Origin of the sequence: Bacillus sp. JJ1474 (assembly GCF_036965225.1) — a bacterium.
GTDB lineage: Bacteria > Bacillota > Bacilli > Bacillales > Cytobacillaceae > Cytobacillus.
In genome coordinates, this window is sequence record NZ_JBALPC010000148.1 from 1 (window position 1) to 51,624 (window position 51,624).

Annotated in this window: 45 protein-coding genes and 3 pseudogenes; 42 read left to right on the forward strand and 6 right to left on the reverse strand. The window is 37.1% G+C overall.

From position 1 onward, the window contains the following. Nucleotides 1–189: 189 nt before the first annotated feature. The 7 genes from V7164_RS17295 to V7164_RS17325 all read left to right on the forward strand — a co-directional run bounded on the left by V7164_RS17295 (nucleotide 190) and on the right by V7164_RS17325 (nucleotide 8,718). Nucleotides 190–837, forward strand: a complete 648-nt coding sequence (locus V7164_RS17295; protein ID WP_335345660.1) for a GntR family transcriptional regulator — start codon at nucleotides 190–192, stop codon at nucleotides 835–837. Between the two features lie 288 nt (nucleotides 838–1,125). Continuing rightward, complete coding sequence (locus V7164_RS17300) at nucleotides 1,126–3,180, forward strand: prolyl oligopeptidase family serine peptidase (RefSeq protein ID WP_335345659.1); 2,055 nt, start codon at nucleotides 1,126–1,128, stop codon at nucleotides 3,178–3,180. A 2-nt stretch (nucleotides 3,181–3,182) separates the two neighbouring features. After that, complete coding sequence (locus V7164_RS17305; protein WP_335345658.1) at nucleotides 3,183–4,763, forward strand: ABC transporter substrate-binding protein; 1,581 nt, start codon at nucleotides 3,183–3,185, stop codon at nucleotides 4,761–4,763. Between the two features lie 77 nt (nucleotides 4,764–4,840). After that, nucleotides 4,841–5,806, forward strand: coding sequence for an ABC transporter permease (locus tag V7164_RS17310; RefSeq protein ID WP_335345657.1), 966 nt, complete (start codon nucleotides 4,841–4,843; stop codon nucleotides 5,804–5,806). Between the two features lie 56 nt (nucleotides 5,807–5,862). Beyond that, nucleotides 5,863–6,720 (forward strand): ABC transporter permease, encoded by an 858-nt coding sequence (locus V7164_RS17315; RefSeq protein WP_335345656.1) that lies wholly within the window; start codon nucleotides 5,863–5,865, stop codon nucleotides 6,718–6,720. A gap of 17 nt (nucleotides 6,721–6,737) precedes the next feature. Further along, nucleotides 6,738–7,724: an ABC transporter ATP-binding protein gene (locus V7164_RS17320; protein ID WP_335354712.1), complete on the forward strand. Its 987-nt coding sequence runs from the start codon at nucleotides 6,738–6,740 to the stop codon at nucleotides 7,722–7,724. Beyond that, on the forward strand, nucleotides 7,702–8,718 hold the full coding sequence (locus V7164_RS17325; RefSeq protein ID WP_335354713.1) for an ABC transporter ATP-binding protein: 1,017 nt from the start codon (nucleotides 7,702–7,704) through the stop codon (nucleotides 8,716–8,718). The genes V7164_RS17320 and V7164_RS17325 overlap by 23 nt, the downstream gene beginning before the upstream one ends. Before the next feature lie 88 nt (nucleotides 8,719–8,806). On the opposite strand, the gene V7164_RS17330 is transcribed toward V7164_RS17325, so the two are convergent. Continuing rightward, the gene (locus V7164_RS17330; protein ID WP_335345653.1) at nucleotides 8,807–9,469 is read right to left on the reverse strand and encodes a GntR family transcriptional regulator; all 663 of its coding nucleotides are present in this window, start codon (nucleotides 9,467–9,469) and stop codon (nucleotides 8,807–8,809) included. 528 nt (nucleotides 9,470–9,997) lie between these two features. Here V7164_RS17330 and V7164_RS17335 point away from each other — a divergent pair. The 9 genes from V7164_RS17335 to V7164_RS17375 all read left to right on the forward strand — a co-directional run bounded on the left by V7164_RS17335 (nucleotide 9,998) and on the right by V7164_RS17375 (nucleotide 19,401). Then, nucleotides 9,998–10,990, forward strand: a complete 993-nt coding sequence (locus V7164_RS17335) for an aminopeptidase (protein WP_335354714.1) — start codon at nucleotides 9,998–10,000, stop codon at nucleotides 10,988–10,990. An 80-nt stretch (nucleotides 10,991–11,070) separates the two neighbouring features. Further along, a complete protein-coding gene (locus V7164_RS17340) occupies nucleotides 11,071–12,633 on the forward strand; it encodes an ABC transporter substrate-binding protein (protein WP_335354715.1) in 1,563 nt (520 codons plus the stop codon). A gap of 60 nt (nucleotides 12,634–12,693) precedes the next feature. Continuing rightward, on the forward strand, nucleotides 12,694–13,608 hold the full coding sequence (locus tag V7164_RS17345) for an ABC transporter permease (protein ID WP_335354716.1): 915 nt from the start codon (nucleotides 12,694–12,696) through the stop codon (nucleotides 13,606–13,608). A 31-nt stretch (nucleotides 13,609–13,639) separates the two neighbouring features. Continuing rightward, the gene (locus V7164_RS17350; protein ID WP_335345661.1) at nucleotides 13,640–14,524 is read left to right on the forward strand and encodes an ABC transporter permease; all 885 of its coding nucleotides are present in this window, start codon (nucleotides 13,640–13,642) and stop codon (nucleotides 14,522–14,524) included. 15 nt (nucleotides 14,525–14,539) lie between these two features. Continuing rightward, nucleotides 14,540–15,553, forward strand: coding sequence for an ABC transporter ATP-binding protein (locus V7164_RS17355; RefSeq protein ID WP_335345649.1), 1,014 nt, complete (start codon nucleotides 14,540–14,542; stop codon nucleotides 15,551–15,553). Further along, nucleotides 15,550–16,557 (forward strand): ABC transporter ATP-binding protein, encoded by a 1,008-nt coding sequence (locus tag V7164_RS17360; RefSeq protein WP_335345648.1) that lies wholly within the window; start codon nucleotides 15,550–15,552, stop codon nucleotides 16,555–16,557. The genes V7164_RS17355 and V7164_RS17360 overlap by 4 nt, the downstream gene beginning before the upstream one ends. 15 nt (nucleotides 16,558–16,572) lie before the next feature. Beyond that, nucleotides 16,573–17,658, forward strand: coding sequence for a M24 family metallopeptidase (locus tag V7164_RS17365; protein ID WP_335354717.1), 1,086 nt, complete (start codon nucleotides 16,573–16,575; stop codon nucleotides 17,656–17,658). A gap of 186 nt (nucleotides 17,659–17,844) precedes the next feature. Next, entirely contained in the window at nucleotides 17,845–18,603 is a 759-nt protein-coding gene (locus V7164_RS17370; RefSeq protein ID WP_335345646.1) for an aminopeptidase, read from the forward strand. A 141-nt stretch (nucleotides 18,604–18,744) separates the two neighbouring features. Beyond that, the gene (locus tag V7164_RS17375; RefSeq protein WP_335345645.1) at nucleotides 18,745–19,401 is read left to right on the forward strand and encodes a GntR family transcriptional regulator; all 657 of its coding nucleotides are present in this window, start codon (nucleotides 18,745–18,747) and stop codon (nucleotides 19,399–19,401) included. A gap of 855 nt (nucleotides 19,402–20,256) precedes the next feature. Here the strand turns inward: V7164_RS17375 and V7164_RS17380 are convergent. Next, nucleotides 20,257–21,141, reverse strand: coding sequence for a hydroxymethylglutaryl-CoA lyase (locus tag V7164_RS17380; RefSeq protein WP_335345644.1), 885 nt, complete (start codon nucleotides 21,139–21,141; stop codon nucleotides 20,257–20,259). Continuing rightward, entirely contained in the window at nucleotides 21,138–21,809 is a 672-nt protein-coding gene (locus V7164_RS17385; RefSeq protein WP_335345643.1) for a GntR family transcriptional regulator, read from the reverse strand. Before V7164_RS17385 ends, V7164_RS17380 begins: the two co-directional genes overlap by 4 nt. Nucleotides 21,810–21,999: 190 nt before the next feature. Here V7164_RS17385 and V7164_RS17390 point away from each other — a divergent pair, with 190 nt between their 5' ends. The 14 genes and pseudogenes from V7164_RS17390 (at nucleotide 22,000) to V7164_RS17455 (ending at nucleotide 36,341) form a co-directional block, all read left to right on the forward strand. Continuing rightward, a complete protein-coding gene (locus V7164_RS17390; RefSeq protein WP_335354718.1) occupies nucleotides 22,000–23,202 on the forward strand; it encodes a CaiB/BaiF CoA transferase family protein in 1,203 nt (400 codons plus the stop codon). Between the two features lie 12 nt (nucleotides 23,203–23,214). Further along, nucleotides 23,215–24,642, forward strand: coding sequence for a 3-isopropylmalate dehydratase large subunit (gene leuC, locus V7164_RS17395; protein WP_335345641.1), 1,428 nt, complete (start codon nucleotides 23,215–23,217; stop codon nucleotides 24,640–24,642). Then, a complete protein-coding gene (gene leuD / locus V7164_RS17400; protein ID WP_335354719.1) occupies nucleotides 24,639–25,265 on the forward strand; it encodes a 3-isopropylmalate dehydratase small subunit in 627 nt (208 codons plus the stop codon). The genes leuC and leuD overlap by 4 nt, the downstream gene beginning before the upstream one ends. A 110-nt stretch (nucleotides 25,266–25,375) precedes the next feature. Further along, entirely contained in the window at nucleotides 25,376–26,440 is a 1,065-nt protein-coding gene (locus tag V7164_RS17405) for an ABC transporter substrate-binding protein (RefSeq protein WP_335346229.1), read from the forward strand. Nucleotides 26,441–26,535: 95 nt separating this feature from the next. Beyond that, entirely contained in the window at nucleotides 26,536–27,351 is an 816-nt protein-coding gene (locus V7164_RS17410) for an ABC transporter ATP-binding protein (RefSeq protein WP_335346228.1), read from the forward strand. After that, the gene (locus V7164_RS17415; protein ID WP_335346227.1) at nucleotides 27,348–28,097 is read left to right on the forward strand and encodes an ABC transporter permease; all 750 of its coding nucleotides are present in this window, start codon (nucleotides 27,348–27,350) and stop codon (nucleotides 28,095–28,097) included. Before V7164_RS17410 ends, V7164_RS17415 begins: the two co-directional genes overlap by 4 nt. 41 nt (nucleotides 28,098–28,138) lie before the next feature. After that, nucleotides 28,139–28,915 carry an ABC transporter permease gene (locus V7164_RS17420; protein WP_335354720.1) on the forward strand — a complete coding sequence of 259 codons (777 nt, stop codon included), beginning with the start codon at nucleotides 28,139–28,141 and terminating at the stop codon, nucleotides 28,913–28,915. 179 nt (nucleotides 28,916–29,094) lie between these two features. Continuing rightward, nucleotides 29,095–30,339 carry an MFS transporter gene (locus V7164_RS17425; RefSeq protein ID WP_335346225.1) on the forward strand — a complete coding sequence of 415 codons (1,245 nt, stop codon included), beginning with the start codon at nucleotides 29,095–29,097 and terminating at the stop codon, nucleotides 30,337–30,339. A gap of 33 nt (nucleotides 30,340–30,372) precedes the next feature. Continuing rightward, a complete protein-coding gene (locus tag V7164_RS17430; RefSeq protein WP_335346224.1) occupies nucleotides 30,373–30,972 on the forward strand; it encodes a flavin reductase family protein in 600 nt (199 codons plus the stop codon). Nucleotides 30,973–31,048: 76 nt separating this feature from the next. Beyond that, nucleotides 31,049–31,660, forward strand: coding sequence for an isochorismatase family protein (locus tag V7164_RS17435; protein ID WP_335346223.1), 612 nt, complete (start codon nucleotides 31,049–31,051; stop codon nucleotides 31,658–31,660). Between the two features lie 38 nt (nucleotides 31,661–31,698). Beyond that, nucleotides 31,699–33,104, forward strand: a pseudogene (locus V7164_RS17440) (hydantoinase/oxoprolinase family protein); the annotation flags it as partial. 174 nt (nucleotides 33,105–33,278) lie between these two features. Then, entirely contained in the window at nucleotides 33,279–33,749 is a 471-nt protein-coding gene (locus tag V7164_RS17445) for a hypothetical protein (RefSeq protein ID WP_335354729.1), read from the forward strand. After that, nucleotides 33,749–35,518 (forward strand): hydantoinase B/oxoprolinase family protein, encoded by a 1,770-nt coding sequence (locus V7164_RS17450; protein ID WP_335354721.1) that lies wholly within the window; start codon nucleotides 33,749–33,751, stop codon nucleotides 35,516–35,518. The genes V7164_RS17445 and V7164_RS17450 overlap by 1 nt, the downstream gene beginning before the upstream one ends. A gap of 25 nt (nucleotides 35,519–35,543) precedes the next feature. Beyond that, nucleotides 35,544–36,341, forward strand: coding sequence for an enoyl-CoA hydratase/isomerase family protein (locus V7164_RS17455; protein ID WP_335354722.1), 798 nt, complete (start codon nucleotides 35,544–35,546; stop codon nucleotides 36,339–36,341). Between the two features lie 449 nt (nucleotides 36,342–36,790). On the opposite strand, the pseudogene V7164_RS25730 reads toward V7164_RS17455, so the two are convergent. Then, nucleotides 36,791–36,916: pseudogene (locus V7164_RS25730) on the reverse strand (tyrosine-type recombinase/integrase); the annotation flags it as partial. 168 nt (nucleotides 36,917–37,084) lie between these two features. On the opposite strand from V7164_RS25730, the gene V7164_RS17460 reads away from it, so the two are divergent. The 12 genes from V7164_RS17460 to V7164_RS17515 all read left to right on the forward strand — a co-directional run bounded on the left by V7164_RS17460 (nucleotide 37,085) and on the right by V7164_RS17515 (nucleotide 49,495). Further along, complete coding sequence (locus tag V7164_RS17460) at nucleotides 37,085–38,833, forward strand: sigma-54 interaction domain-containing protein (protein WP_335354723.1); 1,749 nt, start codon at nucleotides 37,085–37,087, stop codon at nucleotides 38,831–38,833. A 196-nt stretch (nucleotides 38,834–39,029) separates the two neighbouring features. Further along, nucleotides 39,030–39,851: a carbon-nitrogen hydrolase family protein gene (locus tag V7164_RS17465; RefSeq protein ID WP_335347233.1), complete on the forward strand. Its 822-nt coding sequence runs from the start codon at nucleotides 39,030–39,032 to the stop codon at nucleotides 39,849–39,851. A gap of 14 nt (nucleotides 39,852–39,865) precedes the next feature. Next, nucleotides 39,866–40,729, forward strand: a complete 864-nt coding sequence (locus V7164_RS17470; protein ID WP_335347232.1) for a transporter substrate-binding domain-containing protein — start codon at nucleotides 39,866–39,868, stop codon at nucleotides 40,727–40,729. A 19-nt stretch (nucleotides 40,730–40,748) separates the two neighbouring features. Then, entirely contained in the window at nucleotides 40,749–41,405 is a 657-nt protein-coding gene (locus V7164_RS17475) for an amino acid ABC transporter permease (RefSeq protein WP_335354724.1), read from the forward strand. A gap of 12 nt (nucleotides 41,406–41,417) precedes the next feature. After that, nucleotides 41,418–42,146 (forward strand): amino acid ABC transporter permease, encoded by a 729-nt coding sequence (locus V7164_RS17480; RefSeq protein WP_335354725.1) that lies wholly within the window; start codon nucleotides 41,418–41,420, stop codon nucleotides 42,144–42,146. Between the two features lie 17 nt (nucleotides 42,147–42,163). Further along, on the forward strand, nucleotides 42,164–42,943 hold the full coding sequence (locus tag V7164_RS17485; protein ID WP_335347229.1) for an amino acid ABC transporter ATP-binding protein: 780 nt from the start codon (nucleotides 42,164–42,166) through the stop codon (nucleotides 42,941–42,943). Nucleotides 42,944–42,973: 30 nt separating this feature from the next. Further along, nucleotides 42,974–43,975: an agmatinase gene (gene speB / locus V7164_RS17490; protein ID WP_335354726.1), complete on the forward strand. Its 1,002-nt coding sequence runs from the start codon at nucleotides 42,974–42,976 to the stop codon at nucleotides 43,973–43,975. A 16-nt stretch (nucleotides 43,976–43,991) separates the two neighbouring features. Then, nucleotides 43,992–44,594 carry an urea carboxylase-associated family protein gene (locus V7164_RS17495; protein ID WP_335347227.1) on the forward strand — a complete coding sequence of 201 codons (603 nt, stop codon included), beginning with the start codon at nucleotides 43,992–43,994 and terminating at the stop codon, nucleotides 44,592–44,594. A 525-nt stretch (nucleotides 44,595–45,119) separates the two neighbouring features. Next, complete coding sequence (locus V7164_RS17500) at nucleotides 45,120–46,163, forward strand: TRAP transporter substrate-binding protein (RefSeq protein WP_335347226.1); 1,044 nt, start codon at nucleotides 45,120–45,122, stop codon at nucleotides 46,161–46,163. 74 nt (nucleotides 46,164–46,237) lie between these two features. After that, nucleotides 46,238–46,756 carry a TRAP transporter small permease gene (locus tag V7164_RS17505; RefSeq protein ID WP_335347225.1) on the forward strand — a complete coding sequence of 173 codons (519 nt, stop codon included), beginning with the start codon at nucleotides 46,238–46,240 and terminating at the stop codon, nucleotides 46,754–46,756. Nucleotides 46,757–46,773: 17 nt separating this feature from the next. After that, complete coding sequence (locus V7164_RS17510; protein WP_335347224.1) at nucleotides 46,774–48,042, forward strand: TRAP transporter large permease; 1,269 nt, start codon at nucleotides 46,774–46,776, stop codon at nucleotides 48,040–48,042. 28 nt (nucleotides 48,043–48,070) lie between these two features. Next, nucleotides 48,071–49,495, forward strand: a complete 1,425-nt coding sequence (locus V7164_RS17515; protein WP_335354727.1) for an amidase — start codon at nucleotides 48,071–48,073, stop codon at nucleotides 49,493–49,495. A gap of 374 nt (nucleotides 49,496–49,869) precedes the next feature. Here V7164_RS17515 and V7164_RS17520 read toward each other — a convergent pair. Further along, nucleotides 49,870–50,154: pseudogene (locus V7164_RS17520) on the reverse strand (IS3 family transposase); the annotation flags it as partial. 472 nt (nucleotides 50,155–50,626) lie between these two features. Beyond that, nucleotides 50,627–51,529: a 4-hydroxy-tetrahydrodipicolinate synthase gene (dapA, locus tag V7164_RS17525; RefSeq protein WP_335354728.1), complete on the reverse strand. Its 903-nt coding sequence runs from the start codon at nucleotides 51,527–51,529 to the stop codon at nucleotides 50,627–50,629. Nucleotides 51,530–51,624 lie beyond the last annotated feature (95 nt).

Here is a 51,624-nt window from a genome sequence, read left to right on the forward strand (position 1 = left end):
ATATTAAACTTATTCTAAAAAAGTTTTATCTGCAGAATATTTCATCTTTTAAAACAATTCAGTTATTATGTATTGTTTTGTCATTTTTTCTATTATATAATGCTTTTAATTACTGAAATTGTAGATTGTTGACAATCTACAATTTTAACGATTGTCTACTGTAAATGACTAAAGGATGGATAGATTGGTATGAACAACAAAATTGTGTACCCAACTTTAAAGGATAATGTTGTAACCATCATTAGAAATAAAATTATTAAAGGTGAATTATTGCCTGGAAGTAGAATTATTGAATCAGAAATTGCAAAGGATTTGGAAATTAGTAGGGGCCCGATTAGAGAGGCACTGCGTCAAATTGAGCACGAGGGTTTGATTGAATACAAATCCAATAAAGGATGTACTGTCCGGACAATTGATGCCAAAGAGGTAGAAGATATTTATTTAATTAGAGCACATTTGGAGATGCTGGCAGTGGATATTTGTGATGGTAAATATAAAATGGAAACGATTCAAGAAATGGATAGCTTACTCGAGGAAATGGATGCGTCCTCAAAAGAAAGGGAAATTTATCGTCTAGTTGAATTGGACGAGCTTTTCCATACAAAAATAATTAAGGAATCAGGAAATGAAAGGCTTTACGATGTATGGTCAACATTCTGGAGTGCGAATGTTGTCATTTTTACCTCAACATATAATTTGAAGTTAGCAGATTCTAAAGATCAGCGTCCCGCTCATGAAAGAATTTTGAATACGATTAAAATTGGAGATAAAGAAGAAATAAAAAATTCAATTAAACGTCATTATATAAGATCGGCAAATCCATTTAAATCTATTTAAAGAATCCTTTTTAGCAGTTATTTAAATAAATAATTGTAATTTTTTAACTATTCAAATCCTATAGAATGCAGTTTCTGTAAAGAGATATGATCAAAAAACATCTGAAACGCATAGATACTTGAGAGGGGGAATGTTAAAGTCATAAAAATTTTGGATAATCAGCATATTTACTAGAAGGTAAATCCTGTTGAAGAAACTTCAAATAACGAAAAACTAGATTCATGTTGTCCTTTGGGGAATTCTAACAACAGGGAATAGGAGTTTAACAAATTGAAAGGGGGATTTCAATTGAAAGAAACGATTAGAAAAGATCATGTTATTGAAAACTTTTTCGGTGTTGAAGTAGCAGATCCCTATCGTTGGCTGGAAGATGAAACTCTTCCAGATACCAAAAAGTGGACAGAGATGCAAAACGAGCGAACTCGAGCATTATTAGATGGCCAGGTTCAAAAGGAAAGTATTAATAAGAGGCTCAAAGAGCTCTATGATTATGAGAAATATTCAACACCGGAGAAAAAAGGAGATTATTATTACTTTTTCAAGAATGACGGTCTCCAAAATCAACCTGTCTACTATCGTACTTTATCATTGGAAGATAATGTATTTGAAGTGGTTTTGGATCCTAACCAGCTAAGTCATGAAGGTACTGCTGCCATTATGAACATTTCATTCAATCAAGATGGAACGTTGATGGCTTATGCTGTCTCCTATAACGGAAGTGATTGGGAAGATGTAAAAATCAAAGATCTTAAAACGGGCTTGGACTACCCTGAAACGTTAAAATGGTGCAAGTTTTCAAGCTTTGCTTGGAGTGGGGATTCATCAGGCTTTTTCTATAATCGATATCCTGATCCCTCGACAGTGAATCCTGGAGAGGACAGTTATTATAATCGCGTTTATTTTCACCAGGTGAACACTTCACAGACAGAAGATGAATTGATCTATGAAGAGCCGGATCGTAAAGAGCGTATATTTTATCCGTCTATTACCGAAGACCATCAATATCTTATCTTGCATGTAACTCATGGGACGGAACCAATAAATGAAATTTATTATAAACATCTGACTGGTTCCGATATCTTTAAGCCTGTAATTGAAAAGGTCCCTGCGTACTTCACTTTCTTAGGCAATGATGGGTCAACATTTTATTTCGAAACAAATGATTATGCACCAAAAGGGAAATTGATATCTGTAGATTTGGAAAATCCTGCACAGGAAAATTGGAGAGAGCTAGTTTCTGAGAAAGAAGATCCAATTGCCTTCAGTAAAATGTTGAACGGCAAGTTCATCGTTTGTACTATGCATGATGCCCACTACAAAATGACCATTTATGAGAAGGATGGAAGTTTACCAATCGAGTTGCCACTTCCGAACTTTATTACAATCAACGATGTTAAAGGGACAAGCACTTCATCTGAAATGTTTGTCAGCTATACATCCTTCCTCCATTCGTTGAAGGTAATAAAATATGACTTCGAAACCGGAAAATTGATGAATGTTTTCTACAAGCAAGGTAGCGAATCGACTGAACGATTTGAAACAAAGCAAGTATTTTACCCTTCAAAAGATGGAACGATTGTTCCGATGTTCCTTACCTATAAAAAAGGGCTGGAATTGAACGGAGATAATCCGGTATTACTTTACGGATACGGCGGCTATACCGCATGTATGACCCCATCCTATTCTCCATCGCAAAAGATGTGGATGGAGCAAGGAGGCATCTACGCAGTCGCAAATATCCGTGGTGGCGGGGAATATGGACAAGAGTGGCACCGGGCAGCACTTTTTGAAAAACGCCAAAATAGCTTTGATGATTTTATTGCTGCATCGGAATGGCTTATTCAAGAAAACTATACCAATTCGTACAAACTGGCCATTATGGGTGCAAGTAATGGTGGGCTTCTAGTTGGGGCATGTATAACGCAACGCCCTGAATTATTCGGAGCGGCACTATGCTTAGTCCCTGTGACAGATATGCTGCGTTTCCAGCGTTTCACAGTAGGCCGTTTTTGGACAACGGAGTTTGGTAATGCGGAAAAAAGCGAGCATGATTTTAAGTTCTTGTATAGCTACTCACCCTTACATAATGTCAAAAAGGGTACAGAGTATCCGCCTACCCTTATTTCTACTGCTGATACCGATGACCGGGTTGTGCCGATGCATGCAAAGAAATTTGCTGCTACTTTACAGGAAGCACAAAGTGGAAATAACCCAATCATCCTAAGAGTTGAGAAAAATGCTGGTCACGGGCAAGGAAAGCCACTATCCAAAGTAATTGAAGAGGAAGTTGATTTGTACACGTTTTTATTTAAAGAACTAAATATCATTTTTAAGGAGAGTTGACCGTGAAGAAAATTTTGATTTTTCCAATACTTGCGATCATGCTAGTCTTTGCCGGCTGCAGTAAATCCAATCCGTTAGTAGAATCTAGTAAACCAGCAAGCAATGAGGCTGAAAAAGGTGAAAAGTCCGTTGTTATTGCATTAGGATCTGACCCGGTTCATTTTAACCCGAATGTTGGAGATGGCGGATCTGGGTACATCACAGCCAATATCATGAATTCTTTAGTGAAAATTGATGACGGTTATAATATCTTACCGGATCTTGCTGAGACTTGGGATATTTCAGAAGATGGGAAAAAGTATACATTTCACTTGTTTAAGGGAGTTAAATGGCATGATGGCGAGCCGTTTAAATCCAAAGATGTAAAGTGGACCATTGATACGATCATTAAAGAAAAAGGATTTATCGTTAACCAGCTTGGTTCTATTGACAATATCGAGACGCCAGATGATGACACGGTCGTGATCAATCTCAAAGAGCCGAATGCAGCGATTTTAAGTATTCTATCTGGTGCATTGATCATGCCTTCCCACCTATATGAAGGAACAGACTGGGTAACCAATCCGGTCAATAAAAATCCAGTTGGGACAGGTGCTTTCAAATTGAAAGAACATAATCGTGGTGTAAGTCTTGTATTGGAAGCGAATAAAGATTATTTCCGCGGGGCACCAAAACTTGATAAGCTAATTTTCTCTGTTATCCCAGACGAAAATACAGTCGTACAGTCGTTCTTAAATGGGGAAGTAGACGTCATTGACTACAGTTCAGCGATTACACCAGCAGCTGTACCGGGATTAGAGAAACGAGACGATGTAAAAATAGTTAAAACTCTTTCCAATTCAAGACAATATATGATAGCAAATACAGCGAAGAAGCCATGGGATGATGTTCGGGTTCGTGAAGCTTTAGCCCTTGCAATCGATCGGGACGAATTGGTAGCAAAAGCGCATAAAGGATATGGCTGGAGGGCAGAAGGCTTTTATACTCCAGCGGTAGAGTGGGCTTATAACGATAAGGATCTCATGCCAGAAAGAGATATTGAAAAAGCGAAGCAATTACTTGATGAAGCTGGGTTAACCGCTGATAGCAACGGCGTTCGAATAAAAGACCTGGAAATCCTAATCTTCCAATTCCCGGTTTTTGCAGATATGGCTAAAGTTGTACAAGCAAATTTAAAGGAAATTGGTATTGAATCGAAAATTTCCTCTCTTGAGTACTCTGCATGGGATGAAAAAGTCCGTAGCGGTGACTATGAAATTACTATTTTAGGCGGCAACCATGGCATCGATCCTGAAGGCTTATTTGTTCGTGTAGGTACAGAAGGTTCTATGAACTTGATGAATTATAGTAATCCAGAAATAGATAACCTGCTAGCAGAAGGTTTACGCGTTACGGATCAAGATGAACGTGCAGTTATTTACAAAGAAGTCCAAAAAATTATGTCTGAAGATTTCCCTGTCATTCCGTTAACAGAATGGATGTATATCTTTGTCATGAAAGATTATATTTCCGGTCACCCGATTGATGATGGAATCGGTGAAGTAGCGGCGGCAGAGTATTCCATCTTAGATACGGCCAAGTAAGTATTTCTATTAATCTACCAATGGCAATGTATTTTTACATTGCCATTGATGTTCATACAGAAAGAAGGTATGACGATTTGAGACAGTTTATTATTAAACGCTTATCCACTGGGTTTTTGGCAGTTATAGCAGTCATGACCATCAGTTTCTTCATTATGCATGCAGCCCCCGGTGATCCGATACGAATTTTAGCGGGAAGAGATAATCCATCTGAAGAAATGATAAGCGAACTGCAGAAAAAATATGGCTTGGATCAGCCTGTCCATATTCAATTACTATCTTATTTAAAAAACGTGGTCAAGGGAGATTTCGGAGAATCCATTCTTTATAATGAACCAGTCATGAAACTTATTGTTGCGACAATGGGTCCATCCTTGTTATTGGCCCTTACTGGAGCCGTTATAGCCCTTATTATTGGAACAGCATTAGGACTCTATGCCGGTCAGCATTACGGCTCGAAAAGGGATAAGGTCATCACCGGATGGGCGTATATTTTTAATTCTATGCCTTCGTTCTGGTTGGCCATTATGTTTATCATGATTTTTGCTTCATGGCTAAATGTCCTTCCGACTTCCGGAATGATGGATTTACGAAGTAATTATACGGGCTTGCCTTATTATACGGATATATTGAAGCATTTAGTGTTACCTGTCGCTACGCTATCGCTTATTCAAATTCCTACCTATTTTAAAATTGCACAGACCACCGTACTGCAAGTAAAATCCGAGGATTTTGTCACGACTTTCATGGCTACTGGTATGAGTGAGAGGAAAATCTTCAATAAATACGTTTTGAAAAATGTATTGCTTCCAACAGTTACTGTATTCGGTCTTACCCTTGCTTATATTGTTTCCGGTTCGGCCTTAATTGAAATCGTCTTTTCATGGCCCGGTACAGGAAGGCTTATGTTAGACGCCATTATGCGCAGAGACTACCCGTTGCTTATGGGAATCTATTTAATTATGTCTGTTTCGATTGCTGTCATGATGGTTGTAACTGATGTCGTTTACGCCTTTATCGATCCAAGAATTCGGTATAAGTAATTGGGCCGATACGATTCTACAGATGTAAAAGTAGTTCAGAAAGGGGTAAAAGACTTATGGAACTTGTAAAAAGAAACGATGCCATCTTTAAAAAGTCGTTCTCAGCGATCCAAAAAAATTCACTTCTTAGATCAGGAATTTTTATCTTATTCATCATCTTACTAGTTGTTGCATTTGCACCCTTGCTTGCAACTCATGATCCATATGTATTAGGTGATGATTTATTGGAGCCCCCTGGCAAGGATCACTGGCTTGGAACGGATGGCTTGGGAAGAGATATTTACAGCATGATCCTTTATGGGGCAAGAACATCGCTTTTGATTGGATTGGTTTCAGCGCTCATCTCTGGTGTTATTGGTACGCTGGTCGGTGCTGCAGCTGGCTACTTCGGTGGAAAAACGGACAGAATTATTTCGGAAATCATCAATGTCTTTTTAATGATTCCATCTTTCTTCTTAATTTTGATCGTTGTTGCGTTATTCGGCAGTAACTTGCTAAATGTGATGATCGTAATTGGTTTGACTTCATGGCCGAGCAATGCCCGCCTTATGAGGGTCCAAGCGATTAGTCTTAAGGAGCGAGTGTTTATCCAAAGTGTAGATACAATTGGAGAAAATCATGTCTCTATTCTTTTTAAATATATCATTCCAAATGGCATTTTTCCCGTTATTGCCAACACGACACTTAGTGTTGCGGGGGCAATATTGACAGAAGCAGGTTTGAGCTTCTTAGGATTAGGAGATCCGAATTTAATCAGCTGGGGTCAAATGATTTTTGATGGAAAGGCTTATATGACATCAGCTTGGTGGATTTCTACCTTCTCCGGTCTTGCGACAGTTATTCTAGTCGTTAGCTTTTACTTGATTGGTGATGGTCTGAATACTTTGCTGAATCCTAAACGTAAAGGTGAATAGTTAGGAGGAGCTCCGTTGTGAATATTTTAGAAATAGAAAACTTAAATGTTGTATACACAGGCAGAAAGGAAAAGGTCTACGCAGTTAACGATGTCTCCTTGTCAATCGCAGAAGGCGAATCCGTAGGGATTGTCGGGGAAAGCGGATCTGGAAAATCAACGCTTGCAATGGCGGTTCTCAGGCTTTTGTCTGAGAAAAAAGCAGATGTATCAGGCACGATTAATTTCCAAGGAAAAGACATCTTAAGTATGAGTTTAAAAGATTACAAGGAGATTAGGTGGAAAGAAATATCGGTCGTGTTCCAAAAATCAATGAATGCCCTCAGCCCGATACACAAAATCGGCGGTCAACTAGAGGATATTTATCGAGTCCATGAGCCGAATGAAAATAAAAAAGTAATCAAAGAGAAAATTCTAAAACTCTTTATGATGGTAAACTTATCTGACCGAGTATACAACCTTTATCCGCATGAATTATCCGGTGGGATGCTGCAGAGGGTCTCCATCGCTTTAAGCCTTATTCATAATCCGTCATTCATTGTTTTGGATGAAGCAACGACAGCATTGGATGTTGTCACGCAAGGGCAGATTTTGAGGGAAATTAAAAAGCTTGAAACAAAAATTAAAATGACGAGAATGATGATTACACATGACATTTCCGTTGTTGCTACGTCTTGTGATAAAGTGGTCGTCATGTATGCGGGAAAAGTAATGGAAGTCGGCAATGTTAAGGACGTATTAACGAAGCCTGCCCATCCGTACACACAAGGGTTACTGAATTCCTTTCCTTCGTTAAAAGGTGAAAAAAAGCAACTGACTGGAATTAGAGGATTTCTGCCTGATTTATCAGAAAGGCAAAATGGTTGTATTTTTGCACCAAGATGTGATTTCGCAAAGGATATTTGTCGAAATGTTACTCCGAAGGACTATGAAGTCGGTTCGAACCAACGGTCTGCCTGTCATATGCATGGGAGTGAATATTATGAAAACAGAAGAGCGAACTAAACCGATAACGGATAACACAAAAAGAGAAGAACAAAACGTTTTAGAAGTAAATAATATAAGCAAATGGTTCGAGCAAAGATCTTCTTTTTTACGACCTAAAAATTGGGTGAAGTCCGTTGATAAAGTCAGTTTTAAACTGGCTAAAGGTGAAGTATTAGGGGTAATCGGTGAGAGTGGCTGTGGAAAATCGACATTGGGGAAGGTACTTATTCATTTGGAAACACCGACGCACGGAGATATTTTGATTAATGGGTCCTCGTCAGCCGAACTGATTAAAAAAGATAAGAAGTCATTCAAACGTAATTTACAAATGATTTTCCAGAATCCTTTTGACACCTTTCCTCCGGGCCATACAATAGGAAGATTAATGATGAGGCCGTTGGAGATTCATAAAATTGGATCTTCACAAAAGGAGCGTTTTGAACTTTGTAGGACAACCCTTGAAAATGCTGGATTGAAACCTGGAGAGGAATTTATGGCTAGGTATCCACATGAATTGTCAGGAGGGCAATTACAAAGAATCTCTATTTTGAGAGCGATGTTATTGAATCCGACTTTTTTGGTAGCGGATGAGCCTGTATCGATGCTGGATTTATCAGTTAGGGCCGACATTATCAATATGTTGATCAAGCTGACAAAGGAAAATGATACCGCCATGGTCTTCATCAGCCATGATATCGCGGCAGCTAGGTATATTTCAGATAAAATAGCAGTCATGTATTTAGGAAGAATCGTAGAAATGGGAGACACAGAAGATGTAATTCATAATCCTCAGCACCCTTATACACAAGCTTTGATTTCAAATTGTGCTTCGATCGATTTTAATGAAAATGAAGACCCAATCCGGATAGATGGAGAGCCTCCTACCCCTGTAAATCCAGGACCGGGATGTTATTTTGCGGATAGATGCTTCAAAGCGACAAGTAAATGTTGTGAATCCTATCCTGACTATGTGAAGAAGGACAACGACCATATTTACAGTTGTTTCTTTTAAGGATGACAAATAGAAAGCCTTGCAGGATAGTTTATCGTGCAAGGCTTTTTGTGTAGTACGAGGGATAATAGGCGCCTCTCATACAAAATTATTTCTTCTCTTCTAAACGAGTTTTAATATATTTAAATCCGTTCTCTATATGCTCTTTCATAGCAATAGCAGCTTCATCTTTATTTCTATTTTCTAATGCCTGAATAATTCTTTTATGTTCTTCATAAATTTCGTCTTTCCGGCTTTCGCTGTAAGACGAAACATTTCGATTATGCAGGATTACATCATTAATTTGTCCAATCAAATTGGTAAGTGTATTATTATTTGCATATTCAAATAAGGTTTCATGTATTGAGGTATTGATTTCTGTGTATTTTGTATAATCGTTAGTTACCTTTGATTTCTCCAGGAGTATTTTTAATTTTTCTATTCCTGTTTCATCAATTTGTTCTACTGCTAACTGGATTGCTTTTACCTCCAAAGCTTCGCGACACTGATATACTTCAACGAGTTTCTGAGATGAGAATTCTTGAACAACTACCCCACGCCAAGGAATAATTTTGACAAGTCCTTCGGAAGCCAACCGTCTAAAAGCTTCACGAACTGGGGTTGAGCTTACATTCATTTGTTCACTCACTGCTGTCTCAGTAAGACGCGTGCCTGGTTCTATTTCTCCATTAACAATAGCTGATTTAATATTGTCATATACAACCATATTTAATGGTTTCCGGTTGACAGTTTTAATTTTGGATATGCTCAAAACATTTCCTCCTTAGGCTGCCCATTTATATGAACTTCCTCTTTTACAAATAACCATTTAATTAAAGAATAAATGACCATTATTATAATTACAATTAAAATTTAAGAGATGTGATTTTGCAATGATTATACTAACAACCTGCTCTGACATAATCATTGAATCACTGCAGCTACTTGGAAATCTGTTAATTCATTCTTAAATGGAGTAAAAGGAAAATGAAGAATCGCCATGCTATGCATCGTGATTCTTTTTATTTTTGCTAAAAAGCTTCGCCTCTCTGGCTTTTCTTTCCTGCAAAATTTTGATTTGTAAAGTCACCAACACCGCCTCTCACAAGTAATGGATCGATTCCTCAAGCTAATATTTTAAAGGGAAGAAAAAAATATTTTATATATTCTATAGAATATAGTATTGAATATTTTAAATAATCAACCTATAATAAAGTCTAACTAAAGTAAATAGTAATAATTGTTAAAATTTTTACGATTTACTGTTTGATAATCATATTTTCATATAGGAGGAATAAAATTGAACCGAATTTTGATGGGTAAAGGTGCACGTACGATTGTAGAAATATGTGCGGGTGTAAAACCAGGCGAGCAGGTTGTGATTGTTACGGAACCAAGACAAATGAAGATTGCTGAAGTTATTGGTTCTGCAGTAGATGCTGTGGGTGCTGAACCAACGATTGCGGTGATTACTCCACGCGAGTCTGATAGTCAGGAGCCACCGGCAACAGTTGCAGCTGCAATGAAGGAAAGTGATGTTTTCATTAGTGCGGTATATACATCCATAACTCATACAAAAGCAGTAAAAAATGCGGTAGCAAATGGTTCAAGAGGGGTAATGTTAACTCAGTTTGATGAGCAAATGCTTATAAAGAGTGGGGTAAATACTGATTTTCCGAAAGTAGCCCCTATTTGTTACGCAGTTGCCGAGGCTCTTGAAAATGCAAACGAGATTATTTTAACAACTCCACATGGAACAAATTTAACAATGTCGGCTACCGGCAGAAAGAGTAATGCAATGACTTGTATGGTGAAACCTGGGCAATTTGCACCAGTGCCAACAGTAGAAGCGAATGTCTCACCGCTTGAAGGAACAGCAAATGGGACGATCGTTGCCAATGCGAGTATTCCTTATATCGGTATTGGAGTAGTAGATGAGCCAGTTACTGCCATTGTAAAAGACGGAATGATCACTTCTATAACAGGTGGAAAAGAGGCAAGAATTCTTTCTGATAATCTAGCATCGAAGAATGATCCTAATGTTTATAATATTGCTGAAATTGGAGTGGGTCTAAACCCAGAATGTAAGTTTATCGGTTCCATGCTAGAGGATGAAGGGGTATATGGTTCGGTACATATTGGAATCGGTTCTAGTTTGACTTTAGGTGGTAACGTAGTTGCTGCTTGTCATTACGATTTAATTATGACAGATGTAACTCTAGTCGTTGATGGCCAGACAATTATTAAAGACGGCGAAGTTTTAGTAGGACAAACTGCAATAGAAACCGTTTAAACATAGGGCGTTAAATCAAGGGAAAAGCTAGATTAATAGTATCTCCCAAACGCTAATCAAACAAAATGGAGGAGAAATCTATGAAAAGAAGTTATTTATTGTTCCTGCTGTTTACTGCTTTTTCACTTTTGTTAGTGGCATGCAGTAATAAAGAAACGGCTACAACAAAAACTGAGAATGGCAATGAAACAAAAGAGGAAGCCCCAAAAGAACAAGTATTAACAATTGGATTACCGACCGATATTGATACATTTGATATTCATAATACGACCAGTAGCGGTACAGAGGCAGTATTAACCAATATGTTTAGCTATTTATATAAAAGAACAGACCAACTAGAAGTTCAACCCGATCTTGCTGAAAGCCACAAGATAATTGATGATAAAACGTGGGAATTTAAATTAAAGCCTGGTATCACTTTCCATAATGGCGATCCATTAACAGCAGAAGACGTAAAATTTACTTTTGAAAGAGTCGCAAAAGATACCTCTTTAAAAAGAAATTCATATTTTGTTAATTTTGAAGAGGTTGAGGTAATTGATGAGTTAACGTTGAGAATTCATACGAAGGAAACTGAGCCATTAATGTTAAATAGAATTTCACGAAATGGTTTAGGAATTTTGCCTAAAAAGTACATTGAAGAAAATGGATTAGACACCTTTTTGAAAAATCCAATTGGCTCCGGTCCATATCAATTTGTTGAATGGGTAAAGGATTCTCATATTACATTTAAGCCATACAATGATCACTTTGAACTTAAGCCTGAATGGGATAAAGTTGTATTCCGTGTCATTCCAGAAACTTCAACTCGCGTTGGTGAATTAATTGCTGGAGGAATTGATTTAACTTCCACAATTCCGCCAACTGAATGGGATCGAATTAATGACAATGAAGGCACTTCAATTACTGAAGGAGATACAACAAGAATCATGCAGCTTATTGTTCGTCATACGGAAGGTTCCGTAACTTCAGATCCACGTATACGTGAGGCAATTGACCTTGCTATTAATGATGAAGTGCTAGTAAAACACATTAATAAAGGTGCGGGAATTCCTACACAAACAGGTACGCCTCCTGGGGTAACTGGGGCTCATCCAACATTAAATAACTCTTTCGTTTATGATCCAGAGCGTGCGAAGGAATTACTTGCTGAAGCTGGATATAATGGGGCTGAAATTAACCTCCAATCACCAAACGGAAGATATACATTAGATAGTGATGTAGCACAAATCATTCAAACAATGCTTGAAGAAGTCGGTTTTAAAGTGAAATTAGAATTAATGGAGAACAGCCATTATTTAGATGTTTACGATGCAAGACAAAACAAAGAGTTATTCTTAATTGGTTTATCTAACTCATTATTTGATGGATCCCATGCATTAGAATATTTCCACACTGAAGGTGCTAAAGGCATGACTGATTATAGCAACCCAGAATTTGATGAGCTTTTTGCTCTTTCTGAGAAAAATATGAATCTTGAAGAGAGAGAACAACAGCTACAAAAAATGCAAGAAATTGTCGCTAAGGATCTCCCGAATATTAATTTATATCAAATGAAAACAGCCTACGCAATAAGGGATCATATTACATTTGATGCTTCATTAACTGAACATTTTTATATTCCTAACATTCATAGAAAATAAAATGAGGGATATTTGAAGGGAGGTATTCATACCTCCCTTCAATAAATAGGGGTGAAATCATTGAGAAAATTTTTAGCCAAGAGACTAATGCAATTAATACCTGTCCTCTTCATTATTTCCTTCATTGTGTTCGGATTAGTATATGTGGCAGGTGACCCTGTTACATTAATGCTTCCTGAAGAGGCTACGGCAGAGGAAAAAGAAACATTAAGAGAAGCACTCGGATTAAACAAACCATTCATCGTTCAATATGGTATTTATGTACTGAATTTATTGCAAGGTGATTTTGGAGAGTCATTTAGATATAACACGGATGCATTATCTCTAGTTTTAGAGAGAGTGCCAGCTACATTAGAATTAGCTTTTTACTCAATGCTCATTGCAGTAATCATCGCGATTCCCTTAGGGATACTATCAGCTACGAGAAAGAATTCAATCATTGATGTTTTTGCTTCAAGTACTTCAGTACTAGGAAAAGCTTTGCCAAACTTTTGGATGGGAATTATGCTTATTCTTTTATTTGCTGTTAATTTCAAACTTTTCCCGGTGTCTGGCAGGGGAACGTTTGCCCATGTTATTTTACCAGCAGTTACATTAGGAACTGGAATTGCAGCAGAAATTACCCGTTTAGTCCGCTCGAATGTTCTGGAGATTTTACAGCAAGATTACATTAAAACAGCAAGAAGTAAAGGTTTAAGGGAATTTTTTGTTGTGTATAAACATGCGTTTAAGAATGCCTCTATTCCTGTTATTACAATTATGGCATTGCAAACTTCATCTGTTGTATCTGGTGCGCTAGTTACTGAAACGGTATTTGCATGGCCAGGTATCGGGCAACTCATTGTTCAATCTGTTAATGGACGTGATATGGCAGTGGTGCAAGCAGCAGTTTTTGTTATTGCCATTATGGTAATCAGTATCAATTTAATTACGGATATTTTATACAGACTTGTAGATCCAAGAATCAAATATTAAGGTGGGGAAAACCTTGACCATAAATGTACAGATTGAAAAACACAAAAAGATTACTAGAAATCGATCAAAGGGGTTTATTTTAGGATTAAGGTCATTATTAAGAAGTAAATTAGGCTTAACAGGATTTATTATTTTTTTGATCGCTTGTGTTACAGCAGTTTTTGCTCCGATCATTGCTCCGCATAACCCTGCTCAAATTAATACAGCCCATATGTTTGTTCCTCCGGTATGGATGGAAGGCGGGATGAGGGAATACATTCTAGGTACGGATAACTTAGGAAGGGATGTTTTAAGCAGAGTCATATATGGTACCCAAATTTCCTTGTTAGTCGGCATATTAGCTGTTGTTGTTTCTGGTGCCATTGGACTTGTCTTAGGCTTAGTTGCTGGATTTTATGGGGGCTTTATCGATAATGCATTAATGCGAGTAGTCGATGCGTTTCTAGCTATCCCAAATATTTTATTTATGCTTGTTATTTTAGGTGTATTAGGTCCAAGTTTATGGACATTAATCATCGTGCTTGGTGTTACGAACTGGATCATATATGCAAGAATGATCCGCGGAGAAGTATTGAGTATTAAAGAACGTGAATACGTCATGGCATCTAGATCAATAGGAACAAAAAACTTTCAAATTATTTTCAAGCATGTATTACCAAATGTTTTTTCTTCATTTATCGTTATTTCAACATTGAGTGTTGCGACAACGATTATTTTAGAGGCATCTTTAAGCTTTCTAGGATTAGGGGTTCAAGCTCCAACCGTTTCCTGGGGTGGGATGTTAAGTGAAGGTCGAAATCATTTAGCGACAAGCTGGTGGATTGCAACTTTTCCAGGTATCGCAATTACGATAACGGTTTTAGGCATCATATTTATGGGCGATTGGTTGCGTGATTTACTTGATCCGCGATCCTAGATGTATAGGGGGAAGATGAAGGTGAAGGTGCAAAAAAAGGAAACATTATTAGAAGTTAAAAATTTAAAGGTTGGTTTTGATACGGATAATGGCCCTATCCTAGCTGTAAATGATGTTTCTTTCAAAATTAATAAAGGTGAAATCGTTGCAATTGTAGGAGAATCAGGGTCTGGAAAAAGTGTAACAGCCAATTCAATTATGGGACTAATATCAGCACCGGGAAAAATTAACAGTGGTGAAATCCTATTTGATCAAAAAAATTTAGTTTCAGTTTCGCTAGGAGAAATGAGATCAATAAGAGGGAACGATATCTCGATGATTTTCCAAGAACCGATGACTTCTTTAAATCCATTGTTTACAGTAGGCGATCAAATTGAAGAAGCGATTCGCTTACATCAAAAGGTATCCCGCAAGGAAGCGAAGGAAAAAACAATTGAAATGTTAAAAAAGGTAGGAATTCCACGGTCCGAGAAAGTGTATTCATCCTATCCTCATTTACTAAGTGGAGGTATGCGGCAACGTGTCATGATCGCAATGGCTTTATCCTGTAATCCTAGATTATTGATAGCGGATGAACCGACTACTGCGCTGGACGTAACGATTCAAGCACAAATACTAGAACTTATGAAAGATATTATTCGTGAACAAGATACGTCAATTATATTAATCACCCATGATCTTGGGGTTGTTGCTGAAATGGCTGACCGAGTCATTGTCATGTATGCAGGACAAGTAGTTGAAGAAGCAGATGTATTTAAATTGTTTAAACAGCCAAATCATCCGTATACAAAAGGTTTATTAAATAGCACTCCGAAAATTCATGAAATGTATGAAGAACTGATTTCCATTGAAGGGATCGTTCCAAGTCCATCAGAAATGCCTAGCGGCTGCTTTTTTCATCCAAGATGTCCTGAAGCCAGGACAGATTGTTCCATAGAAGCTCCACAGCTTCTTCCGATGGGCACTGACAGTAGTGTGCGTTGTTGGCTACATAATGAACAGAAGGAGAAGGAGGCTGCTAATCAATGATTGAAGTAAGTGGGAATAAGAATGATCCTTTATTAGAAGTAAAAGGCTTAAAAATGTATTTTGACGTAACAGAAAAGAGATTTGCAAAAGAAAGACAATACTTACGAGCAGTTGATGGTGTTGACTTTTTTGTTCATCGAGGGGAAACACTCGGAATAGTTGGAGAATCAGGTTGTGGAAAGTCGACTACCGGAAAACTCATTATGCAATTATTAAAACCAACTGAAGGCACAATCGTTTTTGATGGTAGTGATTTAAGTAAACTGTCAAATGAAGAAATGCGAAAAAAGAGAGAAGATTTGCAAATGATTTTCCAAGATCCATATTCTTCATTAAATCCGAGAATGAGAGTTTTTGATATTATTGCTGAGCCATTAATTAGTCATCATGTTTTGTCAGGTAAAGACTTATATGATCGTGTGTTGGAATTGATGGAGGTAGTCGGGTTAAATCAAGCGCATGCATACCGGTTTCCACATGAATTTAGCGGTGGGCAAAGGCAGCGGATAGGAATTGCAAGGGCACTTGCTTTAAACCCAAAATTAATCGTTTGTGATGAACCTGTATCAGCATTAGACGTTTCGATTCAATCACAAATATTAAATTTATTAGTTAAATTACAGAAAGAGTATAACTTAACCTATATTTTTATCGCACATGGTCTTCCAGCCGTCAAGCATGTGAGTGATCGGATCGCAGTCATGTATTTAGGAAGAATCGTTGAAATCGGAAATAAAGAGCAACTATTTAATCATACAAAACATCCGTATACAGAAGGATTGTTATCTGCCGTACCGATCCCAGATCCTGAAATGAGAAATAAGAAAAAACGGATTATCTTAAAAGGCGACATTCCAAGTCCTGTTAACCCTCCGTCCGGATGCAGCTTCCACACTAGATGTATGTATGCAACGGAAAAATGTAAAGAAGTAGTTCCTCAATTGACGGAGCAAGAATCGGGGCATTTTGTGGCATGTCATTATCCGATTGCAAACAAAAATTAATAGGGGTGACTATACATGTATGATCAACGCAAGAATAAAATCCTTTCTCATATGAAGGATCATGAAGTAGAAACGTCCATTATTACTTCGAATTTAAATATTTACTATCTAACTGGCTATTACAGTAATCCTCGTGAACGGCTAACGGCTTTAATTATCAATGCTTCCGGAGAGAATGTTTTGATTGTACCGAGCTTGGACAGACAGGGAGCTGAAATCGCAAAAGTAACAAAGGTAGTGGATTATAATGATCATGAAGACCCTTATTTATTACTAAAAACATTAATAAATAGCAGTAAAGTCGCTTTAGAAGAAAATCATTGGACACTAGAAAGGTTTAGAAAGCTTTCTCAAAATGTCTCAGATATTGCATCTGTTGATATCGGTCCCTGGATTGATCAAATACGGAAAATAAAAAGCGCTGACGAGATATTAAAAATTAAACGAGCTATTTCGATAACGGAAGAAGCTTTGGAATATGGAATTAGTCTTTTAAATCCTAAAATAACCGAAAAAGAGCTGGCCCTTGAAATAGAATATAAAATGAAAAAATTAGGCGCGGATAAATTAGGTTTTGACGTGAAAGTCATATCTGGCGAACGGTCTTCGCTCCCTCATGGAAAGCCGAGTACACAACCCATTAAAGAAAATGCTTTTGTATTATTCGATATGGGTGTGAGCATTGAAGGATATGTTGCAGATATTTCAAGAACGGTCGTGCTAGGTGAACCAACAGAAAAAATGATTCATATATATGAAACAGTCAGGGAAGCATTGGAAAGGTCAATAGCTGCTGTTAAGCCTGGAGTTAAAATATCAGAACTAGACAAAATTGCAAGAGATTATATTCAATCACAAGGTTATGGGCCGTATTTTATTCATCGCCTTGGTCACGGATTAGGACTCGATTTACATGAATATCCTTCCATACATGAAGGCAATATAGATGCACTTGAACAAGGCATGGTGTTTACCATTGAACCCGGAATTTATATTCCTGAAATTGGCGGAGTCCGTATAGAAGATGATGTTTTAGTAACTGAGAACGGAGTCGAAGTATTAACAAAAGCGGATAAACAATTACGAGTAAAGGTGAGATAACAAATCGAAACAATCCAAATCGCAAAAAATGTCCTTAAGAATAATGTAAATGTAACAGAAAGTGATAAGCTGCTCGTTGTCATCGATTCTACTAAAAAAGAATTAGGTGAGATTTTTTACAAAGCTGGAAAAGAAATTGGAGCTGAAACGGTTCTTGTTCAATTTGAACCAAGTAGTAAATCGGGTGTGGAGCCACCGAGTATTGTGGCCGAAGCGATGAAAATGGTTGATGTTGCTCTTTGTATTACGGAAAATTCTATATCTCACACGAAAGCAAGAATAGAAGCCGCAAAACATAAAACTCGGGTAGCAACTATGCCGGGATTAACGCTGGACATGTTAGTTGAGGGTGCGCTCAAAGCAGATTATATGGACGTGAAGAGAAATGGTGATTTGCTTGCGAAAGTTTTAGATGAGGGAAAAGAAGTCGTGATAAAAACATTTGATAAAACATTATCTTTTATTATAGATGGTCGAAAAAGTAAAGCGAGCAATGGGCTATTATTAAATCCTGGAGACTCCGGGAATTTACCTTCTGGGGAAACGTTTCTTGCACCGGTCGAAGGTACTGCTAACGGAGAAATAATTATTGATGGGTCGATTGCTGATATTGGAAAAGTAGAGAGTCCAATTCTATTAAAAATAAAAGATGGAAGACTTATTGAAGCAGAAGGAAAAGAAGGTCAAAAATTACTTCAGTTATTAGGTGATGGAGACGGAAGATTCTTAGGTGAGTTTGGAATTGGGACGAACCGTGCTGCACGAATAACAGGAAATATTTTAGAAGATGAAAAAGTATACGGCACATGTCACATTGCTTTCGGAACGAATATTTCCTTTGGTGGAAGAATAAATGCTGGTGTTCATTTAGATGCAGTGGCTAAAACTCCAGAGATACTCATAGATGGGAAGCTGATTGTTGCTGAAGGGAAAATTCAATTATAATTTTTAAGATTTAAAAAAGATTTAAGCATGAATGTTTTTATGCTGTACTATTAATTAAAAACTAATGGGTTCCCTCTTTATGAAACACTTAAAATGATTAAATAGCTAAAGAAAATTATTGTCTTTAGTAAGGAGAAGAATATGAGCATTTCAAAAATTAAATCAGTGGGCAGGCAGCCATTAAATGTGATGGTATATGAGAACATTAAACATGCCATTATCGAAGGGGATATTGAACCTGGCACTCGATTAACGGAAACAAAAGTTGGGGAACAAATGAACGTCAGTACTACCCCAGTCCGAGAAGCATTTCGCAGGTTAGCTTCTGAAGGGCTATTGAAAATTATCCCGTGGCGAGGAGCCATCGTGCAAGAGTTTTCTGGACAAGAGCTGATCGAAGTATACCAATGTCGTGAGTCGTTAGAAGGATTAGCCATTAAATTAGCCATTGAAACTATAGATAGTGAAGGAATAGAGAAGCTTGAAAGTTTAGTTGAAGAGTCTAAAGAGACGGATGATCTATCTGAATACGTTGAAATAAACTCCACAATCCATAATACCATATTAGAATACGCTCAAAACGAGACCCTTTCAAACTTACTTGGGCAGTTAAATGATGTGATTTATCATAACCGCAATATGTCTTCCTATAGTAAGCAAAGAAGAAACGAAATCTATTATGAACATCTTCAAATCGTCAGTGCAATCAAAAATGGTGATAAAGAGCAAGCGCAAAAAGCGATGGAGCTCCATGTTAATAATGGATATAGGTATATAAAAGAGAGATTGAAGAAATAGTTTTTTGGGCCAGCATCTTTTAATGGGTGCTGGCTGTTGTGGTTATGGGAAGTATGTAACAGATCCCTTTTATTCGTATAAGAATATAATACTCTGTTAACCAGTTAATCTATGATTCAAAATTTTTCTCCAAATCACATCGGATAGTGTAAATACACCTCTTAAATCTACAATTTAATTCTTCTTACGATTAGTTTCGAATGTTAAAATCATCTTTCATAAACTTATTCTTAGGACAAGTGTTATTACAATTACAATGTTCGCTTTAACACTCTCATTAAAGAAATATTACTGATGAATTTCATAAAGGTTTCTACATTCCCACGAAATTGACCCATTATTCTCGTAACTTATTATTTACGGTATTTCTATGTTTAATGTATTGAATATTTACGGAACCGTTTTCATAAATATTATTATCATATTATTAGAATTTTTAATCTACGGAACCGGAACCGTAAAAATATAGGGAGTGATGGTCATCCCAACAATTCGTGATGTGGCCAAAGAAAGATACAACGTTGCTAAAATCTAAAAGAAATTATCAGGATAAATTGTTGAAGGTTAATGAGGAATCAATGAAAAATTAAAGAGTTTTATTATGAAATTTCATCTGTAAGGAAAGAGTATGAGGAAAAAATTAGATAGAAGTGAAGAATTAAAAGGAGCAAAAAAAACAGATAGAAAGAGCTAACAACAAGAGAACCCGGTCATTTGATGATCCTCTACACTGCTTTAATAATTAATTAAAATATTGAGAGTCTGTAATGCATACTTGTATGCCCTTTATTATATGCCAAAATAGCTACCCGCTTTTTCTTAAGTGGATAGCTATTTTTAGGTTTGTCAATCTAATTAGGCAATTCCTGCTTTCATTAGCATTCCATCTAAAGGACGATCCATTTTGCTTTCCATCCACTTGGCAGTTTCAAGGAGATGTTTAAGGTCGACACCAGTTTCAATACCCATTCCATGCAACATGTTGACCATGTCTTCAGTGCAGACATTTCCTACAGCCTTTGGTGCGAATGGGCATCCGCCAAGTCCGGCAATAGAGGAATCGAATCTTCGTACACCTGCTTGATAGCCGGCGAGTGTATTGGCAAGGCCTAAGCCTCGTGTATTATGGAAATGAAGTCCTAGGGATAAATCCTTGCCAAAGTGTTCAAAAAAAGTTTTTATTACGATTTGTACTTGTAGTGGATTAGCTATACCGGTTGTATCTGCAAGGGTGATTTCAGAACAACCGGCTTCCAAAAACTTTTCCGTAACATCTAAAACCCTTGATAATGGTACTTCACCTTCAAATGGACATCCAAAAGCGGTACCGAGGACTCCAGAAACCCCCTTGTTAGATTCTACGCCTTCCTTAATAACCTTCGAAAGTTCATTTACCGCTTGTTCAACGGTCCTTTTTGCATTTTTTTGGTTAAATGTATCGCTCGTTGCGGTGACAACATGCAAAAAGTTCACATCAGTTTGGAGAGCGCGTTCAAGACCGGAGCGACTTAAGACAAGGCCTCCATAGCGGACATCATTTCTTTTTGGCAGTAGTTTAAGTAATTCTTCAGCATCTGCCATTTGTGGCACAACTTTTGGATTTACAAAGGATACGGCTTCAATATTACGAATTCCTGAATCTAACAACCTTGAAATTAATTCAACCTTTGTTTCAGTAGGAATTATTTTGCGTTCATTTTGTAAACCGTCACGGGGACCCACTTCACAGATTTCAATCATTTTACTTCCTCCCTTAATAGTTTATTATTTTTTATTTTTTCTAAGTTCTTCAAAACATTGTCGCGTCCCTGGAAAATATGTTCATGCATCGCAATTCGAGCGCGGTCCGATTCTTTATTTTTGATAGCCTCAAGGATGGTCTTGTGAACCTCTAGAGATTGTCTAAGTTGAAAGTTGTTATACCAATAGAATGATCGAAAAACAATTGGTATAACGATAACCTTAGAAAGATGAAAATGAATATGTGAATTTTTCGAGGCATCTAATATTGCCTCGTGAAACTTTTGATTCACATCTACTATATTTCGAATACTGAACATATCAAATTCAACATATTGGTCTATTACTGTTTCATATAATTCATTTGCTTTTTCCATTTTATCAATATCATTTTGAGTTCTATGAATGGCGGCTTGACCGGCTGCATAACTTTCAAGCAGTGTTCTTAAGTCGTATATTTGTTGAATATCCTTTTTTGTAAAATGCCTTACTCCTACTCCTCGTTTTAGGGGAATCACAAGACCTTCAGCTTCAAGTTGTCTTATTGCCTCTCTGATAGGAGTTCTACTTAAGTTCATTTGCTTGGCAAGCGATTCTTCAGCCAATCTTATACCGGGCTCAAACTCTCCAAGAATAATAGCCTCTTTTATAAATTCGTATGCATCCATGCTAACACCTCTAATCAATTGTATACAAAATGAAAATATTATTCAATGAACATTCAGTAAAATGCAATAAATTAAAAAATTTAGAATATTATATTGACTTTTTGTATACAGAGAATTAAATTTGTATACAAGAATAGTAAAATTCTAACTATAAAGAAATTATCTTTTAGTGTGGACAGGAGGGACTGTGATGGCTGAACAACGATTGCCATTAGAGGATGTACGTGTCATTGAGCTTGGTACTCTATTAGCTGGACCATTCTCTGGAAGACTACTCGGTGATTTTGGGGCTGAAGTCATTAAAGTTGAGCCGCCGGGTAAGGCTGACCCAATGAGAAATTGGGGGAAGTCTAAGGATAATGTAGGTCTTTGGTGGCCTATTCAATCAAGAAATAAAAAATCCATTACTTTGAATTTACGAGAGGAAGAAGGTCAGAAAGTTTTAAAGGAACTGGTCAAAGAAGCTGATGTTCTAATAGAAAATTTTCGCCCCGGTACAATGGAAAAATGGAATCTATCCTATGAAGAGTTATCTGAAATTAACCCTAAATTGGTTATGGTTCGTACCTCTGGTTACGGCCAAACTGGGCCATACAAACATCGTGCAGGTTTTGGAAGTGTCGGTGAAGCAATGGGAGGCTTGAGATATGTTACTGGCTTTTCTGATCGACCGCCTTCAAGGATTGGTGTATCAGTTGGAGATACATTGGCTGCTCTTTACGCAACCATTGGTTGCCTAGTTGCATTGCATGAACGAAATCATTCCGGAAAAGGTCAGATAGTCGATACTGCTCTATATGAATCTGTATTTTCAATAATGGAAAGCATTATTCCAGATTACTTACTTGCTGGCTATGTGAGGGAAAGGATGGGGAACATCCTTCCGGGTGTAGCTCCATCAAATATCTATTTTACAAAGGATAAAACTTACATTGTCATAGGTGCCAACGCAGATGGAGTATTCCGTCGCCTTTGTGAAGCAATGGAACAGCCTGAATTATCAGATGACCCACGTTTTGCAACTCACCATGCAAGGGCAGAGAATATGAAGCTACTAGATTCTATGATTGAAAATTGGACAAAAACACTTCCAGCAAAAGAAGCTCTCTCCATACTAGAGGAAAAAGGCGTGCCATCAGGACTTATTTATAATGCAAAAGATATCTTAGAAGATCCTCATTACAGGGAACGGGAAATGATTATTAAACTTGACCATCCTGAACTTGGAGAATTCCCAATGCCGGGAATTGTTCCAAAATTAAGTAGATCCCCAGGTAGAGTCAAACATTTAGGTCCTGAAATGATGGGAAAACATAATAATGAAATTTACAAACGGTTACTTGGTTTTAATGATGAAAGAATAAAGGAATTACAGAATAATAATATTATTTAAGAGGGCTGAATAATGGGAAAAACTTTATATGAAAAAATTTGGGGAAAACATATAGTTGTCGAAGAGGAAAATCAGCCATCAATTCTATATATCGATTTACATTTAATTCATGAGGTAACTTCACCACAGGCATTTGAAGGCTTAAGGATCAATAAACGAAGAGTGAGAAGACCGGATTTAACTTTAGCGACAATGGACCATAGCATTCCAACAACAAACCGATCCTTGCCTATTAGCGATGAAGTAGCAAAGAAACAGGTAGAAACACTTGTAGAAAATTGTAAGGAATTTGGAATTCAGCTTTTTGATTTACACAGCAGATATCAAGGTATTGTTCATGTCATTGCTCCAGAATTAGGTATTACCCAGCCTGGACAAACCATTGTATGCGGTGATAGCCATACTTCAACTCATGGAGCCTTTGGAGCCCTTGCTTTTGGGATAGGAACGAGTGAAGTAGAACATGTATTGGCAACCCAAACTTTAAAACAGTATCAATCTAAAACACTAGCAATCAATATAGAGGGAACTCTTCCTCAGGGAACGACTGCAAAAGACTTGATTCTCTCGATTATAGGGAAATACGGACATGATTTTGCAACTGGATATGTGATTGAGTACCGCGGGGAAGCGATACATAATTTATCGATAGAGGAACGGATGACTGTTTGTAATATGAGCATTGAAATGGGTGCAAGGGCAGGATTAATCCAGCCAGATGAAAAGACATTTGATTACCTGAAAGGAACAGTTTGTGCGCCAAAAGGAACTGAATGGGAAGAGGCTTTATCTGAATGGAAACAATTATACTCCGATGAAGAAGCGGTCTTTGATTTAACAATTGAATTTGATGCTACTGAAGTGATTCCTCAAGTAACATGGGGAACGAATCCCAGTCAAGTTGTAGGAATAACTGAAAGGGTACCTTCTTTGGAGGGGCTTCCTACAAGTCAATTGCGGTCAGCAGAAAAGGCATTGCACTATATGGGACTTACACCCAATGAACCGATAACAGATATTAAAGTCAATAAAGTTTTTATCGGCTCCTGTACAAATAGTCGGATTGAAGATTTGCGTAAAGCAGCTAAAATCGTAAACGGTTACAAGATAGCCGGTCATGTTGAAGCACTAGTGGTTCCTGGTTCACAGCTTGTAAAAAAGAAGGCTGAGGAAGAGGGAATAGATCAAATCTTTTTGGAAGCTGGATTTGAATGGCGAGAAGCAGGATGCAGCATGTGCCTTGGCATGAATGGCGATAATGTGTTACCCGAGGAACGATGTGCTTCAACGTCAAACCGTAACTTCGAGGGGAGACAAGGCAGAAATGCCAGAACACATTTGGTTAGTCCAGAGATGGCAGCGGCTGCAGCGATTGCTGGATATTTTGTAGATGTAAGAACTTGGCCGACTAAAGAGAATAAGGAGGTCAGGATTAAATGAAGTCTTTTACTGGATTCACTGGAATCGTAGCCCCATTGGATGTATCCAATATTGATACAGATGCGATTCTTCCAAAGCAATTTTTAAAGAGAATTGAAAGGACAGGGTATGGTCAGTTTCTTTTTTATGAGTGGCGTTATGAAAATGGAAAGGAAAGATCAGATTTTGTATTAAACAAGGATCCTTACCGAAATTCTCAGATTTTACTTACCCGAAAAAATTTCGGATGTGGTTCATCAAGAGAGCATGCTCCATGGTCAATAGTGGATTATGGCATCAAAGTGATTATTGCGCCAACATTCGCGGATATATTCTATAACAATTGCTTTAAAAACGGGATATTGCCAATCGAATTAAGGGAAGAAGAAGTGGAGCAGTTATTTCAAAAAACGGCCGACTCAAATGGTTACCAGCTATCGATAGATTTAGAAAATCAAATTGTAACAGATAATGATGGATTTATTGGTCATTTTCAAATAACACCATACCGAAAAGAGCTCTTGATTAAAGGACTGGACGAAATCGGCTCTACCTTACAATTTGAAACACAAATTGCCTTATTTGAAAAAAACAGGAGTATCTATTATCGTCTTGATTCCAATATGTTTATACAAAACTCTTAATGTAAGCGGAAAACAACCTAAAAGCCAGTTGGAATCAATTTATTCAAATCAAAAAGAACAAAGCAGCAATACAAATTATCTCTTATCCTGAAAAAATGAGGAGGATTATTATGAATTGGAAAAAAATGATTAACTTGAGTAAGTTAGCTGCTATGAGTTTGTCTCTAATGTTGATTGCTGCAGGGTGTAATACACAAGACTCAGCGACTGAAACAACTACAGATGGTAAAGGTGAGAAAAAAATCGATGAAATTGATATTTCTGTTACGCATTACCCGACTGGCTTGTATGCAGTGCCATACGATGTAGGAATGGAGAAAGGATTTTTTGAAGAAGAAGGAATTAAAATTAATAAAATCATTGGAAGCAGTGGTGGAGGAACTACAGTAAGGAATGTTTTATCTGGAGATCTTCCGTTCGGTGATGTGTCTGCGTCTGCAGTCTTCCAATCATATTTGGCGGGTGCCCCGTTGAAAATTGTAAGCGGAGGAGTACAAAGTGTCGGTGATGTAGTTTATGTTACACGAAAAGATTCAGATATTAAAAAAATTGAAGATATTGTTGGGAAAACATGGGCGTTTACGAATCCAGGATCAGTGACAGAGACTACCTCCCAACTTGTTTTTGATGCTGCAGGAATTGATCCGAAATCATTGAAACTAGTGGCTTCAGGTGGGGTGAGTGAAGGGTTAACATTATTGAAAGCAGGAGAAGTGGACACATCACTACTGTTAGAACCGGCTTATTCAGTTCAAAAAGATGACTGGAATGAATTGTTACGCGTATCCGACCTTGTTCCTCATTACCAACAAAGTGTGATTATTACTAGTCCGCAGGTGATTAAGGAAAACCCAGATCTTGTTAAACGCTTTCTTACTGCCTATCAGAAATCGGTAGAATGGACATACGCTAATCCTGAAGAAGCAGGTAAGATTTTTGCTAAGTCCGCAGAAATTGACGAAGCAGCTTCTATAGCCGCAATTATCAGCTTAAAGGAAGCGAAACATTGGAGTAGCAAAATCGAAGTAGATTCTATCAATAATGTAATCAAGGGTATGAAACTTGCCAATACATTAAAAGAGGGTCAGGAAATCGTCTGGGAAGAAATTTTGAACATGGACTTCCTTCCTGAAGACCAACGATTGGATCCATCCTTACTAGAAAGTAATAAATAATTGTTCATTAATGATTACAGCGGTTAGATATGATTTCCTTTTTTTGAATAACCGCTGTAATTACTATAAATCTTAGAACAAAGGGGAGGATACATATGGCTGAACCATTAATGAAAGTTGAGAATCTGACAAAAGTGTATACAAGCGACTCAAAAGATGTAGTCGCTTTACAGGATATTAATTTTACAGTCGAGAAAGGGGAATTCATCTCGATTGTTGGTCCAAGCGGATGTGGCAAAACAACATTATTAGAGGTATTGTCTGGACTGCGGCAGGCGACTTCGGGTTCGGTTAATATCAAAGGAGAAGCAGTAAATGGTCCCCAAAGGTCCATTGGAATTGTCTTTCAAGAAGAGTCTACTTTTCCCTGGAGAACTGTTGCAGAAAATGTAGAGTTTGGACTTCAAATGCAGGGTAGACCAAAGGCAGAGTATCGAGAAAAGGCAAAAAAAATGATTGAGCTCGTAGGTTTAAAAGGGTTCGAAAACTCATATCCTCACCAATTGTCGGGTGGAATGAGGCAAAGAGTGGCTATTGCGCGAACATTAGTAACCGAGCCAGAAATTGTTGTCATGGATGAGCCGTTTGGAGCATTAGATGAACAAACCCGACTGATACTAGGAGGAGAACTCCTTAAAATTGTAGAAAAAACGCAAGCGACAGTAGTGCTTGTCACTCACAGTATTCAGGAAGCTGCTCTGTTATCAGATAAAATTGTCGTCTTGTCCGCTAGACCAGGGAGAATTAAGCATCTGATTGAAAGTTCGCTGCCGAAACCGCGTGATGCCCATGCTTTGACAACTCCTGAATTTGCAGAAATCACACAAAAGCTCTGGTCAAGCCTAGAGGAAGAATCTTTAACGAAAAAATCAGTAATCGAATACAAGGAAAACAAGGTGGTAGGACAATGAGTCTTCATAAAGTTGTCCAAATTCTCATAGTCACCAGTTTATTAGTTTTATATGAAATTGCTACACGTATGTTATGGCTGGACCCATTTACTTTTATCCCTTTTTCTACGATGTTTATGAATATGATAGAAAACTTAAGTAATCCAGAATACGTAATAAATCATTTTGGCCTTTCAGCTTTGGAAATTTTGGCTAGCTTTATTGGAGCGGTGATTTTTGGAATTCTTTTTGGAATCATACTTTGGCGTTCAGATTTTGCTCATCATGTTCTTCAACCGTACTTAATGCTATTTTATGCGATTCCTTTTTTTGCTTTATATCCTATTTTTATTAGTGTTTTAGGTGTGGGGCAATTACCAGTCATTATTATAGGATTGCTGTTTTCAATGCCAGCAGTGATTACTAATACAGCAATTGGTTTCCGTGAAATTCGTAAGGTTCTTGTAAAGGTTGGATACTCGTTCAATCTTTCGTTCCGCCAAATGCTGTTGCATATTTATTTTCCGGCAGCATGGCCGTTTATCTTCACAGGAATTAAACTTGCTGCGGCCTATTCTATTATTGGTGTGCTCGCAACAGAGTTTATCTTGTCTGCTCGCGGATTAGGTTATACTATTTCTTATGCTTATAACAATTTTGATATTAATGGGATGTATGGTTCAGTTCTCCTTGTAATCATGATCGCTTTAATTGTTAATATCGTCCTTGGCTTTATCGAAAATAAGGTGTACAGAAGAAATATGTAATAGCCTAACAAAAAGCCTACATTGAAAGAGAGGAGAGTTTCATGAAATCAATTACTTCAGATCAAAAGTGGTATAGAATTGGAAGGTTTATGGTCCCCGTAGTAATTATCCTTTTATGGCAGATTATTTATCAAATCATAGGAGCGCCAGCTATGGCTTCTCCTTGGCAAAGTATTGCTGATTTAGGCAAAAACGCAACGATTTGGCTGGGGGATATGGGTAACACTCTTATAACTCTGTTAATCTCTTTTTTAATTGCAGCCATATTGGGTGTAACTCTTGGTTTTTTTATTGGATTAAGTTCTTTTTGGACAAAAACAATCTCTCCCTTGCTATTAGGATTATATTCGATTCCAAAAGTGACACTATATCCAATTTTTCTTTTAATCTTTGGATTAACAATTCAAGGAAGAGTAGCATTCTCTGCTTTTCACGGAATCTTTCCCATCATGATCATCTGTATGGAAGCAACGAGAACGGTTCCTAATATTTACCTTAAGTTAGCAAAGTCCTACCGTATGAGTTTTGTGCAAAAAGCAAGGCAAATACTTATCCCTGCAATTATGCCTCAATTAGTAGTCGGCCTTCGTATGAGTTTCAGTCTTTGCTTTTTAGGATTAATATTGGCAGAAATGTTTGCTTCCTATGAAGGATTAGGACACCGTTTAGTTCATTATATGTCGCTTAATGAACCGGCAAAAATACTGGCGCTGATCCTCATTATTATTTTTATTGCATTTTTCTTTACTTACTTGTTTCTTCTTTGGCAGGAAAAGAACGAATTAAAGATTGGTAAGCGTAAAATGAATTTATCATAATTCAAAATAACCGAGTTTGGGTTCATATATTGTCATAAAAATATCGCAATAAATTCGGTTGCCTGCATTCTGTAATACGACTTAAAGTCGTTGAATTTATTAAGAGCAATAGCATAAAGGGCAGTAACGTAAATCTGGGTAATGGGGAGTCAGTCTTTAGAAAAAGAGATGAGTAGCTTATGAGTAATCTAATGGTGAAACATAGAACGATTCCTATAGCTGATCCATGGCGTATGCTAGGTTTCCTATTTTTGGCTCAGTTAATGGTTGCCTTTGTAGGGAGGAGTATTGGGCCGCTAGGTTTGTTAATAGGGGAGGATCTTTCTTTATCAAAATCCCAAATTGGCATGCTACCCGCGGCTCTTTTTTTTGGCCAGGCCATGGCCTCCATTCCTTCCGGATATCTGACTGATCGGATAGGTTCTAGGAAATTGCTTTTAGTGGCAGCTTTATGTTTAGGGATTAGCTTTTTATCAATGACTTTTCTCTTGAATTTCTGGATGGTCATAATAATTGTGGTGATAGGTGGAGTCGGTTATGGTTCTATGCATCCAGTTACAAACAGGGGGATCGTCTATTGGTTTCCTCTCCGGCAGCGTGGTACCGCTATGGGGATTAAGCAAACCGGCGTAACTGCAGGTTCTGCTCTTGCCGGACTTCTTTTACTTCCTTTGAGTGCGAAGTTTGGTTGGCGTCCTGTCCTATTAGTTGCTTGTATTCTTTTGCTGTTTGGCGGGGTACTTTCCTATTATTTTTATAGAGATCCGCCAGAACAAAAGCAGTCCAAGGTTCATTCAGATTTGGGCATATTCTATAAATCAATGTTTAATATGCTGAAAAACAAACCTTTAATGCTCGTAAGCTTAAGTGCAATGGGGTTGAACGGTTCTCAAATGTGCTTAAATACGTATATTGTTTTATTTGCCTATGAAAAGCTTGGAATCTCCTTGTTTTTATCAGGAATGCTCCTAGTGATTTCAGAAGTAAGCGGTACACTTGGGAGAATCGTTTGGGGGATGATAAGCGATCGCTTGTTAAATGGCCAACGAGTAATAATTTTAATGATGATTACTTTTTTAACAGCCGTTTCGAGTATGACCATCGCATTTATCCCTTCCGCTTCTTTTTGGGTGATGGTGCCTATCATTGCGATTTTTGGTTTCGCCGTTTCGGGATTCAATGGAATATGGATGAACCTTGCAAGTGAGTTGGTACCGCCAGAGCAATCAGGGATTTCAAGTGGTATTAGCTTAACTTTAGGCTCGGTCGGGGTTATGATTGTTCCTCCACTTTTTGGATTGATGGTCGACCAAGCCGGAAGCTTTACAAATGGATGGCTGCTGATCACAGGGATAATGGTTATTGTTTTTACAATGTTAAGCTACCTTTCCATTATAAATAAAAGAAGCAATGCCGCAGTTTAATGCAAAATATTGATTTGGAAGGAGATTTACAATATGGAATTTGATCCGTCTAAACTGGGTAATAAAGAGGTATATAAATTATTGACCGGGGCGGTTGTACCAAGACCAATCGCTTGGGTATCTACGACCTCGGAAGAAGGCGAGCTCAATCTCGCACCTTTCAGTTTTTTTACAGTAGCCTCGAGAAATCCGCCTATGTTATGTATTTCTATTGGACCGGGTGTCGGAGAGCGAGAAGGTACGGAAAAGGATACATTAGTGAATATACGTTCTCAAAAGGAATTCGTTATTAATATTGTAACGACTCCACTCGTTAACGAAATGCAAAAAAGCTCGGAGAACCTTCCGAGTCATGTGAACGAATTTGAAGCGTCCGGACTCACCCCGATTGATAGCTATTTGGTAAAACCGAAACGAGTAAAGGAGGCTCCGATTCACATGGAATGTAAACTAGAACAAATCATCCAACTTGGCAGTGACCACTTAATTATTGGAAGGATGATCCATTACCATATTGATGATGAGTATTATTTAGGAAACTATAAAGTTAATCTGGAAAAATTACAGCCACTTGGCAGGCTCGCGGGAAACTACAGTGAGAATAAAGATTTTTTCACACTACCAAAACTATAAAGTCTGCCGTACTAAAATTAAGCTTTAAAGAAATGATAGATTTACAAGACCGAAAAATTTATTAAAGGAGGATTTCATGACAGAGAAATTCCAAGGATTTGGAGAAAATATCAGTTTTGGAAAGAGACCTGCAGTCCTAGTAGTTGATTTTATAAACGGCTTTACAGATCCAGAATGTAAGCTTGGATCTAATTTAGATAATGAAATTAACCGAACTAAGAAACTACTTGATGAAGCAAGAGCTCATGAAATTCCAGTGATTTTTACTACAGTTGTGTATGAACCTCATTATCAAGATGGTGGATATTTTATTGATAAGGTTCCAGCACTGAAATGTTTGTTGCATGGAAGTGAGTGGATTAAGGTAGATGAGCGTCTTGAAAGGAGAGATGAAACAGAGCCACTTATTCAAAAGAAGTATGCGAGTTCTTTTTTTGGAACATCACTGTCCTCTATCCTTTCATATAAACAAATAGACACACTTATTATTGTAGGTTGTACAACTTCGGGTTGTATTAGAGCTACTGTTGTTGATGCCCTTCAACATGGATACAGATCGATAGTGCCTGAAGAGTGTGTAGGTGATCGATCTCAAGAGGCTCACCGAGCAAATTTATATGACATACAGACTAAGTATGGTGAAGTAATTAGTGTCAATGAGGTATGCGAATATATTAAAGGTTTATAAGAGATATTTGATTTTATTAATTTTAGGAGGATTAGCATATGTATAGGGTAGCAGTTGATGTAGGAGGAACATTTACTGATATTGTTCTTCAAAATGAGAATACTGGTGAAATTATTGGAACAAAAACTCCTTCAACTCCTTCAGATCAATCGATAGGTTTAATGAATGGAATTAAGAAAATTTGTGATGAAAACAATGTAGATATCTCTGGGGTTCAATCAATTATTCATGGAACAACTGTAGCAACGAATGCTGTCCTGGAAGGAAAAGGAGCCAAGGTTGGTCTAATAACGACTGAAGGGTTTGAACAGATTTTACACGTTGCAAGATCATGGACACCTGCCCCTATCAATGCGTGGATGGGGTTTTTAAAACCAGACCCTCTTGCTGATCTTGTTTATACAAGAGGAGCAAAAGAAAGAATAACTGCTCAGGGAGAAATCCTCATAGCTCTTGATGAAGAACACATATATAAGGAGATTCAATCACTTTACGATGAAGGAGTTGAAAGTTTAACTATTAGTCTTGTAAACTCCTATGCTAATCCTACCCATGAACAAAGGATTCGTGAAATAGCTGAAGAAATTAACCCTAATATACTAGTTAGCATTTCATATGATATTTTGCCTGAATTCCGTGAGTATGAAAGAACACTTACAACTGTTATGAACTCCTATGTACGTCCCTCAATGCAAAAATACTTAAGTAATATACAAATTAAACTGAAGGACCATAAACTTAATAGTCGTATTAGTATTGTTCGTTCAGATGGTGGATTAATGAGTATACCAGCTGCTTCTTCACGTCCAGTTCATACAATGCTTTCTGGACCATCAGGTGGTGTTACAGCATCTGCAATGATAGGTATTCAGACTGGGAATCGCAATGTAATTTCCTTTGATATGGGAGGGACTTCTACTGACGTTTCGTTAACCTTTGATGGGAAACCACGTGTATCTCGTGAAACCAAAGTAGGGGTTTTTCCAGTAAAATCTCCGTCTCTAGAAGTAGTAAGCATTGGAGCGGGTGGTGGTTCTATTGCTCATGTCCCTCTAACAGGTGCACTTCGTGTAGGACCTCAGAGTGCAGGTTCTGAGCCAGGACCAGCAAGCTACAATCGAGGTGGAAAAGAACCAACAGTTACTGACGCCAATGTTGTACTTGGTTATTTACCACCAAGCCTTGTAGGTGGAGAAATGAAGTTAAATGTTGAGGCTGCAAAGAAAGCACTAGAAAGTGTGGCTGAAAAGTTAAACACTGATATTTACCGTGCTGCTCAAGGTGTATACGATATTGTGAATGAGAATATGTATGGAGCTACTCGAGTAGTTTCGGTAGAGAAAGGGTATGATCCCGTCAGTTTTCACTTCTTGCCTTAGGTGGAGCAGGTCCACTTCACGCAAATGCTCTAGGAAAACTAACAGGAAGTTTCCCAGTGATTGTTCCGCCTACACCAGGAGTGTTATCGGCATTAGGATTCTTACAATCTGATATTCGAAATGAGTATTCAAAAACATATATTCAAACCATTAGTCAACTTGATAGAACTATCCTCATTTCTGAATTAAATAAACTTCATCTTGAATGTGATGAATGGCTTGAACAAGAAAAAGTTCAAGTGTTGCAACGAAACATTAAGTTTGAAGTAGATGTACGTTATTTTAGACAGGGTCACGAGATCCCAATGGAGGTGACTATAGAAGAGTTAGAAAAAGAAGGACCACTTATTTTATCAAAGCGTTTTGATGTAATCCATGAACAAATTTATGGATTTAAGATGGAAACAGAAGTTGAAATTGTGAACATTAGAGCCGTGGCAATTGGAAAAGTTTTGTCCCCGTCCATCCCACTTTCAGATGAAGGAACTGAAGACGCTACTCATGCAATAATAGACGAGGATCATGAGGCCTATTTCAATGGAGAGTTTGTTAATACACCTATCTATGAACGAAATTTATTAAGGCCAAAGAATAAGTTGGAAGGTCCAGCTATCATTAGTCAGAAGGATACAACTACATTAGTCTTACCGGGTTACACAGCGGAAGTTGATAAAAATATGAACATCCTTATTAAGAAAGGAGATTTATAATGACGAAAATTGATTCCATTACCGTTGACATTATTGAAAACGCTTTAAAGAATATAAAAGAAGAAATGGATGTAACGTTATTTCGGTCAGCTATGTCTCCAGTAATCAGAGAGCAGCATGACTGCTTCCCGATGATCACAGATTCAGAAGGTAAGATGGTGGTAGGAAACTTCGGTTCACATGTTCCTGAAGTCGTAAAGCAATTTCCAGAAGGAATTAATGAAGGCGATGTTATTTTTGTAAGTGATCCATATAGTTGTGGAGGTTCGATTTCTCATGTTAATGATTGGATGATTATATTACCTATTTTTAGTGAAAATAAACTTGTTGGCTATTCATCAATGTTCGGGCATGTAATGGATGTTGGCGGCCCAGTTCCTTCTAGTATGCCTGTAACGGCAACTTCAATTTATGGGGAAGGTGTTCGTTATCCACCAGTCAAGCTATATGATAAAGGTGTATTAAATGAAGCAATTATTAGAATTATTAAAGCTAACACAAGAACGCCAATGGAAAACTACAGTGACTTAATGGCAATTGTTGCCTCATGTCGAACAGCAGAAAAGCGTGTAAAAGAACTATGTGAACGATTTGGTGTAGAAGCTTATTTTGGTGCATTGGATGCATTGTTAGAGCGTACTAACAAAATGATGCGTCAATTGATTCAAAACTTTTTACCAACGGAACCAGTTTCGTTCGAAGATTACATTGATGATGATGGTTTAGGGAATGGTCCTTTTAAAATGAAGCTTACTATATGGCGTAAAGGAGACCAAGCTTATTTTGACTGGACTGGAACAGATAAACAATCGCCTGGGCCGATTAACTATTTTTTAAGTGAACCAATGTTTAAAATGTTTATTGGTGCCTTCTTAATTTCAGTATTTGATCCAGCTATCAATTTTAATGATGGTTTCTATGATGTACTTCACGTAGAAACACCAGAAGGAACTTTAATGAGACCAATTGAACCAGCTGCTCTTGGTTGTCGTACCCACGCATTAAGTCGGTTGTTTGATGTGCTAAGCGGAGTACTATCTATTAACACACCCCAGAATAGCCCTGCCGCTGGATATGGGACTAGTCCGTATTTTATTTACTCCGGCTATGATGAAGAGAATAACTATTTTAATCTAATGGAAGTTATGTATGGAGGGTTACCAGGTCGACCAATAGGTGACGGTCTTGATGGACACTCATGGTGGCCAGCATTTGTAAATATTCCAACTGAGTATCTCGAAACCTATTATCCGTTGCGTGTAGAATACTATCGTACCGGTATTGATTCTGGAGGTGCTGGGCTCCATAGGGGTGGAAATTGCAATGAAAAACTCTATACCTGCCTTGCACGTGGTACCGTTTCCATTCATGATGATCGTGCTACTCTGCAACCTTGGGGAATTAATGGTGGAGAACCAGGTTCTTCATCTTCAAAACTACTAATTAAAAAAGATGGGACTAAAATCCCGTTGGCTTCTAAGGTGGACAACATTGAAGTTGAACCAGGAGATCAAATTTTGTTCATTACAGGTGGTAGTGGTGGATGGGGAGATCCTATTGAACGTGGACCAGAAAAGGTTTGTTTAGATGTGAAAAGAGGATTAACTAGCATTGACAAAGCCAGATCTTCATATGGAGTAGTGCTTAAACCAGTGACACTAGAAATAGATAAAGAAGCAACATTGATGCAAAGAAATCAAATAAAAAGCAATAGAGGCAACTTAGCAGCTTTTAACTTTGGAAACCGAGGTGAAGTAGTAAAAGTTTAAAAAATCTTACTCAGGGGTGGATCAAGTGAAAGACTATAGTACATTGATTATAGAAATATCAAATAATGTCGGAAAAATTAAGTTAAATAGACCGAATAAAGGGAATTCAATAACACTAGAATTAGCGAAAGAATTATACGAGATATCTGAATATTATAAAAATAACGAAGAAGTTAAAGTAGTGGTTTTAGAAGGTAATGGAAAGCATTTTTCAGTAGGAGGTGACCTTGCGTCATTTGCTGATACGGGGGCTAACATTACTGCTCATTTAAGAGAGGTAACCGTTTTTTTACACAAAGCAATTAACAATTTTGTAAGTATGAAGAAGCCAGTAATTGCTATTGTGAATGGTACCGTAGCTGGAGCGGGAATAGGCTTAATCTGTTCTGCAGATATAGTGATTGCTTCTGAAAAAGCTCAATTTGTTATGGCGTATACTAAAGCTGGTTTGACTCCGGATGGTGCATCTAGTTATTTTTTACCTCGTTTAATTGGAATGAAGAAGTCCTTGGAATTAACACTTTTAAATCGAATGATTTCAGCTGAAGAGGCAGAATCTTGGGGGTTAGTTACCAAGGTATGTAAAGAAGAAGAGATAGAAAGCGAGGTAAAAGAGATTGAAATTAATCTCGTAGAAGGCGCCACAGAAGCTTTAGGAAAAGCCAAAGCTCTTCTTTATGAATCTTTTAATAACTCACTATTAGAACAGATGGAATATGAGTCCTTAGAGATATCCAAAAGTGCCTCAACTTCAGAAGGTTATGAAGGAATCTCCGCTTTTTTAGAAAAACGGAAGCCTAATTTTATGAAAAAAGTTTACTAACAAAGGAAGTAGAATCGGAATAGGAAAGATAATTTATGAGAAAATATTGGGTAAACTTGTTGTGAATCAGAGGGGGAACTAACCGTATTGATCTTCACTGATTTGTCTATGTTACTGCACCCGAAAAGTTTTACATTATTGTGGTAGCACTTGTACCTTAACACGTGAAGCATAAGTGCATTGGCATTAATGGGTGACTATGCAAAATGTAGTTGAATTACAAAAAAAGTATTAATAATCTTAACAAGTGCAAAAAAATTATTCCTTTAATTAAAAATAAAAGGTCTGGATATTATTCCAGATCCTTTTATTTTTTCTAAAACTTCGACAAAGAATCCAATACATCCGCCAAAACACTGTATGAATCCTTCAGATACCTGCTCGTTGTCGTAATGTTGCTGTTGTCGGCGAGCTCCGTACTTTCACATTGGATAGCTCATATACACGAAGGCATGCGTAAGTAAATAAATTATTGCTTGCTCTCTCCGGAACTTTTCCTCCGGATATACTCCCCTGCTTTTGACGGGTTTCTTCCTTATTATATATAAAAGATCTTCAAACTCCTCCTCGGTTAAGACACATGATGTTCTCAAAATGAATTCATTAATATCCTGATTAATTGGAAATTTAGAGAATAGCAATCAATAAATAAACGAATATTAAAAATAATCTAATTTATCTGCTATAATAAAATATAAAAATCAAATTGGAGATTTTAAGATAGTTATAGAGGAGGGGACAATTTGTTTGATTTTCAAAAAATAAAAAGTGAATTTCTTTGGTTTCAGGAGTTAGATTCTTTTCAAAATTTCAAAGAGAAATTAGAACCATCATCTAAATTACCGGAAATTTGCTTTTTAGGTATTCAAACACTGGATACAGTTGAGTTTATTCGATTGAACAAAGAACAAAACAAATTTACCTCCTTAGAGAAAAGGATAGGCTCGATTGTTGATGTTGAATTACTGCCCCAATGGATTGAAAAAAGTGAATTTTTTGAGGTCACTGTTCTTAGGATTAATGGTAAAGTCTCTGGATGGATGGAGACAACAGCTTTACTTTCTACTATTTATGTCCAGGAGCGGGAAAAAAATAGACTTCAACAAATTGAAATTGAAGAAAAAAACTTAGATCTAAAATCAATTTTTGAAACCACATATGATGAAATTTTTGTAGCGGATAGCAATGGTATTACATTGAGAGTTAGTTCAGCACTTGAGAAGATATTAGGAATCAAGCGTGAAAATATTATAGGAAAATCGGTTTATGAGCTTGAAAAAGAGAGGATATTTTCCCCTTCCGTGACTAGAATTGTACTTGAAAGTAAGGAGAAGGTCTCGGTTGTACAAAAAACGAATAATGGAAGAATTCTTCTGGCAACAGGGATACCGATAAAGGACAAGGATGGACGTATTTTGCGTGTTGTTAGCGGTTCAAGAGATATTACAGAGATAGAGAGACTTCAAAAAGAGCTGGCTGAAACCCGGTCCCTAATTAAGTGGTATAAGAAACAATTAGATGAAGTAACTCCAATTACTACAGAAAAAATAATATACCAAAGTCCCAAAATGGAGAAATTAATGGAACAAGCAAAAAGAGTAGCTGAAGTAGACTCTATAGTGCTCATCACTGGGGAATCAGGTGTTGGAAAGGAAGGCTTAGCGGAATTTATACATCTTAATAGCAGCAGGTCGGACAAACCGTTTGTAAAAATTAATTGTGGCAGCATATCTGAATCATTAATTGAATCTGAACTGTTTGGATATGAAAGAGGAGCATTCACTGGAGCTTCTAAAGATGGAAAAATAGGTCTAATTGAGGCATCTCATCAGGGCACCTTATTCTTAGACGAAATAGGAGAGCTTCCTTTGAATTTTCAAGTAAAGCTTCTTCGAGTTCTTCAAGAAAGAGAAATTACTCGAGTTGGAAGTACGGTAGCAATAAAAGTTGACATTAGAATCATTGCAGCAACAAATAGGGATTTGATTAAGGAAATTGAAAAAGGAACTTTTCGGGAAGACCTATATTATCGATTGAATATTATTCCAATGCATCTCCCTCCATTAAGGGAACGAAAAGAAGATATTGTCCCCTTAATACATTACTTTCAAGGAGTGTATAATGCCCGATATCATCTAAATAAACAATTTTCAAATCAAGTTATTCATAGGTTACTTTCTAATCCGTGGAATGGAAACATTCGAGAATTAAAAAATACAATTGAAAGACTTATCGTTTTATCAGATGGTCAGTTGATAAAAACAGAGGATTTACCATTTACTTTGAGTCCAGACGATAATGTTAGCGCAGATCATGCTATTGAGGTAAGAGAACTATTACCACTTAAAACAGCAAAGGCGTTATTAGAAAAAAAAATGATGGAACTAGCTACTCAAAAATACTCCACCACTAGTGAAATTGCGAAAGTATTAGAAGTAAATCAATCCACTATTAGTAGGATTGTTAAGAAAGTTCAATGCAAAAATGCATAATGTTTATGCAAAAAAACATATTACAAAGGCGGCCTAAATTTACGGAATATTTAAAATATAATAAAATCATTATGCGTTTTTGCATAAATATATTTAGAAAAAAGCAAGAGATCCCTCAATCTCTTGCTTTTATTTTTGGCACAGTACTTGCAAGTATTATTAGCAAACGTCATAAACAGGGAGCTGATTTTAATCATTGCTAGCGAATTATAAAGTTGGAGTTGTTCAAATGTCATGCGTATTAGGTGATAAAGCTGCAAATATGGAGAAAGTCATGCTCTATATTAAACAAGCAATTGATCAAGGGGCAAAGCTCATTGTACTTCCTGAGCTATTCTCTACAGGTTACTGTGTTGAGGACTTAGATATAAAACTAGCTGAAACTTTAAATGGCGAGACTATTAGTAAATTACTTAATGTATCACAAGAGAACGATATTTATATTGCAGGAGCAATTATCGAAAAAGGCAATGAGCATGGAATGCTATTTGATACTGCATTTCTTGTTGGTCCAGAAGGATTAGTTGGTCATCATAGGAAGATACACCTTTGGAACGGAGAAAAGGACCGATTTTTAAAAGGGGATGATTACTCAGTATTTCAAACAAAGTTAGGATCAATAGGGCTACAAGTTTGTTATGAAATAGGTTTTCCTGAAGGGGCTCGAATTCAAGCCCTTAAAGGAGCAGATCTAGTACTTTATCCATCTGCGTTTGGGTTACCTAGATTATATGCTTGGGAGATTGCTTCTCGTGCACGAGCTTTGGAAAATGGAATTTTTATTATTGCAGCTAATCGTGCGGGAAGGGATAAAAATGTTGTGTTTGCTGCACATTCAAAAATTATTTCTCCTAATGGTTCTGTTGTTGTTACCGCAGGAGAAGAGGAAGGAATTATTGTTGGAGAAGTTAATTTAGACTATGTAGCTCAACAAAGAAAAGAAATTCCTTATCTTGATGACATAGAACAAATCAAAATTCTAAATCACCTAACAGATTGTTTATCATACCGAATTTAAGGGAGGGAAAGATAGTGAAAAGTACACGTAAAATGAGCGCCTTTATTATGAGTATAACGATGATTTTAGTTTTGTTTATCAGTGCATGCAGCTCTTCTAATACGAGTTCCAATGCCGGAAAAGGCAACTCCACTCTTGAAGCCATTAAAAAGAATGGGAAGGTTACTGTAGGAACCGAAGCTGCATTTGAACCATTTGAATTTATAGAGAATGGAAAAATAGTAGGCTATGGATCTGACATTCTGGCTGTTATTGTAAAAGATTTAAATGTTGAACTGGAGCAACTGGATCTTCCTTGGCAGGGAATTCTCCCAGGGCTTGATGCAAAAAAATTCGATTTTGTGGCAACTTCAGTTTCTATTACGCCGGAACGTGCTGAAAAGTATGACCTAACCGTACCGATTGCAGATGGTACATTAGCAGTCCTAAAAAGAAAAGGGGATTCCTCGATACAAAAGCCTGAAGATATTGCAGGGAGGGTAGTTGGTACACAATTAGGATCCGGACAATTAAAAGGATTACAGGCATATAATGAGGAGTTGAAAAGTAAAGGAGAAGGTGTAAAGGAAATTAAAGAATATGTTGGGTACCCTGAAGCCTATCAGGAACTAGCGACAGGTAGAATTGATGCCGTTATTAATACAAAGGCGAATTTATCGACAATATTGAAAAAGAATCCAGATACTTATGAAATGGTTGATACATTTGGTGAACCGATGTGGCTATCTTGGGCTGTTAGAAAAGGAGACAAAGAACTTCTTGAATATCTAAATAGTAAAATTTTAGAGTTGCGTGATAATGGACAATTAGAAGAAATGCAAATGACATGGTTTGGATTTACGATGGAAATTCCAGATTCCGGCTACCTGCCAGAATAAAGGGTAGGGAGAGGAGCGTATGGATATTAAATTTGATTTAATTATCAATAGTTTACCGGTTTTGTTAAAGGGAGCCATGATTACCCTCCAGATGTCAATATTAGCCATAATCACTGGAACATTATGTGGATTATTACTAGCCATTTTCTTGCTCAGTAATAACAAGTTTTTAGAAGTTCCTACGCGAATATTTATTAATTTAATGAGAGGTATTCCTTTCTTAATTCAGATTTTTATTGTGTATTACAGTTTTTCAAGCTTTGGTATAGAGATCCCAGCATTTGCAAGTGGAGTATTGGCAATGGCCCTCAATACAGCTGCCTTCCAAGCTGAAATAATAAGGGCAGGTATTGAATCTATTCCAAAGGGGCAAAGCGAAGCAGCTGTCGCCTTAGGTATTTCCAAACGGCAATCGATGTTGCGAATTATTATTCCACAAATGTTTGTGAAGATCCTCCCTTCTATTACAAATGAGCTAATTACTTTATTGAAAAACTCATCACTTGTTTCTGTAATAGCTGTAGTTGACCTAACTCGTGTTGGGCAGCAGATAGTTAGCACAAGCTACAGTCCGGCAGAAATTTATATTGCTGTAGCATTATTATATTTCCTAATGAATCTAGCAATTTCACAAGGAGCAAGATTTATAGAGAGAAGAACGGCCATCTATCGCTAGGGAGGTTGAAAAATGTTTTTCGATGTAACGATGGTAACCCGTTATGGCGTAGTCATGTTAGAAGGGTTTCTAACTACTTTATATATTTGCTTCATAGGACTTCTGCTTGGTTTAGTGTTAGGAGCCGTTGTTTGCTGGATTAAAATGAGGTTTTCTAAATGGGGTTCGGGTTTAGCTAATGTCTATATTGAATTTTTCCGAGGAACCCCCTTTTTAATCCAGCTTTTTCTTTTATATTATGTCGGTCCGGTATTTGGTATCGACCTAAGTGCAACGGTAGCAGGGATACTAGGGCTGAGTCTTTACGGTGGGGCATACTTTGCAGAGATTTTTCGATCTGGGATACAGTCAATTCCTAAAGGACAAATTGAGGCAGCTCGTGCATTAGGAATAGGAGAGAAAGCCATTTTGGCAAGAATTGTGATTCCGCAGATGTTAGGACTCATTATTGCTCCTTTAACTACTCAAATCATAACATTAGTTAAAGAATCGGCTATTCTTTCAGTTATTACTGTTCAAGAGTTAACGTTTGTTGGCCAGCGTGCGATTAGCGAAACATATAATTACGTTGAAGTTTATACGATGGTCGCACTATTATATTGGGCACTGGTCACCACCTTATCCGGACTATTTAAGAGATGGGAGAGATATTCGACTGAATATATGAGAGCTAAAAAAACCCCCTCTAATGGAATCTTAATAATAAAAAAACAGGATATGAATATTAAAACTTTGTCCTGATGAAAGAAGGGAGAAAAATGACTGAAACATTAACGAAAACAGAAGCAATTATAGTAAAAGGATTAAAGAAATCTTTTGGTCACCAAGAAATATTATCATGTATTGACTTAAATATTAAACACGGTGAAGTTGTTTGTATTATTGGACCTAGTGGTTCTGGGAAAAGTACGCTGTTACGCTGCCTAAACCTATTAGAGAGTCCAACAGGAGGAAATATATCTATAGATGGTGATGATATTTTTCCGCAAAAAGACACTTCTAGGAAAAATGAAATGAACCTGCGCCAAATTCGCTCTAAAGTTGGAATGGTCTTTCAACAGTTCAATCTTTGGCCACATAAAACCGTCATAAATAATTTAATTGAGGCCCCTTTGCTTGTTCACAAAAAGGATAAAAAACAGGCAGTGGAATTTGCAGAAAAACTATTGAAGAAGGTTGGATTAACGGAAAAGCGTGATGCATACCCTTCTAGTTTATCAGGAGGACAACAGCAGAGGGTTGCTATAGCAAGAGCACTTGCGATGGAGCCTAAAATAATGTTATTTGATGAACCGACATCCGCACTTGATCCCGAGTTGGTAGGAGAAGTTTTAAAAGTCATGAAGGATTTGGCCTCCGAAGGTATGACGATGATTGTGGTAACCCATGAAATGGGTTTCGCTCGTGATGTAGCTGATAGGATTATCTTCATGGATCAAGGCATTGTAGTGGAGGAAGGGCCGCCAGCAGAAATTTTTTCACATCCAAAAAGTGAAAGATTACGCCAATTTTTGACTAGCGTGCTTGGAAATAAATAATAACTTTAGTGATTATGAGGAGGAGATATTATGTACGAACCAAATAAACAATATGTTAAACAAAAATTGAATTTACCATTCACAGGAATTTGTTCCTTTGGTAAGTATCCGATTTGTACAAATCTAGATGAACTGGATGCAGATATTGCTATTATTGGAGTTCCGTATGATATGGGAACCCAATGGCGTTCTGGTACTCGCTTTGGCCCGCGCAGTATTAGGGAAGGGTCTACCCTTTATAGCTTTGGATTAGAAGGTTCCTACGATCCGGAACGAGATACTATGTTTTTAGCACCACCATTAAAAATTGTCGACTGTGGAGATGTTGATATTGTTCATGGCGATCTTAAACAAAGCTTCGAAAATATTGAACTAGCAATAAGGAAAATAGTATCAAAAGGGGCATTCCCTGTTGTATTAGGTGGAGATCATTCCATTACAATTCCAGTGGCAGAGGCCTTAGATTCACTAGGACCTTTATGCGCCATTCAAATAGATGCTCACTTGGATTGGGCAGACGAGCGATCAGGACAACGTTATGGTCATGGAAGTCCAATGAGACGCATGGCTGAAATGGATCATATTAATGAAATGGCTCAGCTCGGCATTCGTGGAATTGGAAGCAGTAAAAAAGGAGATTTTGATGATGCTAGGGCTTACGGAAGTGTGATTTTGAGTCCGAAAGAAATAAGAAAAATAGGGATTGAAGGTGTATTAAGCCGTATTCCAAAAGGTGGTCGCTATTTCCTTACAATGGATATAGATGGCCTGGATCCATCACTTTGTCCAGGAACAGGTACCCCATCTCCGGGGGGCTTTTATTATGATGAAGTAAACGAATTATTAGAGGCCATTACAAATCACGGAGATGTAGTAGCATTTGATCTTGTTGAAGTAGCTCCTTCCTATGATCCTACAGGAATGACAGGCCAAACAGCAGCACGGATAATTCTCGATCTATTGGGATTCATCACAAAAAAATGGGAAACAAAAAAGAGCACTGTAGTAGAGAGTGAAACAGTTGATGCATGAAAGTGAGGGAAATGAATTGGAAAAAAGAGAATTTTTAATTCCAGGTGGAACAGGTTATTCATTTAAATTAAATAAAGGACAATATTTGAAAGTTATAGACGTAGAAGGGAAGCAAGTCGCTGACTTCATTGCAATAAGTGTAGATAAAAGGGATGAGTACTTATCTACTGCACATACTCGTACAATGAATGGACGGCTCTTCGTTACGAAGGGTGATAAGTTGTTTAGTAACTATCGCAATGCCCTTTTAGAAATGGTAGAAGATACTATAGGCGTGCATGATACTCTTTATCCTTGTTGTGATCCACAACGGTATAAACTGGATTTTAATGTTGAAAATCATAGAAATTGCCGGGATAATTTTGCAGAGGCTCTTAAAGAATACGAGATTGATTATGGATTTATACCAGACCCACTTAATTTATTCCAAAACTCTCCAATCAATCACGATGGCACCTTTGCTGCTATCGTTGAACCAGAATCACAACCTGGAGACTATGTTGTATTTAAAGCATTTTCAGACCTGATTATTGGAATCTCTGCTTGTCCACAGGATATGGTACCAACCAATGGATATAATATTACAGATATTAAGGCGGAAATTTTCAATAAATGGTAAAGAGTAAATTTAAATCCACTCTATTTGAAAAATAGTAGACATAGGGAAAAAGGAATCACGTACAGGAGTATCGTGATTCTTTTCTCTTTCCTAACCTGAAATTTAATCTTAGCAGTTTCATATAATCCTTATTAATAATTGTTCAAATAACCTTTACTTCCAAGTCTTCGCCACACATATAGCCATTGCGAACGAAATAGAGTTAGATAGGGAATAAACTCCTGTTGTTTTATTAATAATAATGTATCTGATATTTAACTTGAATTTTCTGATAATATTTATTATTCTAAATATTATATATGTCGACGGACGACAGCTGTTAGATAGGGAGCCTGAAGCCAGCTAAAAAGACTCAAGAATAGTTCAGAAATCAGCAATACGTTAATAATGGCAATTTCTGTTTAATCATTAATGATCATGTTCAAAAAAATCTATAAAAAGGACTCCCAATTAAGGAGGTGTTAGTAAAAGAAATTTTTTTTGTAAGAAAGACAATAAATCTATTAAATTCAAGGAGGATTATTCATGAAAGGTTTTAAGAAATACCTTTTAACAGCTATTTCAATTGCTTTATTAATCTTTTTATCAGCATGTGGTAATAAAGAAACAGCTAATAACTCAGCAAATAGCGGTGACGGCAATGAAGTTCAGAACTTAACAATAAAACTTGCCCATGAGGTTGCAGAAAATACTTCTCAACATAAAGGTTCTCTTGCATTTAAAGAATATATAGAAAAAGCTTCCGATGGAAAAATCAAAGTTCAAGTGTATCCGAATGGACAACTTTTCGGAGATAAAGATGTTTTTCAAAATATCGTTGCAAATAATGTTCAATTTACGCAAATAGATATGGCGAAATTGGTTGGTGATGACCCACGTTTTAATATTCCATCATTACCATTTTTATTTAAAGGGGATGATGAGGCCGTTAAATTCTGGGAAGGCGAGAAGGGTAAGGAAATTCTATCAAGCCTTGAGAAAGATGGACTTTATGGTCTTGCAATGTGGCCGAATGGACCGAAGCATCTTACAAACAACATTAGACCTATTAAGTCACCAGAAGATTTAAAAGGCATAAAATTCCGCACTCAAGGTGGTCAAGTATTAGAAAAGGTATTTTCAACAGTCGGGGCTGGCTCCGTATCGATGCCATTCACTGAACTTTATACTGCCCTACAACAAGGGACAGTTGATGGTCAAACAAATACATTTGTAAACATTGAATCAAAAAAGTTTGACGAGGTTCAGAAGTATTTAACTATTACAGGAGAAGCACGGGTAGACTTAGCGTTTTTTGTAAACAAAGAATTTATGGATAGTTTGAATGAACCGACACGAAAGATTATTGAAGACGGTGTAAAAGCGTCTACAGAGGCAGCAATAAAAGCTGCTAAAGAAATGAATAAGGAAGCCCTAGAGAAAATCAAAGATAGAGGAAATATGGAAATAACGGAACTATCCGATGAAGATCTACAAGCATTCCATGATGTTTGGGCTCCTGTTTATGATGCATTTTCTGATGTAATAGGTCAAGAGTATATTGAAGCTGCTAGACAAGCCAACAATTAATTGATGAACAAGATTGTGGAATTCTTTCCATAATCTTGTTTCATATTTCTTTTATTTGGAAAGGAGGCTATTTAATGAAAAAGGTATTTCAGATTTTTGAGAAAGTGGAGGAAAGAATAGCTGTAATTCTATTTATTCTTGGGTCTATTATTTGTATCTATGGTATTTTTATGCGTTATGTCCTTAATGCTCCGGTTACTTGGTCAACTGAAATTTTTGAAACACTAATGGTTGCCTCTATTTTTATTGGTTTTGGAATGGCGCTAAAGGATGAACGTCATATAGTAGTAGACTTAGTCTATGATAGGATGTCTCCAATTAATAAAAAGGTGATGAATATAATTAGTAACTTACTTGGATCAGGGTTTAGTGTTTATCTAACAATCATGGGCATTAAAATGGTGAATGTTGCTCAAAGTCAGGGGAGGGTAAGTATTGATGTTGGGATTCCGATTTGGATTACTTACTTAATTATGCCAATCGGAATGGCGCTGCTTTCATTGTATTTCCTATTAAGAACTGTCAAAGCAATTCGTACCCCAGCTCATAAGGAATTATATGACAAAGAAGATAGTGTTAAAAATGCAATTTAGTAGAATGGGGGTCCGTTATGAATCCAACAGTGGTATTACTTATTTCATTTTTTGTTCTATGTTTGATTAGAGTTCCTATTGCTGTCAGTCTTGGATTATCGAGTATTTTTGCATTATTTTTAATTGATTTCACTATGTATCCAGTTATAGAAAAAATGTTCCTATCCGTTAATTCATCAGCTTTAATGGCAATTCCTGGATTTGTTTTTGCAGGTATTATAATGGCCAGGGGCGGCATTTCTTTCTATTTAATAGAAGCACTAAAATCATGGGTTGGTCACTTTAAAGGAGGACTTGCACTTGCAACAATCCTAGCTTGTATGATTTTTGCTGCTATTTCTGGTTCTAGCCCAGCGACAGCAGCAGCTATTGGCACGGTCATGATTCCGGCAATGGTTGAAGCAGGTTATAGCAAACGGTATGCAATGGGACTTGTTGCAGCCGCAGGAACCCTTGGGATATTATTACCACCTTCTATCCCACTAATTATTTATGGAGTTGTTTCCGAACAATCAATTGGAGACCTCTTCACTGCTGGTATTTTACCAGGTATACTCTTAGGCTGTCTTTTAATGATTTCAGCTATTATTAATGCGCGAATAAAAAATTACGGTACAATGCCAAAAGCCAGTATGTCAGAGAGAATTAAAAAATCCCGAAAAGCTTTATGGGGATTTATTTTGCCAGTTTTAATTTTAGGTGGTATTTATACAGGTATAATGACTCCTACGGAAGCTTCGTTTGTTGCGGCTCTTTATGCAATCATTATTTCTGTGTTTGTATACAAGGAAATGAAACTTGAATTATTTTATAACGTCACGAAAGAATCAATTAATATCACTGCTATGATTTTCCTAATCATAGCATCAGCAAATATATTCGGAATGTTCTTAACAACTGAACAAATTCCTCAAACGGTGGCTCATTGGATTGAATCAAGTTCTACAAATGTATGGGTATTTTTAATAGGTGTCAATTTAATGTTCTTTGTATTGGGAATGTTTCTAGATGCTGTTTCTATCATTCTCATTACTTTGCCGATTTTATTACCAATATTAATCATGTTTGACTTAAATTTAATTCACTTCGCAATTATTATGACAATAAACATGGAGCTTGCGATGATTACGCCGCCTGTCGGGTTGAATCTGTTTGTGGTAAGTGGGATAACAAGGGAAAAGGTAGGAAATGTTGTACGCGGTGTTGTCCCATTCTATGCAATATTGATAATAGGTCTGGTTGCTGTCATAATTTTCCCTCAGATTTCACTATTGTTGGTTAAGTAGTATAAAAATTTATTAGGAGTGAATCTAATTGAAAACAAAAGAGGATTTATTAACCTATGATATTACGAAAATTTCTAACTTGATTAAGGAGAAAAAAGTGACTCCAGTAGAAGTTACTTTACAGCTGCTAGATCGAATTGCAGATGTTGATCAGGTAATCAACTCTTTTATTACAGTCGATCGAGAGGATGCAATTAGACAAGCGATACAAGCTGAGCAGGAAATAGAAGCAGGTATATACAGAGGTCCGCTTCACGGAGTTTCTATAGGGCTAAAAGATATAATTTATACAAATAACATGAGAACTACAATGGGATCTGAAATATATCAAGACTATATTCCAGAATACAATGCCACCGTTGTTGAAAAATTGAAACAAGCTGGAGCTATTATCATTGGAAAATTAAATACACATCAATTTGCATATGGTCCTACTGGTGATCGCTCTTTTTTTGGCCCAGTAAAAAATCCTTATGATACACAAAGGATAACTGGAGGATCAAGTAGTGGGTCTGGAGCGAGTGTATCTGCATGTTTAGGCTTTGGATCTTTGGGAACCGATACAGGTGGATCTATAAGAGTACCAGCTTCCTTTTGCGGAGTTGTTGGAATAAAACCAACATATGGGAGAATTAGCAAATATGGAGTTTATCCTCTTTCTTGGACACTTGATCATGTTGGTCCATTAACTCGAACTGTAACAGATAATGCAATTTTTCTAAATTCTATTGCAGGGTATGATCCTAATGATCCTAGTTCAATCCAGCGCGATACTGAAGACTTTTCCCGATTTATAGGAAAAGGAATTGAAGGCATGAAAATAGGGCTACCTTCAACATACTATTTCGATGATTTGAACGGAGAGGTAAGGAACATTATTGAAAAATCCATTGAGGAATTACGTGATCTTGGGGTGACTATTAAAACTGTTGATTTACCAAACATTGAAAAGTTTGCGGAAGCCCATAAGGCCATTTTAAGAAGCGAGGCATATGCAGTTCATGAAAAAAATTTGATGGATTATCCAAATCAATGGGATGACGAGGTAAAAGAGCGTCTATTAACAGCACTTGATACAAAAGGGTATGAATATGCACAAGCTTTGCAAACTCGTCAACTTGCTAAAGATGAGTTTAACAAGGCTTTAGAGGAAGTCGATGTACTGCTCACTCCTACCTTGCCGATATTACCACCGAAAATTAATGAACGTCATGTCGATCTAGAAAAATATGAAGGACAACACATACGTTGGTCGATTATAAAGTTAACCGCACCTACAAACTTTAATGGCTTTCCAAGTTTGTCCTTACCATGTGGATTTTCTTCTGATGGAATGCCAATCGGTGTACAGTTTATTGGTCGGGAATTTGACGAAGCAACATTATATCGCTTTGGCTATATCTTAGAACAAAAGCTTTCTATTAATACATCGAAATTTACCATTGATAAATAATAGAAGGGCCAGACTTTTGTTTTGTGAGGATGTTCAATGGATGAAAAACAACCGAAATTTCGTATGTCTTTTAACAATGTTAAATTGAGGTGTTTTCACCTCTTTTTTCATAAGGGGAAATAAACATTTCTTCACTATATTCCCTTGTTTATTTATTTATTTATGGAAGAGGAAGAAAGTTTTCAAACTCTACTCCTGTTAGTCAGCAGAATTCTCTAAAATACTTTTTTTGGAAGAGAAGTCTGGAATTCCTAATGATTTGGTAACGAATAATGCTTTAAAACCTTAAATAAGAGACCAGGTACTTAAAGAAGTCCTGTTTTAATGAAAAGTGACCAATCTTTGAAGTGAACCCAAAAAGTTAGACACGAATATTAGGCAGCCTCTTGGGCATGAGTTCGGTATTGTACGGGACTCATGCCCTTTAGTTTTGCCTTAATTCGTTTGTGATTATAGTAGTAAATGTAATTTTCTAATTCTAGTTTAAAATGCTCCATACTCTCGAATTCTTTGAGATATAGTAATTCAGACTTTAATAAGCCAAAGAAATTCTCTATGACTGCGTTATCTAAACAATTCCCCTTACGGGACATACTTTGGACGATTCCACGTTCTTTTAATGCGTGTCGATATTGCTTCATTTGATAATGCCAGCCTTGAATTGTTTCGTTGTCCTCATCAGCTGTTTTTAAATCTTGGATATCACTCAAAGGATTCTGCTACAGCTTATTATTTTGATTGCCCAGGAATAAAACTTCGCAGCGAATTTAGTCGCCGGTTGATGGGAGAGAATTATATGATGAGTATTACATAAGAAAGGGGGGAGTGAACGTGTATTATGTATATTATGTGACGAGTTTGATTTTGATAAGTTTAAATTAGGAGCTAAGCTTCTTTGCTAATTAAGTGGGATGAATAGTCGATTTTCATATTAATCTTTATTTATCACTTAAGAGGAAGGAGATATTAGAGGTATTTCATTAGAAAACGCAACTCTAGCATTGAACAAATAGGGTGCTCAAATCTATGTATCCATAGTATTGAAGCACCCATTTTTCACTAGCTGTTCTTAATAATCGTATTCGTGTAAAAGATACTGCTCATTTATTAAATGTACACAAGCTTTCGCTATCATACTGTTTCTTTGACGGCGTACCCTAGTTCACTCAATTTCTCCCGGATTTTTTCTTTTGTTTCTGTAGTGGCAGGGACTAACGGTGAACGCACGGTGCCGCCTGTAAAACCTAGAACTTCAAGCCCTGCTTTTAAGTTCCCCGGGAACGGAATTGCGTCCACAATATTGTAAAGACCTATCAATTTTTTATTAAGCTCTGCCGCTGCTTTCACATCGTTTTCTTTTACTATTAGGTCGTACATCTTAACAATTTCCTTCGGGATAAGATTTGGAATAACACAAATTGTTCCATGCCCTCCAATCGCAAGCGTCGGCAGTAACGTATGCTGATAACCTGTTAAAACAGAAAAGTTTGGAACGTCTTTCGTTGCATCAATTGATTGAGAAATGATATCAAATTCTGTTGTGTTTTTTATTCCTACAACCCCATCAATCTGACTTAATTCATAAATTAGTTCTGCATCAATTTCTACTCCTGTTCCTCCAGGATAGTGATAAACAATGATACCTATACTTGAATTTGCGGCAATTACTTTAAAGTAATCGACAATTCCTTCTCTTGTCGTTTTCAAGTAATGTGGTGTTAGGATCAATGCGCTTTGTGCCCCTGCATCTGCAGCAAATTGTGTAAGTGCAATAGTGTCTTCCGTTCTGTGGCAACCTGTTCCAGCAATTACGGGAACACGACCATTTACATCTTTGATAACTTCCTTAATCAGTTCCTTTCTCTCTTCTGTAGTTAATAACGTATACTCACCTGTACTTCCGGCTACCACTACTCCATGTACACCAGATTCAATTAAATGATTGATAAGCTTTTTGTTTCTAATAAAATCAATACTTCCATCCTCATTAAATGGTGTTGTTAAAGCTGGAATAATTCCTTTAGGTACATACATTTCTATACCTCCCGTTTGTTTTTTGTTTTAATGGACTAATGGTATTACCTTTTGAGGAAAGTATAACAAAGAGTGAATTAAAAGACAATACTAAA

What these genes read in the sequence shown, in the direction of transcription:
- V7164_RS17390 (WP_335354718.1), top strand. Translation starts at nt 22,000, where the DNA reads ATGGCTGAACAACGATTGCCATTAGAGGATGTACGTGTCATTGAGCTT.
- V7164_RS17500 (WP_335347226.1), top strand. Translation starts at nt 45,120, where the DNA reads ATGAAAGGTTTTAAGAAATACCTTTTAACAGCTATTTCAATTGCTTTA.
- V7164_RS17510 (WP_335347224.1), top strand. Translation starts at nt 46,774, where the DNA reads ATGAATCCAACAGTGGTATTACTTATTTCATTTTTTGTTCTATGTTTG.
- V7164_RS17435 (WP_335346223.1), top strand. Translation starts at nt 31,049, where the DNA reads ATGACAGAGAAATTCCAAGGATTTGGAGAAAATATCAGTTTTGGAAAG.
- V7164_RS17365 (WP_335354717.1), top strand. Translation starts at nt 16,573, where the DNA reads ATGTATGATCAACGCAAGAATAAAATCCTTTCTCATATGAAGGATCAT.
- V7164_RS17420 (WP_335354720.1), top strand. Translation starts at nt 28,139, where the DNA reads ATGAAATCAATTACTTCAGATCAAAAGTGGTATAGAATTGGAAGGTTT.
- V7164_RS17505 (WP_335347225.1), top strand. Translation starts at nt 46,238, where the DNA reads ATGAAAAAGGTATTTCAGATTTTTGAGAAAGTGGAGGAAAGAATAGCT.
- speB (WP_335354726.1), top strand. Translation starts at nt 42,974, where the DNA reads ATGTACGAACCAAATAAACAATATGTTAAACAAAAATTGAATTTACCA.
- dapA (WP_335354728.1), bottom strand. Translation starts at nt 51,529, where the DNA reads ATGTATGTACCTAAAGGAATTATTCCAGCTTTAACAACACCATTTAAT.
- V7164_RS17360 (WP_335345648.1), top strand. Translation starts at nt 15,550, where the DNA reads ATGATTGAAGTAAGTGGGAATAAGAATGATCCTTTATTAGAAGTAAAA.
- V7164_RS17315 (WP_335345656.1), top strand. Translation starts at nt 5,863, where the DNA reads ATGGAACTTGTAAAAAGAAACGATGCCATCTTTAAAAAGTCGTTCTCA.
- V7164_RS17355 (WP_335345649.1), top strand. Translation starts at nt 14,540, where the DNA reads ATGAAGGTGAAGGTGCAAAAAAAGGAAACATTATTAGAAGTTAAAAAT.
- V7164_RS17405 (WP_335346229.1), top strand. Translation starts at nt 25,376, where the DNA reads ATGAATTGGAAAAAAATGATTAACTTGAGTAAGTTAGCTGCTATGAGT.
- V7164_RS17480 (WP_335354725.1), top strand. Translation starts at nt 41,418, where the DNA reads ATGTTTTTCGATGTAACGATGGTAACCCGTTATGGCGTAGTCATGTTA.
- leuD (WP_335354719.1), top strand. Translation starts at nt 24,639, where the DNA reads ATGAAGTCTTTTACTGGATTCACTGGAATCGTAGCCCCATTGGATGTA.
- V7164_RS17485 (WP_335347229.1), top strand. Translation starts at nt 42,164, where the DNA reads ATGACTGAAACATTAACGAAAACAGAAGCAATTATAGTAAAAGGATTA.
- leuC (WP_335345641.1), top strand. Translation starts at nt 23,215, where the DNA reads ATGGGAAAAACTTTATATGAAAAAATTTGGGGAAAACATATAGTTGTC.
- V7164_RS17375 (WP_335345645.1), top strand. Translation starts at nt 18,745, where the DNA reads ATGAGCATTTCAAAAATTAAATCAGTGGGCAGGCAGCCATTAAATGTG.
- V7164_RS17430 (WP_335346224.1), top strand. Translation starts at nt 30,373, where the DNA reads ATGGAATTTGATCCGTCTAAACTGGGTAATAAAGAGGTATATAAATTA.
- V7164_RS17475 (WP_335354724.1), top strand. Translation starts at nt 40,749, where the DNA reads ATGGATATTAAATTTGATTTAATTATCAATAGTTTACCGGTTTTGTTA.
- V7164_RS17425 (WP_335346225.1), top strand. Translation starts at nt 29,095, where the DNA reads ATGAGTAATCTAATGGTGAAACATAGAACGATTCCTATAGCTGATCCA.
- V7164_RS17340 (WP_335354715.1), top strand. Translation starts at nt 11,071, where the DNA reads ATGAAAAGAAGTTATTTATTGTTCCTGCTGTTTACTGCTTTTTCACTT.
- V7164_RS17450 (WP_335354721.1), top strand. Translation starts at nt 33,749, where the DNA reads ATGACGAAAATTGATTCCATTACCGTTGACATTATTGAAAACGCTTTA.
- V7164_RS17325 (WP_335354713.1), top strand. Translation starts at nt 7,702, where the DNA reads ATGAAAACAGAAGAGCGAACTAAACCGATAACGGATAACACAAAAAGA.
- V7164_RS17380 (WP_335345644.1), bottom strand. Translation starts at nt 21,141, where the DNA reads ATGATTGAAATCTGTGAAGTGGGTCCCCGTGACGGTTTACAAAATGAA.
- V7164_RS17415 (WP_335346227.1), top strand. Translation starts at nt 27,348, where the DNA reads ATGAGTCTTCATAAAGTTGTCCAAATTCTCATAGTCACCAGTTTATTA.
- V7164_RS17385 (WP_335345643.1), bottom strand. Translation starts at nt 21,809, where the DNA reads ATGGATGCATACGAATTTATAAAAGAGGCTATTATTCTTGGAGAGTTT.
- V7164_RS17295 (WP_335345660.1), top strand. Translation starts at nt 190, where the DNA reads ATGAACAACAAAATTGTGTACCCAACTTTAAAGGATAATGTTGTAACC.
- V7164_RS17410 (WP_335346228.1), top strand. Translation starts at nt 26,536, where the DNA reads ATGGCTGAACCATTAATGAAAGTTGAGAATCTGACAAAAGTGTATACA.